The organism is Streptomyces sp. NPDC025721 (assembly GCF_055558595.1).
In genome coordinates, this window is the sequence record NZ_JBVHMF010000002.1 from 257,153 (window position 1) to 312,222 (window position 55,070).

Annotated in this window: 53 protein-coding genes, 1 tRNA gene and 1 pseudogene (1 of these 55 cut by a window edge); 32 read left to right on the forward strand and 23 right to left on the reverse strand. The window is 72.2% G+C overall.

Annotation, left to right across the window (positions count from 1 at the left end; genetic code table 11):
* Positions 1-197: 197 nt before the first annotated feature.
* The 5 genes from ACZ4EF_RS05120 (at position 198) to ACZ4EF_RS05140 (ending at position 4,109) form a co-directional block, all read left to right on the forward strand.
* Positions 198-680: a peroxiredoxin gene (locus ACZ4EF_RS05120; protein WP_467502829.1), complete on the forward strand. Its 483-nt coding sequence runs from the start codon at positions 198-200 to the stop codon at positions 678-680.
* Positions 681-788: 108 nt separating this feature from the next.
* Positions 789-1,364 (forward strand): TerD family protein, encoded by a 576-nt coding sequence (locus ACZ4EF_RS05125; protein WP_188285108.1) that lies wholly within the window; start codon positions 789-791, stop codon positions 1,362-1,364.
* 118 nt (positions 1,365-1,482) lie between these two features.
* Positions 1,483-2,058 (forward strand): TerD family protein, encoded by a 576-nt coding sequence (locus ACZ4EF_RS05130; RefSeq protein ID WP_355349942.1) that lies wholly within the window; start codon positions 1,483-1,485, stop codon positions 2,056-2,058.
* A 55-nt stretch (positions 2,059-2,113) separates the two neighbouring features.
* Positions 2,114-3,307 (forward strand): DUF475 domain-containing protein, encoded by a 1,194-nt coding sequence (locus ACZ4EF_RS05135; RefSeq protein WP_401304272.1) that lies wholly within the window; start codon positions 2,114-2,116, stop codon positions 3,305-3,307.
* 70 nt (positions 3,308-3,377) lie between these two features.
* The gene (locus ACZ4EF_RS05140) at positions 3,378-4,109 is read left to right on the forward strand and encodes a TerD family protein (protein ID WP_355349947.1); all 732 of its coding nucleotides are present in this window, start codon (positions 3,378-3,380) and stop codon (positions 4,107-4,109) included.
* Between the two features lie 27 nt (positions 4,110-4,136).
* Here the strand turns inward: ACZ4EF_RS05140 and ACZ4EF_RS05145 are convergent, their stop codons facing one another.
* Positions 4,137-5,057: a TerD family protein gene (locus ACZ4EF_RS05145; RefSeq protein ID WP_467502832.1), complete on the reverse strand. Its 921-nt coding sequence runs from the start codon at positions 5,055-5,057 to the stop codon at positions 4,137-4,139.
* A gap of 163 nt (positions 5,058-5,220) precedes the next feature.
* Here ACZ4EF_RS05145 and ACZ4EF_RS05150 point away from each other — a divergent pair, with 163 nt between their 5' ends.
* The 3 genes from ACZ4EF_RS05150 (at position 5,221) to ACZ4EF_RS05160 (ending at position 9,917) form a co-directional block, all read left to right on the forward strand.
* Entirely contained in the window at positions 5,221-6,387 is a 1,167-nt protein-coding gene (locus tag ACZ4EF_RS05150) for an HpcH/HpaI aldolase/citrate lyase family protein (RefSeq protein WP_355349953.1), read from the forward strand.
* 111 nt (positions 6,388-6,498) lie between these two features.
* Positions 6,499-9,102: a phosphoribosyltransferase gene (locus ACZ4EF_RS05155; RefSeq protein ID WP_467502834.1), complete on the forward strand. Its 2,604-nt coding sequence runs from the start codon at positions 6,499-6,501 to the stop codon at positions 9,100-9,102.
* A complete protein-coding gene (locus ACZ4EF_RS05160) occupies positions 9,099-9,917 on the forward strand; it encodes an HAD family hydrolase (RefSeq protein ID WP_391047340.1) in 819 nt (272 codons plus the stop codon). Before ACZ4EF_RS05155 ends, ACZ4EF_RS05160 begins: the two co-directional genes overlap by 4 nt.
* 279 nt (positions 9,918-10,196) lie before the next feature.
* Here ACZ4EF_RS05160 and ACZ4EF_RS05165 read toward each other — a convergent pair whose 3' ends face one another.
* A complete protein-coding gene (locus ACZ4EF_RS05165; protein ID WP_402712265.1) occupies positions 10,197-10,823 on the reverse strand; it encodes a nucleoside/nucleotide kinase family protein in 627 nt (208 codons plus the stop codon).
* Positions 10,824-10,877: 54 nt separating this feature from the next.
* On the opposite strand from ACZ4EF_RS05165, the gene ACZ4EF_RS05170 reads away from it, so the two are divergent.
* Complete coding sequence (locus tag ACZ4EF_RS05170; protein ID WP_355349965.1) at positions 10,878-11,537, forward strand: O-methyltransferase; 660 nt, start codon at positions 10,878-10,880, stop codon at positions 11,535-11,537.
* 25 nt (positions 11,538-11,562) lie between these two features.
* Here ACZ4EF_RS05170 and ACZ4EF_RS05175 read toward each other — a convergent pair whose 3' ends face one another.
* Positions 11,563-12,099, reverse strand: a complete 537-nt coding sequence (locus ACZ4EF_RS05175) for a DUF4383 domain-containing protein (RefSeq protein ID WP_355349968.1) — start codon at positions 12,097-12,099, stop codon at positions 11,563-11,565.
* A gap of 234 nt (positions 12,100-12,333) precedes the next feature.
* Between ACZ4EF_RS05175 and ACZ4EF_RS05180 the strand changes: the two genes are divergently transcribed.
* Complete coding sequence (locus ACZ4EF_RS05180; RefSeq protein ID WP_391047336.1) at positions 12,334-12,567, forward strand: FmdB family zinc ribbon protein; 234 nt, start codon at positions 12,334-12,336, stop codon at positions 12,565-12,567.
* Positions 12,568-12,705: 138 nt separating this feature from the next.
* On the opposite strand, the gene ACZ4EF_RS05185 is transcribed toward ACZ4EF_RS05180, so the two are convergent.
* The gene (locus tag ACZ4EF_RS05185) at positions 12,706-13,947 is read right to left on the reverse strand and encodes a hypothetical protein (RefSeq protein WP_355349974.1); all 1,242 of its coding nucleotides are present in this window, start codon (positions 13,945-13,947) and stop codon (positions 12,706-12,708) included.
* A 149-nt stretch (positions 13,948-14,096) separates the two neighbouring features.
* On the opposite strand from ACZ4EF_RS05185, the gene ACZ4EF_RS05190 reads away from it, so the two are divergent.
* The 4 genes from ACZ4EF_RS05190 (at position 14,097) to ACZ4EF_RS05205 (ending at position 18,464) form a co-directional block, all read left to right on the forward strand.
* Positions 14,097-14,168 (forward strand) — tRNA-Val (locus ACZ4EF_RS05190).
* 140 nt (positions 14,169-14,308) lie between these two features.
* A complete protein-coding gene (locus ACZ4EF_RS05195) occupies positions 14,309-14,860 on the forward strand; it encodes a flavoprotein (protein ID WP_467502836.1) in 552 nt (183 codons plus the stop codon).
* 272 nt (positions 14,861-15,132) lie between these two features.
* A complete protein-coding gene (locus tag ACZ4EF_RS05200) occupies positions 15,133-17,136 on the forward strand; it encodes an MMPL family transporter (protein ID WP_467503065.1) in 2,004 nt (667 codons plus the stop codon).
* Positions 17,137-17,153: 17 nt separating this feature from the next.
* The gene (locus ACZ4EF_RS05205) at positions 17,154-18,464 is read left to right on the forward strand and encodes a sensor histidine kinase (protein ID WP_467502838.1); all 1,311 of its coding nucleotides are present in this window, start codon (positions 17,154-17,156) and stop codon (positions 18,462-18,464) included.
* A 1,117-nt stretch (positions 18,465-19,581) separates the two neighbouring features.
* Here ACZ4EF_RS05205 and ACZ4EF_RS05210 read toward each other — a convergent pair.
* A complete protein-coding gene (locus ACZ4EF_RS05210; RefSeq protein ID WP_355349979.1) occupies positions 19,582-19,815 on the reverse strand; it encodes a hypothetical protein in 234 nt (77 codons plus the stop codon).
* A 106-nt stretch (positions 19,816-19,921) separates the two neighbouring features.
* Between ACZ4EF_RS05210 and ACZ4EF_RS05215 the strand changes: the two genes are divergently transcribed.
* Positions 19,922-20,680 (forward strand): bestrophin-like domain, encoded by a 759-nt coding sequence (locus ACZ4EF_RS05215; RefSeq protein ID WP_391047327.1) that lies wholly within the window; start codon positions 19,922-19,924, stop codon positions 20,678-20,680.
* 137 nt (positions 20,681-20,817) lie between these two features.
* On the opposite strand, the gene ACZ4EF_RS05220 is transcribed toward ACZ4EF_RS05215, so the two are convergent.
* Positions 20,818-22,239 carry a family 2B encapsulin nanocompartment shell protein gene (locus ACZ4EF_RS05220; protein WP_355349985.1) on the reverse strand — a complete coding sequence of 474 codons (1,422 nt, stop codon included), beginning with the start codon at positions 22,237-22,239 and terminating at the stop codon, positions 20,818-20,820.
* 267 nt (positions 22,240-22,506) lie between these two features.
* Here ACZ4EF_RS05220 and ACZ4EF_RS05225 point away from each other — a divergent pair, with 267 nt between their 5' ends.
* A complete protein-coding gene (locus ACZ4EF_RS05225; protein ID WP_188285091.1) occupies positions 22,507-22,692 on the forward strand; it encodes a hypothetical protein in 186 nt (61 codons plus the stop codon).
* Between the two features lie 78 nt (positions 22,693-22,770).
* On the opposite strand, the gene ACZ4EF_RS05230 is transcribed toward ACZ4EF_RS05225, so the two are convergent.
* The gene (locus ACZ4EF_RS05230) at positions 22,771-23,451 is read right to left on the reverse strand and encodes a DedA family protein (protein WP_467502840.1); all 681 of its coding nucleotides are present in this window, start codon (positions 23,449-23,451) and stop codon (positions 22,771-22,773) included.
* Between the two features lie 401 nt (positions 23,452-23,852).
* Here ACZ4EF_RS05230 and ACZ4EF_RS05235 point away from each other — a divergent pair, with 401 nt between their 5' ends.
* Both ACZ4EF_RS05235 and ACZ4EF_RS05240 read left to right on the forward strand, forming a co-directional pair.
* A complete protein-coding gene (locus tag ACZ4EF_RS05235; RefSeq protein WP_355350004.1) occupies positions 23,853-24,626 on the forward strand; it encodes an ABC transporter permease in 774 nt (257 codons plus the stop codon).
* 314 nt (positions 24,627-24,940) lie between these two features.
* Positions 24,941-25,522, forward strand: a complete 582-nt coding sequence (locus ACZ4EF_RS05240; RefSeq protein ID WP_355349992.1) for a TMEM165/GDT1 family protein — start codon at positions 24,941-24,943, stop codon at positions 25,520-25,522.
* Positions 25,523-25,676: 154 nt separating this feature from the next.
* On the opposite strand, the gene ACZ4EF_RS05245 is transcribed toward ACZ4EF_RS05240, so the two are convergent.
* The 3 genes from ACZ4EF_RS05245 to ACZ4EF_RS05255 all read right to left on the reverse strand — a co-directional run bounded on the left by ACZ4EF_RS05245 (position 25,677) and on the right by ACZ4EF_RS05255 (position 28,827).
* The gene (locus ACZ4EF_RS05245; protein ID WP_467502842.1) at positions 25,677-26,327 is read right to left on the reverse strand and encodes an HAD-IA family hydrolase; all 651 of its coding nucleotides are present in this window, start codon (positions 26,325-26,327) and stop codon (positions 25,677-25,679) included.
* 109 nt (positions 26,328-26,436) lie between these two features.
* The gene (locus ACZ4EF_RS05250) at positions 26,437-27,015 is read right to left on the reverse strand and encodes a hypothetical protein (protein ID WP_467502843.1); all 579 of its coding nucleotides are present in this window, start codon (positions 27,013-27,015) and stop codon (positions 26,437-26,439) included.
* A 645-nt stretch (positions 27,016-27,660) separates the two neighbouring features.
* The gene (locus ACZ4EF_RS05255; RefSeq protein WP_467502844.1) at positions 27,661-28,827 is read right to left on the reverse strand and encodes a peptidoglycan-binding domain-containing protein; all 1,167 of its coding nucleotides are present in this window, start codon (positions 28,825-28,827) and stop codon (positions 27,661-27,663) included.
* A gap of 183 nt (positions 28,828-29,010) precedes the next feature.
* Between ACZ4EF_RS05255 and ACZ4EF_RS05260 the strand changes: the two genes are divergently transcribed.
* The 3 genes from ACZ4EF_RS05260 to ACZ4EF_RS05270 all read left to right on the forward strand — a co-directional run bounded on the left by ACZ4EF_RS05260 (position 29,011) and on the right by ACZ4EF_RS05270 (position 33,110).
* A complete protein-coding gene (locus tag ACZ4EF_RS05260) occupies positions 29,011-31,077 on the forward strand; it encodes an MDR family MFS transporter (RefSeq protein ID WP_401715220.1) in 2,067 nt (688 codons plus the stop codon).
* Between the two features lie 110 nt (positions 31,078-31,187).
* Positions 31,188-31,940: a hypothetical protein gene (locus tag ACZ4EF_RS05265; protein WP_355345432.1), complete on the forward strand. Its 753-nt coding sequence runs from the start codon at positions 31,188-31,190 to the stop codon at positions 31,938-31,940.
* A 99-nt stretch (positions 31,941-32,039) separates the two neighbouring features.
* The gene (locus ACZ4EF_RS05270; protein ID WP_467502846.1) at positions 32,040-33,110 is read left to right on the forward strand and encodes a hypothetical protein; all 1,071 of its coding nucleotides are present in this window, start codon (positions 32,040-32,042) and stop codon (positions 33,108-33,110) included.
* Between the two features lie 100 nt (positions 33,111-33,210).
* Here the strand turns inward: ACZ4EF_RS05270 and ACZ4EF_RS05275 are convergent, their stop codons facing one another.
* Positions 33,211-34,458 (reverse strand): cytochrome P450, encoded by a 1,248-nt coding sequence (locus ACZ4EF_RS05275; RefSeq protein ID WP_391116527.1) that lies wholly within the window; start codon positions 34,456-34,458, stop codon positions 33,211-33,213.
* Positions 34,459-34,680: 222 nt separating this feature from the next.
* Between ACZ4EF_RS05275 and ACZ4EF_RS05280 the strand changes: the two genes are divergently transcribed.
* A complete protein-coding gene (locus tag ACZ4EF_RS05280) occupies positions 34,681-35,850 on the forward strand; it encodes a steroid 3-ketoacyl-CoA thiolase (protein WP_391160155.1) in 1,170 nt (389 codons plus the stop codon).
* Positions 35,851-35,880: 30 nt separating this feature from the next.
* Here the strand turns inward: ACZ4EF_RS05280 and ACZ4EF_RS05285 are convergent, their stop codons facing one another.
* Together ACZ4EF_RS05285 and ACZ4EF_RS05290 are read right to left on the reverse strand one after the other, a co-directional pair.
* Positions 35,881-36,156 (reverse strand): hypothetical protein, encoded by a 276-nt coding sequence (locus ACZ4EF_RS05285; RefSeq protein WP_391047311.1) that lies wholly within the window; start codon positions 36,154-36,156, stop codon positions 35,881-35,883.
* Positions 36,157-36,185: 29 nt separating this feature from the next.
* Positions 36,186-37,226, reverse strand: coding sequence for an MBL fold metallo-hydrolase (locus tag ACZ4EF_RS05290; RefSeq protein ID WP_401304233.1), 1,041 nt, complete (start codon positions 37,224-37,226; stop codon positions 36,186-36,188).
* Between the two features lie 132 nt (positions 37,227-37,358).
* Here ACZ4EF_RS05290 and ACZ4EF_RS05295 point away from each other — a divergent pair, with 132 nt between their 5' ends.
* A complete protein-coding gene (locus ACZ4EF_RS05295; RefSeq protein WP_467345513.1) occupies positions 37,359-38,900 on the forward strand; it encodes an aldehyde dehydrogenase in 1,542 nt (513 codons plus the stop codon).
* Positions 38,900-39,136 (forward strand): ferredoxin, encoded by a 237-nt coding sequence (locus ACZ4EF_RS05300; RefSeq protein ID WP_355345411.1) that lies wholly within the window; start codon positions 38,900-38,902, stop codon positions 39,134-39,136. Before ACZ4EF_RS05295 ends, ACZ4EF_RS05300 begins: the two co-directional genes overlap by 1 nt.
* A 133-nt stretch (positions 39,137-39,269) precedes the next feature.
* Here the strand turns inward: ACZ4EF_RS05300 and ACZ4EF_RS05305 are convergent, their stop codons facing one another.
* From ACZ4EF_RS05305 to ACZ4EF_RS05315, 3 genes are all read right to left on the reverse strand, one after another.
* Entirely contained in the window at positions 39,270-39,455 is a 186-nt protein-coding gene (locus ACZ4EF_RS05305) for a DUF397 domain-containing protein (RefSeq protein ID WP_188285067.1), read from the reverse strand.
* An 11-nt stretch (positions 39,456-39,466) separates the two neighbouring features.
* Positions 39,467-40,321 (reverse strand): helix-turn-helix domain-containing protein, encoded by an 855-nt coding sequence (locus ACZ4EF_RS05310; protein WP_188285066.1) that lies wholly within the window; start codon positions 40,319-40,321, stop codon positions 39,467-39,469.
* 381 nt (positions 40,322-40,702) lie between these two features.
* Entirely contained in the window at positions 40,703-41,353 is a 651-nt protein-coding gene (locus ACZ4EF_RS05315) for a TetR family transcriptional regulator (protein WP_391047302.1), read from the reverse strand.
* 282 nt (positions 41,354-41,635) lie between these two features.
* Between ACZ4EF_RS05315 and ACZ4EF_RS05320 the strand changes: the two genes are divergently transcribed.
* From ACZ4EF_RS05320 to ACZ4EF_RS05330, 3 genes are read left to right on the forward strand one after another with little or no spacing between them, the layout of a single operon-like run.
* The gene (locus tag ACZ4EF_RS05320) at positions 41,636-43,135 is read left to right on the forward strand and encodes a glycosyltransferase family 4 protein (RefSeq protein WP_467502851.1); all 1,500 of its coding nucleotides are present in this window, start codon (positions 41,636-41,638) and stop codon (positions 43,133-43,135) included.
* Positions 43,135-43,917, forward strand: a complete 783-nt coding sequence (locus tag ACZ4EF_RS05325; protein ID WP_355345403.1) for a class I SAM-dependent methyltransferase — start codon at positions 43,135-43,137, stop codon at positions 43,915-43,917. Before ACZ4EF_RS05320 ends, ACZ4EF_RS05325 begins: the two co-directional genes overlap by 1 nt.
* Positions 43,914-45,020 carry a prenyltransferase/squalene oxidase repeat-containing protein gene (locus tag ACZ4EF_RS05330; RefSeq protein WP_401853188.1) on the forward strand — a complete coding sequence of 369 codons (1,107 nt, stop codon included), beginning with the start codon at positions 43,914-43,916 and terminating at the stop codon, positions 45,018-45,020. The genes ACZ4EF_RS05325 and ACZ4EF_RS05330 overlap by 4 nt, the downstream gene beginning before the upstream one ends.
* A 15-nt stretch (positions 45,021-45,035) precedes the next feature.
* On the opposite strand, the gene ACZ4EF_RS05335 is transcribed toward ACZ4EF_RS05330, so the two are convergent.
* Positions 45,036-45,323 carry a hypothetical protein gene (locus ACZ4EF_RS05335; RefSeq protein ID WP_188285062.1) on the reverse strand — a complete coding sequence of 96 codons (288 nt, stop codon included), beginning with the start codon at positions 45,321-45,323 and terminating at the stop codon, positions 45,036-45,038.
* A 184-nt stretch (positions 45,324-45,507) separates the two neighbouring features.
* Here ACZ4EF_RS05335 and ACZ4EF_RS05340 point away from each other — a divergent pair, with 184 nt between their 5' ends.
* Positions 45,508-46,062 (forward strand): hypothetical protein, encoded by a 555-nt coding sequence (locus tag ACZ4EF_RS05340; RefSeq protein WP_467502854.1) that lies wholly within the window; start codon positions 45,508-45,510, stop codon positions 46,060-46,062.
* 110 nt (positions 46,063-46,172) lie between these two features.
* On the opposite strand, the gene ACZ4EF_RS05345 is transcribed toward ACZ4EF_RS05340, so the two are convergent.
* The 5 genes from ACZ4EF_RS05345 to ACZ4EF_RS05365 all read right to left on the reverse strand — a co-directional run bounded on the left by ACZ4EF_RS05345 (position 46,173) and on the right by ACZ4EF_RS05365 (position 50,923).
* Positions 46,173-47,183 carry an LLM class F420-dependent oxidoreductase gene (locus ACZ4EF_RS05345; RefSeq protein ID WP_467502856.1) on the reverse strand — a complete coding sequence of 337 codons (1,011 nt, stop codon included), beginning with the start codon at positions 47,181-47,183 and terminating at the stop codon, positions 46,173-46,175.
* 236 nt (positions 47,184-47,419) lie between these two features.
* Positions 47,420-48,259, reverse strand: coding sequence for a hypothetical protein (locus tag ACZ4EF_RS05350; protein ID WP_467502858.1), 840 nt, complete (start codon positions 48,257-48,259; stop codon positions 47,420-47,422).
* Between the two features lie 138 nt (positions 48,260-48,397).
* Positions 48,398-49,381 (reverse strand): N-acetylmuramoyl-L-alanine amidase, encoded by a 984-nt coding sequence (locus tag ACZ4EF_RS05355; protein ID WP_355345388.1) that lies wholly within the window; start codon positions 49,379-49,381, stop codon positions 48,398-48,400.
* Between the two features lie 227 nt (positions 49,382-49,608).
* Positions 49,609-50,259 (reverse strand): class I SAM-dependent methyltransferase, encoded by a 651-nt coding sequence (locus tag ACZ4EF_RS05360; RefSeq protein WP_467502860.1) that lies wholly within the window; start codon positions 50,257-50,259, stop codon positions 49,609-49,611.
* A gap of 76 nt (positions 50,260-50,335) precedes the next feature.
* On the reverse strand, positions 50,336-50,923 hold the full coding sequence (locus ACZ4EF_RS05365; protein ID WP_467502862.1) for a hypothetical protein: 588 nt from the start codon (positions 50,921-50,923) through the stop codon (positions 50,336-50,338).
* A 138-nt stretch (positions 50,924-51,061) separates the two neighbouring features.
* Here ACZ4EF_RS05365 and ACZ4EF_RS05370 point away from each other — a divergent pair, with 138 nt between their 5' ends.
* Positions 51,062-52,516 (forward strand): MFS transporter, encoded by a 1,455-nt coding sequence (locus tag ACZ4EF_RS05370; protein WP_401304208.1) that lies wholly within the window; start codon positions 51,062-51,064, stop codon positions 52,514-52,516.
* Here the strand turns inward: ACZ4EF_RS05370 and ACZ4EF_RS05375 are convergent.
* On the reverse strand, positions 52,467-53,420 hold the full coding sequence (locus tag ACZ4EF_RS05375; RefSeq protein WP_467502864.1) for a helix-turn-helix transcriptional regulator: 954 nt from the start codon (positions 53,418-53,420) through the stop codon (positions 52,467-52,469). The two genes, ACZ4EF_RS05370 and ACZ4EF_RS05375, sit on opposite strands and share 50 nt — an antisense overlap.
* Before the next feature lie 126 nt (positions 53,421-53,546).
* Between ACZ4EF_RS05375 and ACZ4EF_RS05380 the strand changes: the two are divergent.
* The 3 genes and pseudogenes from ACZ4EF_RS05380 to ACZ4EF_RS05390 all read left to right on the forward strand — a co-directional run.
* Positions 53,547-53,639 (forward strand): annotated as a pseudogene (locus ACZ4EF_RS05380) (dienelactone hydrolase family protein); the annotation flags it as partial.
* 582 nt (positions 53,640-54,221) lie between these two features.
* Complete coding sequence (locus ACZ4EF_RS05385; RefSeq protein ID WP_355345373.1) at positions 54,222-54,875, forward strand: hypothetical protein; 654 nt, start codon at positions 54,222-54,224, stop codon at positions 54,873-54,875.
* A 179-nt stretch (positions 54,876-55,054) separates the two neighbouring features.
* A protein-coding gene (locus ACZ4EF_RS05390) for a hypothetical protein (RefSeq protein ID WP_467502866.1) crosses the window boundary here: on the forward strand, positions 55,055-55,070 show its 5' end (the start). It continues 311 nt past the right edge of the window; the window shows 16 of its 327 coding nt (coding positions 1-16); its start codon is at positions 55,055-55,057; its stop codon lies off the right edge, out of view.

The window sequence follows — 55,070 nt, forward strand, 5'->3', positions numbered from 1 at the left end:
TTTCCGAGAACGGAGCCCCCGCACGGGGCTTCCCCCCCCCCCCCCTCCCCCCCCCCCCCCCCCTCGCCCCCTCGCTCCCCCCCCCCCTGGGGGGGACCCCCCCCCCCCCGCGCTTGGCCCACCCTGTGTCGCGGCCCTGCGGCGGTCGCGACGGCCGCGCCGGGTCCCGCGCCTCCCCGAGAAGGGACGCCCGCGCGATGAGCGAGATCAGCGCAGCCCACCAGATCCCCGCGGTCGGCGCCCCGGCACCCGACTTCGCCCTGCCCGACCAGCACGGCCGTACCGTGCGCCTGGCCGACTTCCGCGGCCGGAAGAACGTCGTGCTGCTCTTCTACCCCTTCGCCTTCACCGGCGTGTGCACCGGCGAGCTGTGCGCGCTGCGCGACGAGCTGCCCGCGTTCCAGAACGCGGACGTGCAACTGCTCGCCGTCTCCTGCGACTCGATGCACTCGCTGAGGGTCTTCGCCGACCAGGAGGGCCTGGACTACCCGCTGCTGTCCGACTTCTGGCCGCACGGCGCGGTCTCCCGCGCCTACGGCGTCTTCGCCGAGGACAAGGGCTGCGCCCTGCGCGGCACCTTCGTCATCGACAAGGAGGGCACCGTGCGCTGGACCGTCGTCAACGGGCTGCCGGACGCCCGCGATCTTCACGACTACGCAAAGGCGCTCGAATCGCTGTAGACCTCGGGAACCCGTCACTAAGCTCGGCACGTTGATCCGGCACCAGCGCAGGATCTGTGCACGCGTACGCCACGCACACAGCACGCACGAACCGATTTGGGAGGACTCGTGGGAGTCAGCCTCAGCAAGGGTGGCAACGTCTCGCTGACCAAGGAGGCGCCGAATCTCACGGCCGTCGTCGTCGGTCTGGGCTGGGACGCCCGCACCACCACCGGCAACGACTTCGACCTCGACGCGAGCGCGCTGCTCACCAGCGACCAGGGCAAGGTGCTCTCCGACGCGCACTTCGTCTTCTTCAACAACCTCACCAGCCCCGACGGCTCCGTGGTGCACACCGGTGACAACCTCACCGGTGAGGGCGAGGGCGACGACGAGGTCATCAACGTGAATCTGGCCGGTGTCCCGGCCGATGTCGCGAAGATCGTCTTCCCCGTCTCCATCTACGAGGCCGAGAGCCGCCAGCAGAGCTTCGGCCAGGTGCGCAACGCCTACATCCGGGTGCTCAACGCGGCGGACCAGCGCGAGCTGGCCCGCTACGACCTGACCGAGGACGCCTCGACCGAGACCGCCATGGTCTTCGGCGAGCTGTACCGGCACGGCGCGGAGTGGAAGTTCCGCGCCATCGGCCAGGGCTACGCCTCGGGACTGCGCGGCATCGCCCAGGACTTCGGCGTCAACGTCTGATCGCGGTGCGGCGCCCGGCCACCGGGCGCCGCCCGTCCCTGGCGGACCCAGGACCCAGGGCCCACCCAGCACCCAGGACCCACCCAGCACACCCTGCGACGGGGAGGAACGAAACACGATGGGCGTCACGCTCGCCAAGGGAGGCAATGTCTCCCTCTCCAAGGCCGCGCCGAATCTCACCAAGGTGCAGATCGGTCTCGGCTGGAGTTCCCGCTCGACCACCGGAGCCGACTTCGACCTGGACGCCAGCGCGCTGCTCTGCGGCAACGGCCGGGTCCTGGGAGACGAGTTCTTCGTCTTCTACAACAATCTCAAGAGCCCGGAGGGTTCCGTCGAGCACACCGGCGACGAACTGGTCGGCGGCACCGGCGGTGACGACGAGACGATCCTGGTGGACCTGAGCCTCGTCCCCGAGCGCGTCGACAAGATCGTCTTCCCGGTCTCGATCTACGACGCCGACGCCCGTTCCCAGACCTTCGGCCAGGTCAGCAACGCGTACATCCGGGTGCTCAACCAGGCGGACGGCGCCGAACTGGCCCGTTACGACCTGACCGAGGACGCCTCGACCGAGACCGCGATGATCTTCGGCGAGCTCTACCGCTACAGCGGCGAGTGGAAGTTCCGTGCGGTAGGTCAGGGGTACGCCTCCGGACTGCGCGGCATCGCCCTAGACTTCGGGGTCAACGTTTCGTAAAGCCGCGTACCTCGCGGGGGTCCTCGTGATCATCAGGGAAATAGGTAGGTAGCTCGTGCTCCTCAGAACATTCGGCTGGTCGTTCGGCATCACTGCCGCCGGCCTCGCCCTGGCCGGCGTCCTCTGGGGCTGGAAGGGCCTGGCCATTGTCGCGATCCTGTCGGTCCTCGAGATCTCACTCTCGTTCGACAACGCGGTGATCAACGCGGGCATCCTCCGCAAGATGAATGCCTTCTGGCAGAAGATGTTCCTCACCATCGGCGTGCTGATCGCCGTCTTCGGCATGAGGCTCGTCTTCCCGATCATCATCGTCGCCATCACGGCCAAGCTCAGTCCGTGGGAAGCGGTCAGGGTCGCGATCAACGACCACGACCGCTACGAGGCGCTGGTCACCGGCGCGCACCCGGCGATCGCCGCCTTCGGTGGCATGTTCCTGCTGATGATCTTCCTCGACTTCATCTTCGAGGAGCGGGAGATCACCTGGCTGGGCTGGCTGGAGAAGCCGCTGGCCAAGGTCGGCAAGCTGGACATGCTCTCCGTCGTGGTCGCGCTGGTCGCGCTGCTCGTCGCCGCCACCACCGTCGCCACCGGCGTCCCGCTGCACGGCGGTCACGGCACCATCGACAAGGGTGAGACGGTGCTGCTGGCGGGCGTCGGCGGCCTGCTCACGTATCTCATCGTCGGCGGTGTCTCCAGCTTCTTCGAGGAGCGGCTGGAGGACGACGACGAGGACGGCGCGGACGACGAGGACGGCGCGGAAGCGGGCGGAGCGGAGCCCGTCGCGGCGAAGAGCGGCAACGGCGTCAGCACCGGACAGGTCGTGGGCCTGGCGGGCAAGGCCGCGTTCTTCATGTTCCTCTACCTCGAAGTCATCGACGCGTCCTTCTCCTTCGACGGTGTCGTCGGCGCCTTCGCGGTCAGCAACGACATCTTCGAGATCGCGCTGGGTCTCGGCATCGGCGCGATGTACATCAGGTCGCTGACCGTCTTCCTGGTCCGCAAGGGCACCCTGGACGACTACGTCTACCTGGAGCACGGCGCGCACTACGCGATCGGCGCGCTGGCCGTCATCCTGCTCGTCACGATCAAGTACGACGTCAGCGAGGTCATCACCGGTCTGGTCGGCGTGGTGCTGATCGCCGCTTCGTACTGGTCCTCGGTGGTACGCAACCGCCGACTCGGGGAAGACTCCGGGCAACCGGACGGTGACAAGGACGACGACAAGGCGGAAGTCGCGAGCGGGGTCTGACCCCGGTCGCGCCAGCGCTGCCCCCGCCGTCCGGCGGGGGCAGCCTCATGTCAGGGGAGGGCGAGGGCAGATGGCCTGGTGGAGTTTTCTGCGGCCGAGCGGCGGGCAGCAGTTCGACGTCGCGAACGCGCACACCGTGGAACTCACCAAGCGGCACCCGATGGTGTCGCTGTCCAAGCAGGGAGCGGCCGTCGGCAACCTCCGGGTCAACCTCTCGTGGTCGATGCGGACATCCGACACCGGTGGCTGGGCCACCTCCAACGGCGGGTTCTTCCGCCGCCAGCTCGACGTCTTCAAACCGCGCGTGGTGCAGGCGGCCGGACCCGCCATGGTCAATGTCGACCTCGACCTGGCCTGCATGTACGAACTGGCCGACGGCAGCAAGGGAGTTGTCCAGCCGCTCGGCAATCTGCTGGGCGACCTGGACGCGCCGCCGTACATCCAGATGAGCGGCGACGACCGGTTCGGCGGCACCTCGGGCGAGACGCTGTACATCAACTTCGACAAGCGGGACGAATTCCGGCGGCTGCTGGTCTTCGTCTACATCTACGACGGCACGCCCGCCTTCGACCGCACGCACGCGAAGGTCGAGATCTTCCCGACCTCGGGCCCGCGCATCGAGATCCCGCTCAACGAGCGGGAGCCGCAGGCCCGTTCGTGCGCCGTCGTGCTGATCGAGAACCGCAAGGGCGAGCTGGTGGTGCGCCGCGAGGTCAGGTACGTCTACGGCTTCCAGGCCGAGATCGACCGGCTCTACGGCTGGGGCCTCCAGTGGGGCCGCGGCTACAAGTCCAAGGTCTGACCGCGTCCGGCGGGCTGTCCGCGCGGGTCAGCTGCCCGACTGGAACTGGGGTCCCTGCGGCGGCAGTTGGAAGCCGCCGTCGTTGGCGGCGGCAGTGGCGGCCACCGGCTGCGGGTAGCCGTACGCCGGGTAGCCCTGCTGCGGCTGCTGGTGGACCGCGGGGGCCGTGGTGGCCGCCACGGGCTGCGGGTAGCCGTAGGCGGGCTGTGCGGGCACGTGGCCGGGCGAGGGAGCCTGGAGCGGGTATCCGTACGCACTGGTGGGCGCGGGCTCCGGCTCCTGGGCGTACGGCGCGGTCTGCTGGGACACCGGCCCGGCCGTGGGCGGCGCCGCCGGGGAGACGGTGGGCGGCGCGGTCGTGGCCGGTACGGCGGTACGGTCGGAGTCGCCGCCCTCGACGTCGTCCACCGCGATGCCGAATTCGGTGGCCACGCCGACCAGACCGGTGTCGTACCCCTGGCCCAGGGCGCGGAATTTCCAGCCGCCGTCCTTGCGGTAGATCTCGCCGCAGTTCAGGGCGGTCTCGTAGCCGGTGTCGGGGCGCACCTCGAAGGTGATGACGGGCGCGTGCTGCGGCCCCGTGGTGTCGTAGAGGAGCACGCACAGGTCCTGGACCTGCGCGAAGGGGCCGCCGTCGCAGGAGGCGACGATCACGACGCGGTCCACGTCGGAGCCGAGGGCGGCCAGGTCGACCTCGACGGTGTCGGTCAGGCTGCCGGAGACGCGTTTCTTGGGCAGGTGACGGGCGAGCCCCGAGGGGTGGCGCGGTTCGTTGTAGAAGACGAAGTCGGCGTCGGAACGGACCTTGCCGTTGGAACCGAGCAGCAGCACGGAGGCGTCAACATCGGGGGAACCGGACGCCGGGGTCCAGCGCAGTACCGCCCGGATTCCGGGGGCGTCCAGTGGGGTGTTCGAGCCCTTCACCATCACGTGCGTCATACCGGTCATCCTGCCCTCCCCGTGGCGTGCGCCACAACGCCGGGCGGGACGGTCACGCGGTGGACCCGCCGCGGTTACCTGTTTTTCACGTGTGGAGGGAACCTCTACCCCATGCTCGCACGTACGATAATCGGCCAGATATCATCGGGCTCACTACCTCGAAATGGGGCGTATGCGACACTTCGGGCACCTCGCTCCTGAAGCCAGGAGCGAACTGTTTCACCGCGAGCCGCAGGAGTTCACTGCCGACTCGCCCGCACGCATGCTCGCGGTCGCCCTCGGCGCCACCCTCTACAGCCCCGCCACCCGCCCGCAGCTCGCGGACGACGTGGTGAAGCAGGCCGCCCGGGGTGTGGTGTCGATGGTCCTGTGCCTGGAGGACTCCATCGACGACCGCGACGTCGTCGCAGGTGAGGCCAATCTCGTCCGGCAGTTCGCCGATCTCGCGACCCGGCCGGAGGCGGCGCTTCCGCTGCTGTTCATCCGGGTCCGCACGCCCGCGCAGATCACCGACCTGGTGACACGGCTCGGCGGCACCGTGGAACTGCTGTCCGGATTCGTGCTGCCCAAGTTCACCGAGGAGACCGGCGTCCCCTTCCTGGAGGCCATGGCGCACGCGGAGGCCGCCAGCGGGCGGCGCCTTTTCGCCATGCCCGTACTGGAGTCCCCGCAGCTCCTGCACCTGGAGAGCCGGGTCGAGACGCTCTACGGGATATCCAGGACGGTCGACAAATACCGCGAGCGGGTGCTCGCCCTGCGCCTGGGCGTCACCGACTTCTGCTCCTCCTACGGCCTGCGCCGCGCCCCCGCGATGACCGCCTACGACGTGCAGATCGTCGCCTCGGTGATCGCCGACGTGGTCAACGTCCTCGGCCGCGCCGACGGCAGCGGCTTCACCGTGACGGGACCGGTCTGGGAGTACTTCAGGCACCACGAGCGGATGTTCAAGCCGCAACTGCGCCGCAGCCCCTTCACCCCCGAGGCCGAGGACCTGCGCGACACCCTCATCGAGCGCGACATGGACGGACTGCTCCGCGAGATCGAGCTGGACCGCGCCAACGGCCTCCAGGGCAAGACCTGCATCCACCCCACCCACGTGCCCGTCGTGCACGCGCTGAGCGTCGTCACGCACGAGGAGTTCTGCGACGCGGCCGACATACTCGACGAGGACCGCTCCGGCGGCGGCGTCATGCGGTCCGCGTACACCAACAAGATGAACGAGGTGAAGCCGCACCGCGCCTGGGCGGAGCGCACCATGCGCCGCGCCGAGGTTTTCGGCGTCGCCCAGGAGGACATCGGCTTCGTGGAACTGCTCGCGGCGAGCCTGCCGCAGTCCTGAGCGCGGTCCCGGAACAGCCTCCAGCGCAGTCCTGAGCACGGCCAGGCGCCGCGCCCAGCCCTGAGCACGGCCCCCGCGCCGCGCTCGCACCGAACGGAAGAGAAGCACCGCATGGCAACGCACACGCCCTGGCCGGGCCAGTGGGTCGCGGACCGGCTGGGCATCGGCCTGGTGGGCGAGGGCCTGCACGGAGTGCTCGGCCTCGCGCTGCGCCGCAACCCCAAGCGCGCCCACCTGCTGGTCTCCAACATCCTCGGCAAGCACGTCCCGCAGGACCCGCGCGCGGTCTACGGCTCCGCGTACGCGCTCGGCGAGCGGGTCCGCGACCTGCTCGGCCCGGACGCGGTCGCCGACGCCGTGGTCCTCGGCTACGCCGAGACCGCGACGGGGCTCGGCCACTGCGTCGCCGACGGCGTCGGCGGTGTGCCGTACCTGCACTCCACCCGGCGCGAGGTCGCGGGCGTCGCGGCGGGCGGCGGCTTCCAGGAGGAGCACAGCCACGCCACCGGGCACCTGCTGCTCCCCGAGGACCCGGCGCTGCTGGCGGGCAGCGGCCCGCTGGTCCTCGTCGACGACGAGTTCTCCACCGGCCAGACCATCCTCAACACCATCCGTGACCTGCACGGACGCCACCCGCGCGAGCGGTATGTGGTGGTCGCCCTCACCGACATGCGGTCCGCCGCCGACCAGGCGCGGCTGGAGGACTTCGCGGCGGAACTCGGCGCCCGCGTGGACGTCGTCGCCCTGGTCGCGGGGGCCGTCACGCTCCCCGAGGGCGTGCTGGAGCGCGGCCAGGCCCTGGTGGCCGCCCACGAGACGCCGCCGCCCGCGCCCGCCGACTACTACGACCTCACGCACGTCGAGCTGGACTGGCCGGCCGGGGTGCCGGACGGCGGCAGGCACGGCTTCCTGCCCGAGCACCGCGCCGCCCTGGAGGCCGCGCTGCCCGCGATGGGACAGCGGCTGGCCGCCGCGCTTCCGCCCGGCGCCCGCCGCGTCCTCGTCCTCGGCAACGAGGAGCTGATGTACGCCCCGCTGCGGCTGGCGGAGGCGCTGCGACGGCACACCGCCGCAGCGGACGGGGGCCTTGAGGGCCTGGGGCGGCACACCGCCGCAGCGGACGCGGGCCTTGGGGGCTCGCGGGCGGCCCCTGGCGGCGCTCTCGACGTGCGCTACTCCACCACCACCCGCTCGCCGGTGCTGGCCGTCGACGACCCCGGCTACGCCATCCGCAGCCGGATCGTGTTCCCCGCCCACGACGAGCCCAGCGACGGCCCCGGCGACCGGTACGCGTACAACGTGGCGGGCGCGGGCTTCGACGCGGTCGTCTGCGTCATCGACTCCGCGGGCGAGACCCCCGAGCTGTACGGGCCCGGCGGCCTGATCGCCCAGCTCGCCGCGCACACCGACCGCGTACTGGTCGCCGTCGTCCCCACCTACCGGCCGCGGCCCCGGCTGCACGCCCGGTTGCGGTCCCGGCTCACCGCCGGAACCGAGTCCCGTCCCCGACCGAACGGACACGCCGCACCGATGAGCCCCGCCCCTGTGAGCGCCACCGCCCGACCGCTGCCCGAGCCCCTGCGCGGCCCCGCCTTCTCGTCGTACGCGGCGGACGAGGTCGGCTGGCTGCTCAAGGACCTGTCGGAGGTCGAGCTGGAAGCGCCGACCGAGGAGCGCGAGGAGGCCATCCAGAGCGGCGGCGCGCATTATGCCGAGTCGCTGCCCGTCGAGTACCAGCCGAGCGCCGCGTACCAGGACCTGTTCAAGGCCGCCCTCGACGGCTCCGCCGAACGCATCGCGCGCGCGGTCGGCGCCGTCACCGAACTCGTGCTCGCCGAGCGCGGCCCGGACGCCGTCCTGGTCTCGCTGGCCCGCGCGGGCACCCCGGTCGGCGTGCTGATGCGCCGCTGGGCCCGGCACGCGCACGGCCTGGACCTGCCGCACTACGCCGTCTCCATCGTCCGCGGCCGGGGCATCGACCGCAACGCGCTGAGCTGGCTGGCCGCCCACCACGACGCGGCGAACGCCGTGTTCGTCGACGGCTGGACGGGCAAGGGCGCCATCACCCGCGAACTGGCCGAAGCCGTCAAGGACTTCGACGGCGAAGGCGTCTTCGACCCGGACATCGCGGTGCTCGCCGACCCCGGCGGCTGCGTGTCCACCTACGGCACCCGCGACGACTTCCTGATCCCCTCCGCGTGCCTCAACTCCACGGTCTCCGGCCTCATTTCGCGCACCGTGCTGCGCGCCGACCTGACCGGGCCCGACGACTACCACGGCGCGAAGTTCTACCGCGAGCTGGCGGGCGCCGACGTCTCAGGGCTCTTCCTCGACACCGTCACCGCCGCCTTCGACCGGGTCGGCGACGCCGTCGCCGAGGACGTCAAGTCGCTGCGCTCCGCCGACCGTTCACCCACCTGGGCGGGCTGGGCCGCGGTCGAGCGGATCAGCGAGGAGTACGGCATCGGCGACGTGAACCTCGTCAAGCCCGGCGTCGGCGAGACCACCCGCGTGCTGCTGCGCCGGGTGCCCTGGAAGATCCTCGCCCAGCGCGGCGTCGGCGCCGACCTCGACCACGTCCGCCTGCTGGCCGCACAGCGCGGCGTACCGGTCGAGGAGGTGGACGGGCTGCCGTACTCCTGCGTGGGTCTCATCCACCCCCGCTACACCCGAGGGGCCACCGGGACCGACGGCAAGGCGGTGGACGCGAAGTGAGTACCCGTCAGAACCGCACGCTGGTCGCCAGCGACCTCGACCGCACCCTGATCTACTCCACGGCGGCGCTCGCCCTCACCATGGCCGACGAGCACGCGCCGCGCCTGCTCTGCGTCGAGGTGCACGAGGCCAAGCCGCTGTCCTACATGACCGAGACCGCCGCCGCGCTGCTGGTGCGACTCGCAGCGGAGGCCGGGCAGTTCGTGCCCTCCACCACCCGCACCCGCAAGCAGTACCGCCGGATCAGCCTGCCGGGACCCCAGCCGCGGTACGCCATCTGCGCCAACGGCGGCCACCTCCTGGTCGACGGCCGCACCGACCATGACTGGAACGCCGAGATCCGCCGCCGTCTCGCCGACGGCTCCGCGCCGCTGGACGAGGTACGCGCCCACCTCGCCGCCACCGCCGACCCCGCGTGGCTGCGCAAGGAGCGCATCGCGGAAGACCTCTTCGCCTACCTCGTGGTCGACCGCGAACGCCTCCCCGCCGGCTGGGTCAAGGAACTCGCCGCCTGGGCCGAACCCCGCGGCTGGACCGTTTCCCTCCAGGGCCGCAAGATCTACGCCGTGCCGCTGCCGCTCAGCAAGTCCGCCGCCCTCGCCGAGGTCGTCCGCCGCACCGGCGCCGACCGCGTCCTCGCCGCCGGCGACTCCCTCCTCGACGCCGATCTGCTCCTCGCCGCCGATGAGGGCTGGCGCCCCGGCCACGGCGAGCTGGCCGACTCCGGCTGGACCGCCCCCCACGTCACCGGCCTCCCCACGGTCGGCGTCGCCGCCGGCGAAGAGATCATCCTGCGGATGCGCAACGCCCTCTAACGCCGCCCCCACGCAGGGCCAGCCTGCCCCAGGGCCTTGTTTTTAGGGGTCCGGGGCTGGTGCGCTGCCGTCGCGCAGGGCCTTGTTTTTTTAGGGGCGCGGGGAACTGCGCGACCAGCCACCGACGGTGGCGCGCCTTGAAAACCGGCCCCAGCGGGGCAGACGCTGTCTGTTCTCGGGCTGACAGCCCGGTGGGGGCGGGCCGCGCAGTTCCCCGCGCCCCCAAAAAAAGCGCGTGGCCGGCGCCCCGGCGGAGAGGAACCGCCTCGGGGCCCGGGGTCAGTGCCCCGGGGCCACCACCCGGGTGCAATAGGCGCGGGAGCGCTCTACGCGTCGCGCGTTGGGCCGCTCGCTCGCAGCGATAAAGGCCCGGGCCTCCAGCTCGCTGCGCCCCCCGCGCACGTGCCGTCGCAGCAGCCGCCGCTCACGCACCTGACGCGGCGCGTCGACGTACCAGAGCTCGTCCAGCAGGTCACGGACCTGCTCCCACCCGGCACCGTCGTCGGCGAGGTAATTGCCCTCGGTGACGACGAGCCGGACACCGGGCGCGACGACCAGCCCGGCGGCCACCGGCTCGTCCAGGCGCCGGTCGAAGTCGGGCGCGTAGACCGGGTGTTGACGGTCACCGCGCAGCCGCCGCAGCAGGTGGACGTAGCCGTCCACGTCGAACGTCTCGGGCGCGCCCTTGCGGTCCCGCAGCCCCAGCCGGTCCAACTGCGCGTTGGACAGATGGAACCCGTCCATCGGCACATACGCGGCCGTCCCCGCGCCCACCCGGTCGTTCACCCCGGACACCAGCCGCCGCGCCAGAGTCGACTTCCCGGCGGCCGGGGCGCCCGCCAGCCCCAGCAGAGCCCTCCGGCCTGGAATGCTGGGGACCAAGGCGACCGCGTCATCCACGAGCATTCCGTCACCCTAGGGCCCGGACGGGCCCTGAGCGCCGCACCAGGGAGAAGACCCTTGTCCGAAACGAAGAACCCGCAGCTCACACCCGAGCTCTACGGATACGTCCTCGCGCACAACCCGCCGCTGGACGCCGTCCAGCGGGAACTGGTCGAGACCACGCACGCCCGCCTCGCCGATGTGGCCGGGCTCCAGACCGCTGAGGAGCAGGGCCCGCTGCTGGCCTTCCTCGTCCGCCTGACCGGCGCCAAGCAGATCGTGGAGGTCGGCACCTTCACCGGCTTCTCGACCCTGTCGATGGCCCAGGCCCTGCCCGCCGACGGCAGGCTCATCGCCTGCGACGTCTCCGAGGAGTGGACCGCCGTCGGCCAGGACGCCTGGGCCAAGGCGGGCGTCGCCGACCGCGTCGACCTGCGGATCGCCCCGGCCATCGACACGCTCAAGGCGCTGCCCGGCGGCCAGTGGATCGACCTGGTGTTCCTGGACGCCGACAAGGGGTCCTACACCGACTACTGGGAGGAGCTGGTGCCGCGCATGAACCCCGGCGGCCTGCTCGTCGTCGACAACACGCTCTTCCACGGCGAGGTCGTGGACGAGGACGCGACCGGCGGCGCCGCGGCCATCCGCGCGTTCAACGACCACGTACGCGCGGACGACCGGGTGGACGACGTCCTGCTCACCGTCGCGGACGGCCTGACCCTGGCCCGTAAGAAGTAGTCACTCCGGCAGGACCGTCACGGGGTCAGTGCTGCGGCAGTCCGCGGGGAGGCGGCCGCCGGGTGGTCACCGCCGCCCGGGCCTCCTCCTCGCGGGCTGCCTGCTGGGGGTGGCGCTTGCGCCAGTACGGGTTGTCGTGCGGCAGCCCGCCGGTCACCCGCCCGTACATGCCGAAGAACATCAGCATCACGCCGACCGCGAAGCTGAACAGCACGTTCGACATCTTGAACGCCAGAAGGTTGCTGCCGGTGTCCAGCAGGGCGAGATTGACGAACCCGCTGAGCAGGAAGGCGACGCCGACGACGATGTTGAGGGTCGAGGCGAAGTTGCCGCCCTTCACCATCCCGGCGAAGAGCAGCACGCCGATGACGATGGAGATCGTGCTGAGCGCGCCGTTGGAGTTCAGCCCGGCGATCCGGTCGCCCGCCTTGGACAGGAACGACACGCCGTTGAGGAGTCCGAGGATCCCGAAGACGACCAGGATCAGGCCCATCAGACCGGCGCCGAAGCGGTACATCTGGCTCAGCTTGTGGTCCACGGGCAGATGATCGTCGAGTCGCATATGACCGGCCTCCTTCGCTGAAGGGGAATCGAGGCCGCTGCTCCTCCAGGATAGGCCGGGGTCCGGAATCCGGCGCTCCGCGCGGGTCACCCCGGGTCACGGGCCGGCGGCGCGGGGCTTGCGGCAGCGGGCGGCAGTGCGCGAAGTCCGGCACATCGTTCCCGGACCCCGGCGACGCCGGGCGACCTGTGGATGAACGCCCTCCGCGGGCCGCGTCCCCGCTACCCTGGGCCCATGCCTCGCTACGAGTACCGCTGCAAGACCTGTGGCTCCACCTTCGAGCTGCGCCGCCCGATGTCCCAGTCGGACGCCCCGACCGTCTGCCCCAAGGGTCACGACGACACCGTGAAGCTGCTCTCGACGGTCGCGGTCGGCTCCTCGTCGTCCTCGTCCTCGTCGTCGGCCGGTCCCGCCCCGGCGAGCGGCAACGGCGGCGGCGGATGCTGCGGTGGCGGCTGCTGTAGCTGAACGGACGGGACGGGGGCCGGTACGGGCGGCGGTCGGATCGTACGTATGCCGGTCCGGCCGTATGAACGCTGGTCCGGCCGTACAACGCCGGTCCGGCCGTACCGCCGGTCGCCGGAGCAGGAGACCGGCCAGGGGTGCTCAGCGCCCGGCCGCGCGGTCCTCACGGATGTTGGCCACCACGCGGTTCGCGGTCTCGCGCACCGCTGCGGTCTCGGTGAGGAACGCCCAGTAGTCCGGGTGCCTGCCCTCCAGCGCGGCCACCGCGCGGTCGAGGCGCGCCACCGCGTCGTCCAGCGGGCGGGCGTGCCGCGGCTCCGGCGTCGAACGCCCCTGCATGGCCAGCCGCTGCGCGTCCCGGATCGCGAAGCGGGTCTTCTCGACCTCGCCCTTCGGGTCCTTGCTCACCTCGTTGAGCTGCCGCAGCCGGTCACCGGCCGCGGACACCGCGCCCTCCACGTCGTCCATCAGCGCCCTGACCGTCGCCAGCCGTGACGTGGCGTCCGGCCAGCGCTGCTCGTCCCGCGCCTTGCGCGCCTCGGCCAGCGCCGTCTCCGCCTGCCGTACCGCCTGCGCGGCCCGCTCGGGCACCTGCTGGAGGTCCTGCCAGCACGCCAGCGAGAACCGCCGCCGCAATTCGCTGAGCACCGGGTCCACGCCCTCGGCCCGCGTCGCCAGCGCCTGCACCCGCGTACGCAGCGACACCAGCCGTTTGTCCATCTCCCTGGCCTGCTCGGGCAGCCGCTCCGCCTCGGTCCGCACCGCGTCCGCCTTGCGGCGCACATCGTCGGCCCGCTGGACGGTCTCCTGCACGCCGTGCTTGCTCGCGCCCTCGTTCAGCCTGGTCAGCTCGGGTGCCAGCGCGGCCAGCCGGGCCGCGAGGTCGTCCGCCTTCAGCCCGACCGCGCGGACCCCGTCCAGCGCGTTCGTCGCCGCCAGCAGCGACTGCTTGGCCCGCTCCACGGCGGGCGCCAGCCGGGCGAGTTGCGTCTCCGCCTTGCCGAGCAGCGGCGCGAGACCCGCGGAGAAACGCTCCAGCTCGGTCTTGGCCCTGTCCAGCTCGTCCTTGGCCTTCGTCAGCTCGGTGCGCGCCCGCGCCGCCGTGCCCGCGTCCAGCTCGTCCCGGTCGATGTCGTGCGCGTCCACGGTGTTGATGTAGGCCGCGCTCACCTGGTCGATGCGCTCGCCCAGCGACCGGAATCCGGCCAGCGCCCGGCGCGCCTCGGGGGAGTCGTCCACCGCCGAGATCGTCTCTATCGAGATCTCCAGATCGCGCTGCGCCGTGTCCAGCTCGTAGAACGCCTGTGACGCGGCGTCCTTCGCCGCCTGCGCCTCCGCACGGTGATTGTCGCCGCGTCGCCACCACGAACGTGCCGTCGTCACCGTGACACTCTCTCCCCGCAGATCGCCGCCGACCACCGTCGGACCCATCCTCCCACCAGGCCGCCCCGAACACACCGCCCGGTCCCCACGGCCCCGTGGTTGCTGATCACGCCCCAGGGCAGGGTAACCTGTGACGTCGAACTCACCGAGGGCGTGTAGCTCAGTGGTAGAGCGCCGCCCTTACAAGGCGGATGTCGGCGGTTCGAAACCGTCCACGCCCACCCTCGGAAGCCCCCGGGCCCCTGTCCAGCGTCCTTGGACAGGGGCCTCTTCCCTGTCCCGCTCCGTGTGCCGCCCCCGGCCCGTGCGCGGCGGCCGGGGGCGGTTGCGTGGCCCGTCACGGTCGGGGTTGGGTGGGGTCATGACGCGCCCCGTGCTCTATCTGTTCGGCTCCGCCGCACCCCCGGTACTGGATATCGCCTCGGTCGTCGAGGGCGCGCAACGAGCCGGGTGGGACGTCTGCCTCGGTCTGACGCCCGCCGCCGCCGACTGGCTCTTCACCCAGACGAAGAAGCTGACGAAGCTGACCGGTCACCCGGTGCGCAGCACGTACAAGAAGCCCGGTGAGCCGGACGTCTGGCCGCCCGCGGACGTGATCGCCGTCGCGCCGGCCACCTTCAACACGATCAACCAGTGGGCGCTCGGGATCACCGACCACTTCGTCGTCGGCGTCGCGGCCGAGGCCATCGGCAAGAGCATCCCCCTGGTGACGATGCCGTGCGTGAACACCGCCACCGCCCGGCACCCTGCCTTCGACCGGTCGGTCGACGAACTGCGCGTGGCCGGGGTGAGGGTCCTCTACGGCGAGGGCGGCTTCGTCCCCCACCCGCCAGGCCAGGACGCCCCGGACGACTTCCCCTGGCCGCTGCTGTTCGAGGCGGCGAAGGCGGCACTCCCCGATCACCTGCGCTGACACCGGGCCGGGGACACCGGCCGACCGGGCCGCGTCCGTACTCCCGTGGATGTAACGGCGCGGCCTGTACCGCCCGCGGGGGTACGGCGATGTCCGCCGCTGGCGCGACGTTCCGTGGCTGTCACGCCTTGACGATGGAGGCGATCAGTCGTTCGTCGCAAGGGGAGGCCGGGATGAGGACCGCGGAGCAGGTCAGCGGGGTACGTGACGGGGGCGCCGCGCCGCCGGGCGCAGGGGCGGGCGGGGGCCGGGCGCGGAAGCTGCCGTGGCTGATGCTCGCGCTGTGGGTCGGGGTGCTGGCGGTCGCGATACCGCTGTCCGCCAGGCTCGGTGACGTCCAGCGCGACAGCGTCGTGGACTACCTGCCGAACAGCGCGGACTCCACGCGGGCGGCCAAGATCCAGGCGTCGCTGCCCGGCGGCGAGACGACCGACATCGTCGTGGTCTACCACCGCGACGGCGGCCTCACCGCGGCCGACCGGGCCACCGCCGCGCGGCAGACCGCCGAGATCGCCCGTACGAACCGGCTCACCGGGGACACCCCGCGGGCCGTGCCGTCCAAGGACGGCACCACGCTGATGTACCCGATGTCGACCACGGCGCCGGGCCAGGACTCCCAGGCCAGAACCGACTTCGTGGACGGGGTCAGGGCCGTCGCCAAGGGCGGCTCGGGGCTGACGGTGAAGGTCGGCGGACAGGGCGCCCTGGACACCGACAGCGCCGAGGTCTACAGCGCGCTCGGCGGCCCGCTGCTCTACACCACGGTCCTCGTCGTCGCCGTCCTGCTGATCCTCATCTACCGCAGCCCCGTGCTGTGGCTGATCCCGCTGATCTGCGCGGGCGCCGCCGACGTGCTGTCGATGGCGGTCACCTACGGCCTCAACCAGGCGTTCGGCGTGACCGTCAGCGGCCAGAGCTCCGGTGTGATGACCATCCTCGTCTTCGGCGTCGGCACGGACTACGCGCTGCTGCTCGTGGCCCGCTACCGCGAGGAACTGCGCCGCACCGAGCGCCCGTACGACGCCATGCGCACCGCCCTGCGCAAAGCCGCGCCCGCGGTCCTGGCCTCCGCGGGCACCGTCGCCGCGGGCATGCTCTGCCTGCTGGCCGCGGACCTCAACAGCAGCCGGGGCATGGGCCCGACGGCCGCTGTCGGCGTCGTCTGCGCGCTGCTCGCCATGGTGACGCTGCTGCCCGCCGTCCTCGTCGTCCTCGGCCGCCGCGTGTTCTGGCCGCTGATCCCCGCCCACGGCAGCGAGCCGAAGCAGCGGCGCGGCGCCTTCGTCGCGATCGGCGACGGCGTCGGCCGCAGGCCGGTCGCGGTGCTCGTCGGCGGTGTGCTGCTGCTCGGCGCCCTCGCCGTCGGCGTGCTCAACCTGCCCGGCAGCGTCAAGCAGCAGGACATGTTCAGCAGCGAGCCCGACGCGATCACCGCCATGCGGATGCTCGGCGCGGCCTACCCCGACCAGGGCAGCCGTCCCGTCGCCGTCATCGCGCCCGCCGACCGCGCCGAGGCCGCGCGGGCCGCCGCCCGCTCCACCCGAGGCGTCACCGACGTGCGCGCCGGGCGCACCGCCGACGGCTGGAGCGAATTCTTCGTCACCACCGCGGGCCCGCCGCAGACCGCGGCCGAGACCGCCACCATCAAGGCCCTGCGCACCGGACTCCCCGGCTCCTACGTCGGCGGCCCCAGCGCCCAGCAGCTCGACCTCCAGCACACCAACCAGCGCGACCGCGGCATCGTCATCCCGATCACCCTCGCCGCCGTCCTGCTCATCCTCGTCCTCCTGCTGCGGTCCCTCGTCGCGCCGCTGCTGCTCGTCGTCGCGGTCGTCGCCGTCTGGGGCGCCGCCCTGGGCATCGGCGGCCTCGTCTTCGGCCCGGTCCTCGGCTTCCACGGCACCGATCCAGGACTCGCGCTGCTCTCCTTCGTCTTCCTCGTCGCCCTCGGCGTCGACTACGGCATCTTCCTCATGCACCGCATGCGCGAAGAGGCGCTCAACGGCGCAGGCCCCCGCGAGGCCACCCTCGGCGCGCTCCACTCCACCGGCGGCGTCATCACCTCGGCCGGTGTCGTCCTGGCCGCGACCTTCTCCGTCCTGATGAACATGCCTCTCGTCCAGCTCGCGGAACTCGGCTTCGTCATCGCCGTCGGCGTCCTGCTCGACACCTTCCTCGTCCGCACCTTCCTGGTGACCTCGGCCGCGCTGCTGCTGCGCCGCCGGGTCTGGTGGCCCGGCGCCCTGAGCCGCCCGGCGCCGGGCGAACGGGGGTGAGCCCGCGAGGGCGCCGCGTGACGCGCCAGGACGCGGCGCTCGCGGCGGGGCTGGCGGCGCTGTCGGTGCCGCTGGCCCTGCTGACGCCGGGGACGCGTCCCGACGCGCTGGGCTGGGCGCTGCTGGTCTGCTGCCAGATCCCGCTGCTGTGGCGGCGGACGCACACGACGGCCGCGCTGGTGGTGACGGTCGCGTTCCTTGGGCCGTACCACGCGCTCGGGTATCCGCACGCGGCGCCGGTGCTGGGCTCGATGACGCTGCTGTTCACGGCGGCGGCCACGAGCCCGGTGTGGCGGGCGGCGGCCATCGGGACGGTGGTCGTCGGCGGCACGGTGGCGGCGGACTGGGTCTCGGACGCCGGGGGAGCGGTGGACACGCTGCGGACCTCGGGCTGGATCGCGGCGGTGCTGGTGGCGGGCGCGACCGTGCGCGTGCACCGCCAGTTGGTGGCCGCGACCACGCAGCGGGCCGAGCGCGCCGAACGGACGCGGGAGGAGGTGGCGGCCCGGCGGGTGGCGGAGGAACGGCTGCGGATCGCCCGTGACCTGCACGACCTGCTCGCGCACAGCATCACGCTGATCGGCGTGCAGACGGCGGTGGCCGCGCACGTGATGACGGTGGCGCCCGAGGAGTTCGACCGGGCGGCGGTGTCCAAGGCGCTGGACGGCATCGCGGACACCTGCCGCGCGGCCCGCGTCGAGGTGCGCACCACGCTGGAGGTGCTGCGGTACGGCGAACGGGCCGCCGACGAGGGGCCGTTGCCCGGTCTGGCCGCGCTGTCGGACCTCGCCCGCCCGGCCGGGGCCCGGCTCCACGTGCTTACGGCGCGAGGTGCTTCCTCCGGCGGCGCGGACCCGCACATCCCGCCCGCCGTCGAGGCCGCCGCGTACCGCATCGTGCAGGAGGCCCTGACGAACACCACCCGGCACGCGGGGGCCGGGGCGCGGGCCGAGGTGACCGTGCGCGTCGGCCCCGGCTCGCTGCTGGTCGAGATCACCGACGACGGCGGGGCGGCCGTCGGCACGGGGCCCCGGCCCGGCTCCGGACTCAACCTCCACCTCGGCCGCCACGACAGCCCTCAGGACAGCCCTCAGGACAGCCCTCACGACAGCCCGGCCCACGGCCCCGCCCACGGCCCCGCCCACGGGCCCGACCTCGGCCCCGGCTTCGGTCTGATCGGCATGCGCGAACGCGTCCGCAGCGTCGGCGGCACCCTGACGGCGGGCCCCCTCGCCGGAGGCGGATTCCGGGTCGCGGCCGACCTCCCGCTGACCCCCCGCGCGGACGCGTGTACGGACGGGGCCGCCGCACCGCACGACCCCGCCTGACGCGCCCCGCCGCGCGGGGGACCGGCACCCGCGACCGCGCCCAACTGGTCCTCAACCGCTGCGAGTCGGGCCCGTCACGCCCGCGCGGCGGCCGGTGCGGGCGGCGCTGATTCGCGCGGAAAATCGAGGGTTTGACGCCTTCGTTACTCCTTTGGGGGAACGGTCGCGGGAAGCGTCGGCACGTGCCGCGCGCATGCTGACCATGAAGGGTGACCACTTCTAGGGGGAGGCGCGTCCGCGGTTGGACGGCGCTGCTTGTCGTGACGATGGCGGCAGGATCGTGGGGACTCGGCGCGGTGGCCTCGGCCGAGCCGCGCGCGCGGTGCCCGGCGGGAGCGGGCCACGGCAGAGCGGAGTCATGCCCCGCCGAGCCGTCCCGTCACCCGTCGCACCACGCGTCGCCCGTACCGTCCGAGGCCGCGTCGCCCGCGCCGTCGCACCGCGCGTCGCCCGGTCCGGAACCGACCCGGACGTCGACACCCACACCCGCACCGACACGGACGCGGCCCTCCCGGCCCGATCCCGGTCCCACGTCCCCGCCCACCCGGGCACCCACACCCAATCCCGCTCCCACGACCACACCCGCGCCCGCGCCCGAACCGACGCGTACGGCCGCGCCCACGTCTGTTCCCACCCACAGGACCGACCCCGAGCCCACGGCCGCGCCGACGACCTCGCCCGCGCCCAGCCGTGTGCCCGACCGCCACGAGCCCGTACGGCACCAGCCGACGCACCACGAGCCCGTATGGCACGACCCCGGTCATCACGGCCCGGACCACGCTGACCCGGATCACCCTGATCCCGGGCACCACGACCCTGGGCACCACGACCCCGGACGGCACCGGCCCGATCATCACGGGCCCGGTTACCACCACCCCGACCCGTATGTGCCCTGGTGCGGGTACTGGCCGGACCAGTGGCCCTGGACGTGGCTCTGCCACCGCCACCACCACCATCCGAAGCCGTGCCCGACCCCGACACCGACCCCCACGCCGACTCCCACCCCCACGCCGACTCCCACCCCCACCCCGACTCCTACGCCCACACCGACCCCGACCCCCACTCCGACCCCCACGCCCACGCCGACACCCACTCCGACCCCGACTCCCACGCCGAGTCAGAAAGCGGCGGTGACGCCACGTCCCAGACCCGCGCCGAAGCCCCCGGCGCCCGCACCCGTACCGCAGCCCGTACCCACCGCCGCACCCGTACCGGCTCCCGCGCCGGTGCCGCGGTCCCAACCCGCGCCGCCCGCCGCCCCGGTGGCGGTGCACTGGCCGGAGAAGGCGCCGGCGCCGGTCGCGGCGCCGAAGGAGCACCGCCGGTCGCTGATGATCACGATGATGCTCACCACCGTGCCCGCCGTGCTGGCCGTCGCCGTCCTGCGGCCCGGCTCCTCCGGCTCCAACTCCGGTCGCAGCAGGAACAACTGAACGTGAAACAAGGGGGATTTCCGCATGTCGCAGTGGTTGGCGCTGGTGATCGCGATGGCCGCGGTCTGCGCTGTGGTCCTCGGCGTGGTCGTCCTGCGTACGCGCAAGGTCCACGAGGACGACGATCCGTCGGAGACACCCGACGTCATCGAGTACATGGTCATGATGATCGGCGTGGTCTACGCGATCGTGCTCGGTCTGGCCATCGCCGGTGTCTGGGAGGGGAGGAGCGGGGCACAGGCCGAAGTCCTCGCCGAGGCACAGGCGTTGCACGAGGTGAGCGCGCGGGCGCAGGTGTATCCCGTTGACGTACGCGACCGGATCCGCGCGGACGTGAACGCCTACGCGGCGTTCGTGGCCGACAAGGAGTGGCCGTACATGAAGAACCACGGCGAACTGGAGCCGCGGGGCAACGCGTTGCTCGACACGCTCCGCAAGGACGTCTCGCAGTACGCGCCCACGTCCGACCTCGGCGCCCAGGCGTACCAGCCGCTGGTCGACGAGGTCGCCGCCGTCGACGAGGCCCGCACGTCGCGCAGCCAGAGCGTGGGCGCGACGATGCCGGGGATGGTGTGGTTCGGCCTGATCACCGGCGCGCTGGTGACGGTCGGACTGATCTTCACCCTCCAGATCCGGCGCTCACCGAAGGAGTTGCTGCTCGCCGGTCTGTTCAGCGCGCTCATCGCCTTCCTGCTGTTCCTGATCTGGGACCTCGACGATCCCTTCGGCGGCGGACTCGCCGTCTCCGCCGACGTCTTCCGGGACCTCGTACTGCGCCGCTGACCAGGGCGCGCGCCCCGGCGGACACGGCCGGGAACGCGCACGGCGGACGCGGCTGGGAACGCGACCGGCGGACACAACGAAGCGGCTCCCCTGCCAGGCCGGGCAGGGGAGCCGTTTTCAGGAGAACTGCCGTGCGGTCAGCGCCAGTTGGACACGTTCACGTTCTCCAGGATGCCGAGCGCGTCGGGCACCAGGACGGCCGCGGAGAAGTACGTGCTGACGAGGTAGCTGATGATCGCCTTGTCGTCGATACCCATGAAACGGACGTTGAGCCCCGGCTCGTACTCGTCGGGCAGCCCGGTCTGGTTGAGACCGATGACGCCCTGGTTGTCCTCGCCGCTGCGGACCGCGATGATCGCGCTGGTACGAGCGGTGCTGACCGGGATCTTGTTGCAGCTCAGGATGGGCACACCGCGCCAGCCGGGAACGGTGTGGCCGTGCACCTCCACCGGGTCGGGGTAGAGGCCCGCCCTGGTGCACTCGCGGCCGAAGGCGGCGATGGCCCGCGGGTGGGCGAGGAAGAACTTGGTGCCGCGGCGCCTGCTGAGCAGCTCGTCGAGGTCGTCGGGGAGCGGCGGGCCCGCGTGCGGCTGGATGCGCTGGTCGTAGTCCGCGTTGTGCAGCAGCCCGAACTCGGGGTTGTTGATCAGCTCGTGTTCCTGGCGCTCGCGCAACGCCTCGACGGTGAGCTTGAGTTGCTGCTCGGTCTGGTTCATCGGCTCGTTGTAGAGGTCCGCGACACGGCTGTGGACGCGCAGCACGGTCTGGGCGACGCTCAGCTCGTACTCGCGCGGCTTGACCTCGTAGTCGACGTAGGTGCCGGGCAGCGCTTCCTCGCCCTTGTGGCCCGACGCCAGCTCGATCGCGGCCTCACCGCGCTTGTTGACCCGCTGCCGCGGGATCGCGCGGTGCGCCTCCAGGTGCGTGCGCAGCGCCTCGGACTGTCCGAGCAGCGGTTCGAGCTCCTGCCGGGGCAGGGCCAGCACCGTGGTGACGGTGGCCGCGCGGGCCGTGTACTCCCACTCGCCGTCGGCGCCGAGCAGCGCCTGGTCGCCGAAGTGGTCGCCGTCGGCGAGGACTCCGAGCCGGGTCGGCTCGCCGTACGATCCCTCGCCGAGCTTCTCGACCTTGCCGTGCGCCAGCAGATAGACGGTGTCCGCGGGCGTCCCGGCTTCGGCGATGACCTCGCCCGGCGCGAATTCACGCTGGACGAAACGGTCCGCCAGCGCGGTCAGCGCGCCGACGTCGTTGAACGAGCGCAGCGCGGCCAGCTCGCCCAGCTCCTGCGGGATCACCCGGACCTCGGACCCCGTCTTCACGAAGGTCACGCGCCCGTCGCCGACCGAGTAGCTCAGCCGGCGGTTCACCCGGTACGTGCCCGCGTTGACCTGCACCCAGGGCAGTACGCGCAGCAGCCACCGGGAGGAAATGCCCTGCATCTGCGGGGCGGACTTGGTGGTCGTCGCCAGATTCCTGGCGGCCGACGTGTCCAGACTCGTACGCGCCTGGTCGTCGTGCGGATTGCCGAGTGCGGTGTCCTGGCCCGCATCAACCGACATGTGCTGTCCTTCCCGTAAGCGGGTGATACGGCCTCATTCTTTCCGTGACGCAGAGTGCTGCCTATTGCCGAAACGAGTGAGAATACTTTCCGAAAATCCGGATCGCGGCTTTTGGTGGGGCGCACGGGGCGCGCGACCCCGCGCGCGCTCGAACCCGTGTGCGTCAGGGGGGAGTTCGGGGGCAACCGGTGGGTGGGGACGCCACCTGGCGCCGCCGCACCGCACGAGCACCGCCGGCCCCGAGGGCCGGCTTACAGGAGGTCCGGGATGTTCGCCGCAATCGGGGCAGTCATCTTCGCCATCGCGTACATCATCAACGCCACGAGCACGAGCACGGACGCGGGCTTCACGCCGATCAGTCTGCTGCTCGCGGGACTGGTCTTCGTCGCACTGCACCTGGCGGGCGTCGGGTCGGGCTGGGCGGTCCCCAGCAGACGGCGTCGTCGCCGCTGACCGGGTGCGGGACCGCACCCGAGGTGAGGCGGCGGCCACGCGGCGGTCAGGAACCACCGCTCGCGGAGGCCGCGGCGGCTACAGCGCCTCGACGACCGAGCCGCGGTCCGGGGGCGTCACCTGCGGCGGGATGGTGAGCGGCACGGCGGCCAGCGCCGCGGCCAGCGCGCTGCGGCGCTCCCGGCGGAAGACGTACGCGGCGAAGGCGCCGGCGCCCAGCAGCGCGACGAACGACATCAGGGTGCCGAGCCAGCTCGCGCCCAGCCACTTGCCGCCGATCCAGCCGAGTCCGACGCTGTACGTCGCCCAGGCGACCCCGGCCAGCGCCGACCAGGGCAGGAACTCGCGCGGGCTGCGGCGGGCGGCGCCCGCGCCCAGGCTGACCACACTGCGGCCGGCCGGTGCGAAGCGGGCGAGGATCACCAGGGCGCCGCCGCCCTGGTGCAGTACCTGTCCGAGCCGTTCGTGCGCGCCCGCCAGGCGCCGCGAGGACGCCACTCTACGGTCGAACCACTCCCCGCCGCGGAAGGCCAGCCGGTACGCCAGCAGGTCGCCGAGGCAGGACGCGACGGCGGCGCACACCAGCAGCGCGAAGACGTCGAGCATGTCGTCGCGTGAGCTGGCGGTCCCGGCGGTGGCGGCACTGATCACCAGCACACCGCTCGGCAGCACCGGCACGAAGACGTCGAGGATCACGGAACTCGCCACGAGCACGTAGATCCAGGGCCAGTCGAAAAGGGAGCCCAGGCCTTGCAGCACCGCGCCTCCTCGTCCTTGGCCGAATTCGTACCCGTGGAGCGCCCGTCTGATGCCGGGCACCTCGTACTTGCCGTGCTGTCCGGCTCTCCGTCGGCGTTCCGCCTCGTCGAACCGGGTCCTGAAGGGGTGCTGTCCGGTGGTCGAAGATCTTCATCCACCGTCAGCCGTACAGCGTACGCCAAGGGGCACCGCCGGAACCGGCGAGGGCACGTGACGTAGTAGACATCACTACGAGAATACTTTCCGCCGGGACCGTTCATCGCTGATCAGAGAACTGATCGGAAATCCGTACGATCCGCGCGGGAATCGGCGGGGGCGCCGGGCGGGCGCCCGCCTACAGTGACGCTGTGGCTTCCGCACCCGCTCCTCCAGTGTCCACCCACGAGACGCTGTCCACGTCGCTGGCCTCGAATTCCTCCCTGCTGCCGGTCGACAAGACCCTCGGCTTCGTTCTCGCCGCGCTGCTCGTGGCGGCCGCCGGGGTCGCCGCGTACGCCAGACTCGCCGACGAGCACGACAACTACGCGCGCGGCATCGCCCTGGCGGGCCTCAGGGCGGCCGTACAGCTCGCGGTGGTCGCCGCCCTCATCGGCTGGGTCGTCAAGCACCAGGCGGCGCTGCTGGGCTTCGTGGCGCTGATGTTCGCGGTCGCGTCGCGGACCGCGGGGCGCCGGATCACCCGCAACCGCACCTGGTGGTGGGCCGCGGTGCCCGTCGCGGCGGGTGCGCTGCCGGTGGTCGTCGTGCTCGTGCTGACCGGCCTGGTGCCGATCGACGGGATCGCGCTCATCCCCGTGGCCGGAATCCTCATCGGCGGCGCGCTCACCGCCACCGTGCTCGGCGGGCGGCGCGCCCTGGAGGAGCTGAAGCTGCGCGCGGGCGAGGTGGAGGCCGCGATGGCGCTGGGCTTCTCCGACCGCGACGCGCGCCTGGAGATCGCCAGACCGGCCGCCTCCGGGGCGCTGGTCCCCGGCCTCGACCAGACCAGGACGGTGGGCCTGGTGACCCTGCCCGGCGCCTTCGTGGGCATGCTGCTGGGCGGCGCGAGCCCCGTGTCGGCCGGGGCCGTGCAGTTCTTCGTCCTCATCGCGCTGATGGCCGTCCAGGCGGTCGCGGTCTCCGTCGTCCTCGAATTGGTCGCGCGGGGCCGCATCACCCGCGTTCCGGCCCTGTGACCGGGCCTTCGGACCGGGGGACCGGGCCCCGCGACCTCGCGGTGCGGTACCCCGTTCGGGCGTCGCGTAGACTCGTCGGAGCAGAAGGGGAGTAGCTCTTCGCCGGACCGTCGACATACTGCTCAGTTCAGCCGCAGTTCGCTGTTCTGAGCCGGCGCCCGGAGGCGGATGTGCCGCGCGATGCGCGTACAGCCCGCCAGCGAGACCTTCGGCCGCAGTGTTCCGACGCTGCCGTGCCGAAGTGATCTCAGATACGGCTTGACGTTCCCCTGGATCTCTCGGTGCGGCGCCCGACCGATTGAGGACCAGACCCCGTGCTCAGCCTGACCGTCATCGCCGTCGTCTTCGGCGTGATCTTCCTTGCCGAACTCCCCGACAAGACCGCGCTCGCCGGGCTCATGCTCGGCACCCGCTACCGCGCCTCGTATGTCTTCGTGGGCGTCGCCGCCGCCTTCGTCGTCCACGTCGCCCTCGCCATCGCCGCGGGCAGCCTGCTCACCCTGCTGCCGCACCGCTGGGTCCAGGGCGTGGTCGGACTGCTCTTCCTCGGCGGCGCGGCCATGCTGCTCTTCTCCAAGGGCGACGACGAGGAGGAGGTGCGCGAGCCCGCCAACCAGAGCTTCTGGAAGGTCTCGGGCACCGGCTTCATGCTCATCCTGGTCGCCGAATTCGGTGACCTCACGCAGATCATGACCGCCAATCTCGCCGCCCGCTACGACGACCCGGTCTCGGTCGGCATCGGCGCCGTCCTCGGCCTGTGGGCGGTCGCGGCCCTGGGCATCTTCGGCGGGCGGCTGCTCATGAAGCGGGTGCCGCTGGCGCTGATCACGAAGATCGCGGCAGCTGTGATGGTGGTGCTCGCCGGATTCAGCCTGTACGAGGCCGCCGCGGGCTGACGTTCCGCGGGGCCGTACGGCACGGCGGGCCGGACCCTGACGAGGGTCCGGCCCGTTCGTTTTCACGCGGCCCCGTACGGCCCTACGGCTCGTGCGTGCGTCGCGTGCGTGCGTCTCGGCTGTGCGTCTTGTCCGTATGTCGCGTCCGTACGTCTCAGTCGACGACGATACGGAGGCCGCCGTCCGCGACGGCCTCGACCCGCACCCGCTCCAGTGAGTCGACGTGCGCGGTGGGCGCGTGGACCGCGGCGCGCGGGCCGACGCCGATCACGCGCATTCCGGCGGCCCGCGCCGCCGCGATGCCGACCTCGGCGTCCTCGAACACCACGCAGTCCTCGGGCGCGAAGCCCAGCTCCGCCGCGCCCTTCAGAAAGCCCTCGGGGTCCGGCTTGCTCGCGCTCACCCGCTCCGCGGTCACCATGACGGGCGGCAGCGGCAGGCCCGCGGCGGCCATCCTGGTCGTGGCCAGTTCCTCGCTCGCCGAGGTCACCAACGCGTGCGGGCGGCCGTCGAGCGAGGCCAGGAAGGCGGTGGCACCGGGCACCTGCACGACACCGTCGGTGTCGGCGGTCTCCTCGGCGAGCATCAGCGCGTTCTCCGCGTAGTTCTCTGCCATCGGGCGGTCGGGGAGCAGGACGGCCATCGTCGCGTGGCCCTGGCGGCCGTGCACGACCTTCAGCACCGCGTCGGCGTCCAGGCCGTGGCGGCCGGCCCAGGCGCGCCAGCAGCGCTCCACGACGGCGTCCGAATTCACCAGCGTTCCGTCCATGTCCAGCAGCAGGGCTTTCGCGGAGTGGACGGGCATGTTCTGGGGCTCCTCGGCACATCGGTGATCAACGGCAACGTGGTTCCGCCCGCCGGTCAGGGAAGCGGGCGGAACCACTTTGTTCCCTCACGGTACAAAAGTGGGGCGCTCAGCGCCAGTCCCCCTGGTCCACGTACTGCAACAGGCCCCATGTGAAGTGCGCGACCACCCTCGCGCCGCCGCCGGGCGGTGTCAGCGCCACGCGGGTACGGCTCGGCGCGTCCGGCGGCAGCGGTTCCGCAGGCGGGAAGGCCCTGGCCGCGTCGTCCACCGTGCACGACCACGGCGTCAGGTCGGCTACCTCCCGCAGCCTTGGCGCGGGCGCTTCCGGGGCCCGTACCAGCCACTCGTTCCACACCGCCGAGCCGCCGCCCGGTGCGCACAGCACCTCGAATCTCAGGTCCGGCCACAGGGGCGTCGGCCAGCGCAGGGCCCGGCACGTCAGGTCGCCGATCCGCCGCTCCTCCTCCGCCTCCGGAGGGCCCAGCGCCGTCCTGTACCTCCGCTCACCGGTCGGGAATGTGCGCGAGTGGGCTCTCGCCTGCCACTTCTTGTGCGCCTCGCGCGCCTGGGCGTGTGTCGCTCCCAGCGACCGGAGCGCCTCGTCCACCAATTCCGGTTGGTGGTCCGCCATTCTTCGCAGCAGCACCAGCTGGAACTCCGCGACCCCGAACGCCTGCGTGACCATCCCTCGACCCTAGAACCTCCACCCCCCGGCGGGGCGCCGCCCTCGCCCGCCCGGCCAGCCCCCACCGGCCGGTGGTCCGGGGACAGCCGGTCTGCCCCGCTGGGGCGGGTGGTGACGTGCGGGGGCGTCGTGGCTGGTGGCGCAGTTCCCCGCGCCCCTTTAAAGATCGGCTCGCCGCCTGGGCGGAAGTGGGTGTGCCCCGTCAGGGGCGCGGGGAACGGCGCGGCCAGCCCTCACCGGCCGGTGGTCCGGGGACTACCGGATTGCCCCGCTGGGGCGGGTGGTGACGTGCGGGAGCGTCGTGGCTTGTCGCGCAGTTCCCCGCGCCCCTTTAAAGATCGGCTCGCCGTCCGGCCGAAAGGCGGTGCGCCCCGTCAGGGGCGCGGGGAACGGCGCGGGTAACCCACCACCGGCCGGTGGTCCGGGGACAACCGGATTGCCCCGCTGGGGCGGGTGGTGAGGTGCGGGAGCGCTTCGGCTGAGCGCGCCCACGCGGCGGCAGCCGCAGATTAAACACAGTCCCGCGCCCCTGAAAAGCAGGCCCTGCGCCAGCGCGGCGCACACGCTGGGGCGGGTGGTGTCGTGCGGGAGCGTCGGGGCGGAGCCCGGGGTCTTGAGGGGGCGCCCGACCTTCGGAAAGCGGCGCTAGCTGGTTTGGTGTTCGAGGGTGGTGCGGGTTTGGGGGCCGTAGACGCCGATGGGGTCGCCGCGGACGCCGTACCAGATCTGGAACATGGCGACGGCCTCGCGAACCCCTTGGTCGTAGGAGCCGTTGACGTGGCCGTGGTAGACCCACACGTCGCGGAGCCGCTGCTGGAGATCGGAGACGGCGGCGCCGGTGTCGCCGAGCTGGAGGATCTTGGAGGCGGGGGAGGTCGGGGTGACGGGGGGCGTGGTGGGGGCCGGGTCGGCCGGTGCGGTGGGCGCGGACGGCGTGGAGCCGGTCGTGGCGGGCGCGGCGGGGGCCGACGGCGTGGAGCCGGTGGCGGCGGGAGCCGTCGTAGAAGGGGACGGCGGCGCCGTGGCGGTCTCGGGCACCACCGGCGCGGCGGAGGTCGTGGTCGGCGCGGGCGTGTGGCGCGGGGCGCCGACGGCCACGGTGCCCACGACGGCGGTGGACTCCGTCGGCAGCTCGACGTCCGGCATCGAGGACGTCCGGTCCGGCGGCAGCGCCCGGTCGGTGCGCGGCTCGTCGCCCATGACCTGTCCGGTGACGGCGACGGCGCCCGCGGCCAGCGCGGAGGCGGCGACCGCGGCCGCGGCCACCACCAGACCCCGTCTGCGGCGCCGGTACCTGCCCCGGTCCTGGTACAGCCCCGTCCCGGCCGCCGCCCCGGCGAACGCGGCCGGGGTCCCGGCCTCGGCGTCCCCCCGCGGCGCGTACTCCACGCCGGAGTACAGCGCGGCGAACAGCCCGACATCGGCGGTCTCGGGACCGCCGTCGCCGGGCGCCAGCAGCGGCCGTACGGTCGTCTCGCCCGCCTCGCCGTCCGGCTCGGCGACGTAGGGGCGCATCCGCAGCGGGTGGAAGCCCTCGGTGGCGGCGAGCGCGGCGGCCCGCGCGGCGGAACGCTCCGCCGCCCGCGTCTCCCCGCCCTCGTCCTGCTCGCCGGGGAGGCCGGGCGGGCCCGGCTCGGCCGAGTCGTCCCAGGTGACCAGGGCCCCCGGCGGCACCAGCTCGCTCGGCGGCGGCGTCGGCGGCCGCGGGGCGGTCACCTCGGGCGAAGCGTGCGGCACCCCGGGCACGACCGGTATCCCCGCCGAGGACGCCTCGGCGTCCACCTCGCGGGCAGCGTCCGGCTGCGGCGCCACTGGTTCCCCTCCCGGCCGTCGTTCGCATTTCGCATATTCGCAAAGACGTGCCGATTATGCCGACCTCCGGCGGCGAGCGCAGCCCGCTGACCGCACAAGTGGGCGAGTATCGGAGGCCAAAGTCGTACAAATGGTGGGAATATAAGGTTCCGACCGTCGGGGGATGACGCGAGGAGCCGTTCCATGGCCCAGGACACCACGACCGCCGCGGGCCCGGCGGCGGCAGAGCCGGGGCAGCACCAGGACAAGCGAGCGGTGCGGATCGCGATCAGCGCCCTGGCGCTCGGCATGCTGCTGGCCGCCCTCGACCAGACCATCGTGTCCACCGCGCTGCCCACGATCGTCAGCGAACTGGGCGGCATCGACCACTTGTCGTGGGTGGTGACGGCCTATCTGCTGGCGTCGACCGCGGCCACCCCGCTGTGGGGCAAGCTCGGCGACATGTACGGCAGGAAGCGGCTCTTCCAGACCGTCATCGTGATCTTCCTGATCGGCTCCGTGCTCTGCGGAATCGCCCAGAACATGGGCGAGTTGATCGCCTTCCGGGCCCTCCAGGGCCTGGGCGGCGGCGGGTTGATCGTGCTGTCGATGGCCATCGTCGGCGACATCGTGCCGCCGCGCGACCGCGGTCGCTACCAGGGCGTGTTCGGCGGGGTGTTCGGCGCGGCGAGCGTCCTCGGGCCGCTGCTGGGCGGGGTGTTCACCGAGCAGCTCTCCTGGCGCTGGGTGTTCTACATCAACCTCCCCATCGGGATCATCGCGCTCGCCGTGATCGCCGCGGTGCTGCACATCCCGGTCCGCCGTACGGCCCACCGGATCGACTACCTCGGCATGGCGGTGATCGCCGCAGCGGCGACCTGCCTGGTGCTGATGACCTCGCTCGGCGGCACCACATGGGCGTGGAGTTCGGCCGGGATCATCGGCCTCGCGGTCGCCGGAGTCGTCCTCATCGCGCTGTTCGTGGCGATCGAGCGCCGCGCGCAGGAGCCGGTGCTGCCGCCGAAGCTGTTCCGCAACCGTACGTTCCTGCTCTGCTCGGTGATCTCCTTCATCATCGGCTTCGCGATGTTCGGCGCGATGACGTTCCTGCCGACCTTCCTCCAGGTCGTGCACGGCTTCTCGCCCACGCTGTCCGGCGTGCACATGATCCCGATGGTGATCGGCATGCTGCTGTCGTCCACGGTGTCGGGGCAGATCGTCAGCCGCACCGGCCACTACAAGGTCTTCCCGATCGCGGGCACCGGCGTCATCGCCGTCGGACTCGTCCTGCTGCACACCCTGGACGAGACGACCAGCACCTGGGTGATGAGCCTGTACTTCCTGGTCTTCGGCCTCGGTCTCGGCCTGGTGATGCAGGTGCTGGTGCTGGCCGTGCAGAACGCCGTCGGGTACGAGGACCTGGGCTCGGCCACCTCGGGCGCCACCTTCTTCCGCTCCATCGGCGCGTCCTTCGGCGTCTCGCTGTTCGGCACGATCTTCGCCAACCGCCTTTCCGACGAGCTGACATCGGCCTTCGCGGGCAAGTCGCTGCCCGCCGGGGTCAATCCGGCGCAGTTCCAGGCCGACCCGACGGCGGTCGGCAAGCTGCCCGCGGCCGTGAAGGGGCCCGTGCTGCACGCGTATTCGAACTCGATCACCACCGTCTTCCTGTGGGCGGTGCCGATCGTGCTGGTCGGCTTCCTGCTGGCGTGGCTGCTCAAGGAGCAGCCGCTGCGGGGCACGGTGACCGTGCCGGACGCCAGCGAGACGCTCGGCACCAACCCGGTAGAGCGGTCCTCGCTCGACGAGATCGCCCGCTGCCTTTCGCTGCTCGGCAGCCGGGAAGCCCGCCGCGACCTCTACACCCGGATCACCGGTCTGGCCGGGCTCGACATCCACCCCGCCACGAGCTGGCTGCTGTTGCGGCTGGCCCACGACGGCGAGGGCGACCCGGTCGAGCTGGCCGCCCGTACCACCGTGCCCGCCGAGGTCATCGAGGCGGCGGCCGACGAGTCGCTGTCCCGCGGCTTCGCCGTACGCGACGGCGGTCCGCTGGTCCTCACCGCGTCCGGACACGCGCTGGCCGGACGCCTGACCGAGGCGCGGCGCACGGTCCTCGCCGATCTGCTCGGCGACTGGGACCCGGCCGCCCACGCCGACCTGGCCGCCCTGGTCACGAAGCTGAGCGGCGAACTGTGCGGCGGCGACGGGGACCGCCCCGAGGGCCGTACGCGGCACCAGCCGGCGGCCGGCGGTACGCCTCCGGCCTGAGGGTTCGAGCCCGTCGTCCTGAAGCCGTCCGTTTGCGGTGCCTGGCAGTGGCAAGCCGAGCAGGGAGAGAACGTCACTGTCTGACGACCCGTAGGAACGGGAGGCACGCCATGTCCACCGGAGCGACTGTAGCCATCGTCGTAGTGGCGCTGATTGTCCTGGCGCTGATCGCGACCCTGGTGATGAGGGGCGACGGTACGGGAGGTGTGGGTTCGGGAGCGCGGCTGAAGCATCGCTTCGGACCCGAGTACGACCGCGTGCTCGAACGGCACGACGGCGATGTGAAGGCCACCCGGGCGGAACTCGCCGAGCGGGTCAAGCGCCACGGCGACCTCGAACTGCGACCCGTCTCCGAGCAGGAGCGGGAGCGGTACACCGCCGCTTGGACCGCGCTCCAGGCGCGGTTCGTGGACGAGCCCGTCGCGGCGGTCGGCCAGGCCGACGCGCTGATCGGCGAGATCGCCGCCGACCGGGGCTTCCCGGCCGCGCGGGAGCCGGAGCACTTCGACGCGCTGTCCGTCCACCACCCGCACGCGGTGCACGGTTACCGCCAGGCCCACACGCTGGTCGACTCCGTAGGGGCCCCCGGTTCCGCGGCGCCGCAGAAGCGGCAGTCCACGGAAGACCTGCGCAAGGCGCTGCTGGGCGCGCGAGGGCTCTTCGACGAGCTGATGACCGAGAGCGCGCGCGGAACGAAGAACACCACGGAGCGGGCTGACGAGGCCGACGAGCCCGTCGTGGAGCACGACGCCGCGGCCGACGAGGACGCGAAGGCGGGCGGTCGGCGCGGTGCGCTCGGCGGCCGGTTCGCGGCCCTTAGCGGCGGGCGGCGGGAGCACGACGACGCGGACGAACGTCTGTGACGTTCGGCTGGGCGCCGCTCGACCCCCCAAGCGGGGTGCACCACCCTGCGCCGGCCGGACGAGTCGGCTCAGCAGGACCACGGACAGGGAGATGAAGCGATGAGTGACCGCGACACCGAGAAGACCGGTACCGACCGGGCCGAGGCCGAGAAGACCGAGGCGGAGAAGGCCGCGACCGGCACCGACAGGACCGGCACGGACCGCAGCAGCGCGGACCGGACCGGCACGGAGCGCAACGGCACGGACAGGATCGGGTCCGGCAAGACCCGGACGACCACGTACGGGACCGGGACCGGGACCGGCACTGGGACCGGGTCCGAGTCCGAGTCCGAGGCCGACAAGGCCGAGACCGGCACCGGGAGCCGGGCCGCCTCCAAGGCGTCGTCCGGGACCGACAGGCCCGGCAGACTGGACAGGTCCGAGTTCTCCGAACAGCGGGAGAAGGAGCCCGAAGCGGCTTCCTCCACCGGCTCGGGCACATCGGCCCGTTGGACCTCGGGGGCCTCCAAGTCCTCCGAGACCGCTGAGGCCGCCGAAACCGCTGAGGCTGCCGGGACCTCCGGCTCCGACACCGGGCGGGCGACGACCGGCACGGGTACGGGTACCAGCGCGAGCACGTCCGTACCGGCGCCGCGTACGCCCGCCGAGTCGACGACCGGGACCACCGCGACCGAGCCGGAGGCCGAGCGCACGTCCGGTCCCGGCACCGGGACCTCGGCGTTCGCCACCAAGCCCGGCACCGCCTCCGAGACGGAGACCACGGCCACGCGTACGGACACGTCCACGCCCGCGTCCATACGTACGGACACCTCCACGTCTGAGTCCGCACGTACGGACACGTCCGCGCACACGGACACGTCCACGACCGCGACGGACGGCACGTCCGGTGCGGCCGACGGCGGGGCCGAGGAAGTGGACCGGCTGAGCCGGCGGATGGACCGCGCGGTCGGCGGCTTCGTGGACGACCCGAAGCGCGCCGTGCGCGAGGCGGACGCCGTACTGGACGAGGCCGCGGCGCGGCTGACCCGGTTGCTGGAGGAGCGGCGCACCGCGCTGCGCGGGTCGTGGCACGGTGACGACGGAAGCGACGGCACCGGGACCGAGGAGTTGCGGATCGCGCTCACCAAGTACCGCGACATGACACGGCAGTTGCTGACGACCGGCATCTGACGCCGGAGCCGGAGCCGGAGCCGGAGCCGGAGCCGGACCGGACCGCGCGCGGGCGCAGGCGCGCGGCCGACGGCTGACGACAGCGGACGGACGGGGGCTCTCACCTACGGTGAGGGCCCCCGTAGTCGACTCGCAGTTCCTTGACCCCGTTGATCCACGCCGAGCGCAGCCGCCGCGGGTCGCCGAGCAGCCGGATGTCCGGCAGATTGTCGGCGATGGCGTTGAACATCAGGTTGATCTCCAGCTTGGCGAGATTCGCGCCGAGGCAGTAGTGCGGGCCCCCGCCGCCGTACCCGAGGTGCGGGTTGGGATCGCGCAGGATGTCGAACGTGCCCGGGTCGTCGAAGACTTCGGGGTCGTTGTTGGCGGAGGAGTAGAACATCCCCACCCGGTCGCCCGCCTTGATCTTCGCGCCGCCGAGTTCGGTGTCCCGGGTGGCGGTGCGCTGGAAGGACACGATCGGGGTCGCCCAGCGGACGATCTCGTCCGATGTCGTGTCCGGGCGCCGCTCCTTGAACAGCTCCCACTGCTCGGGGTGGGTCAGGAACGCGTGCATGCCGTGGGTGATGGCGTTGCGCGTCGTCTCGTTGCCCGCGACGGTCAGCACGAGCACGAAGAAGCCGAACTCGTCGGAGGTCAGGCTGCCTTCGTCGGACGCGGCGACGAGTTTGCTGACGATGTCGGCGGCCGGGCACTGCTTGCGGGCGGCGGCCATGTTCATCGCGTAGGAGATCAGCTCCATCGCCGACTCGGCGCCGATCTCCTCGGTGATGGCGAGTTCCGGGTCGTCGTACGCGGCCATCTTGTTCGACCAGTCGAAGAGCTTGAGCCGGTCGTCCTGCGGCACGCCGATGAGTTCGGCGATGGCCTGGAGCGGGAGTTCGCACGCGACGTCGGTGACGAAGTTCCCCCGGCCCGCCTCCGCCGCGCCGGTCACGATCCGCTGGGCGCGGGCCCGCAGCGCGTCCTCCAGGGCCCGTATCGCCCGCGGGGTGAAGCCGCGCTGGACGATCTGCCGCAGCCGGGTGTGCTCGGGCGGGTCCATGTTGAGCATGATGAAGCGCTGCACGTCGATCTGGTCGCGGCTGATCCGGTCGTTGAAGCGGATGATCGCGGTGTTGGTGTACGAGGAGAAGACCTCCGGGTTGGTCGACACCGCCTTGACGTCCGCGTGCCGGGTCACCACCCAGTAGCCGTCGTCTCCGAAACCCGCGGTGTTGTGCGGCTGGGCGTTCCACCACACCGGGGCAGTCCGCCGGAGTTCGGCCAGTTCCGGGAGGGGGACGCGGTCCTGGTAGACGTCCGGATCGGTGAAGTCGAAGCCTTCGGGAAGCGCGGGACAGGGCATCGGCACTCCAGGTCTGACGTGTCATAAGTTGTCTGACGGTCCATCAGATATACGACCGAAGGTAGTAACGAGTTCCACAAGTCGCAAGGGCCGCGGGCGTGTGGATCACGTACGGGAACGACGTGGGCCGTGCGCGACTCTTGCGCGCGCCGTACCGCGGGTAATAAGACTGCGGGAAGAACTAGAACGCGTACTAGTTTAGTTGAGAAGAGGACGAGCTTCATGGCCGCTGAACCCGTCATCGTCGAAGCCGTACGCACCCCGATCGGCAAGCGCGGCGGCGCGCTCGCCAACCTCCACCCCGCCTATCTGCTCGGCGAGACCTACCGCGAACTGCTCGGCCGCACCGGCATCCAGGCCGACGCCGTCGAGCAGATCGTCGGCGGCACCGTCACCCACGCCGGGGAACAGTCCATGAACCCCGCGCGCAACGCCTGGCTCGCCGTCGGCCTGCCCTACGAGACCGCCGCGACCACCGTCGACTGTCAGTGCGGGTCCTCGCAGCAGGCCAACCACATGGTGGCCAACATGGTCGCCGCGGGCGTCATCGACATCGGCATCGGCTGCGGAGTCGAGGCCATGTCGCGGGTGCCGCTGGGCAGCGGCTCCAAGCACGGGCCCGGCAAGCCGTTCCCCGACGAGTGGAACGTCGACCTGCCCAACCAGTTCGAGGCCGCCGAACGGATCGCCCGCCGCCGCGGACTCACCCGCGAGCACGTCGACCGGCTCGGCCTCATCTCGCAGGAACGCGCCGCCCGCGCCTGGGCCGAGGAGCGCTTCAAGCGCGAGACCTTCGCCGTCCAGGTGCCCACCACCGAGGTCGAGCAGCACGCCGGGCTCGGCATGTGGCGGCTGGTCGACCGCGACCAGGGCCCGCGGGACACCACCATGGACGGGCTCGCCGGGCTCAAGCCCGTCATGCCCACCGCCGTCCACACCGCGGGGAACTCCTCGCAGATCTCCGACGGCGCCTCCGCCGTGATGTGGGCCTCCAAGAAGATGGCCCGCGCCCTGCACCTGCGCCCCCGCGCCCGGATCGTCGCCCAGGCCCTGGTCGGCTCCGACCCGCACTTCCACCTCGACGGACCCGTCGACGCCACTCGCGCCGTCCTCGGCAAGGCCGGGATGACGCTGCGGGACATCGACGTCGTCGAGATCAACGAAGCCTTCGCCTCCGTCGTCCTGTCCTGGGCCCAGGTCTTCGACCAGGACCTCGAAAAGGTCAACGTCAACGGCGGCGCCATCGCGCTCGGCCACCCCGTCGGCGCCACCGGCGCCCGGCTGATCACCACCGCGCTGCACGAACTGGAGCGCGCCGACAAGGAGTTCGCCCTGATCACGATGTGCGCGGGCGGCGCGCTCGCCACGGGCACGATCATCCAGCGGCTGTGAAGCACCGCCCGGACGAGCCCCGCGCGGGGGTCAGCGCTGCCTGCGGCCCTTGCGGCCGCTGAGCAGGAAGCCCACGCCGACGCTCGCGACGAAGAAGATGCTGACGATCAGCCACGTACTGGTGCCCGCCGATCCGCCGTCCTTCTTCGTGTCGCCGGTCGGGCTGGGCGAGGCCGTCGCGCTCGCCGCCGTCACGCGCGACCGCGTGTCGGGCGACGCGGCGACGGCGGACGGCGCCGCCGTCAGGGCGGCCAGTGCCAGGACGGCGACGGTGGCCACGGTGGTGGCGCGGCGGCGCAGGAGCATGAGGAACACCCTAACGTCCCGGTGCCGCGCTATACGGCCCGGTACGTCACCGGGTCGGACCCCGGCACGGGCTCGGCGCGCCCCGCCTTGGTCAGCCGCCGCAGATGCGCCTCGGTCTCGGAGACGGCGATGGTCCGCGAGGACGCGGGGATGCGCGACCAGGGACGGTTCCAGGGCAGCGCCTCGGCGAGCTGCCAGGGGGTGCGGGGGCCGGGGGTGATGAGGGCGAGGAGCTCGGCCAGGCGCGCGGCGTGGTGCTCCAGGAGCTCGCCGACCCGGCCGGCGGCGCCCGCGAAGGCGTACTGGTGCGCCGGGAGCACCTGGGCGGGGGCCAGGCGGGCGATGCGTTCGAGCGAGTCGAGGTAGTCGCCGAGCGGGTCGGTCTCGACGACGGCGTCCGGGTCCTCGTACAGGCCGATGTGCGGCGAGATCTCCGGCAGGAGGTGGTCACCGGAGAACAGCCGGCGGCTCTCCTCCAGATACAGGCAGACGTGCCCCGGCGTGTGTCCTGGCGTCCACACCGCGCGCAGCCGGCGGCCCGCCAGCGGCAGCCGCTCGCCGGGGACGATCTCGCGGTCCGGCAGCGCGGGCGGCCGTCCCGGCAGCGCCTGCCCGCCGTACTCGCGCAGCGGCGCCAGGTGCTCCTCGGGCGCGCCCGCCGCCGCCAGCCGCGCCAGCAGGTACTCCACCCACACACCCGGCTCGGCCTCCCGCGTGCGCCGCACCACGTCGATGTCGGCCGCGTGCATCGCGATCCACGCCCCCGACGCCTCCCGCACCCGCGCGCTCAGCCCGTGGTGGTCGGGATGGTGGTGCGTCACCAGCACTCCCAGGACGTCACCCACCGACGTGCCCGCTTCCCGCAGCCCGCGCTCCAGCGCCGCGAACGAGTCCGGATGGTCCCACCCGCTGTCCACCAGCACCGGCCCGTCGTCGGTGTCGAGCAGGTGCACCAGCGTGTACCCGAGCGGGTTGTCGGGAATCGGCACCGGCACGCTCCACACCCCGCCGCCGTGGTCGACCACCCGCCCCCGCTCCTGCCGCCGGCCGGCCGTGCCGTGGTCCGCCATGGGATGGCTCCTCTCCGGCCGCCGCCGGGCGTGCCGCGTCCATTGCCCACTATAACGAGAACTGGTATCAGTTCTGACTGAGCGTCAGAAATGGTTCGAGCGGAGACAGCGAGAGCGGCGGAGGCGACAGCGATGAACGATCCCGGTCCTGGTTCCGACTTCATCGAGCACGGAAAGCTGTTCATCGGAGGGGCGTTCGTCGATCCGGCGGGGGACGGGGGGACGATCGAGGTCGTGTCGCCGCACACGGAGCGGGTGTTCGGACGGGTGCCGCACGCGTCGCGGGCGGATGTGGACCGGGCGGTGGCGGCGGCCCGCACCGCGTTCGACGAAGGGCCCTGGCCCCGCTCGACGTTGGCGGAACGGATCGAGGTCGTCGGCCGGATCAAGGACGCCGTCCTGGTCAGGCACGAGGAGATAGCCCGGCTGATCAGCCGGGAGAACGGCTCACCGGTCTCCTGGAGCGTCCTGGCCCAGGCGCTCGGCGCGATGATGGTCTGGGACGCCGCGATCACCGTGGCGCGCGACTTCCGTTACGAGGAGCGGCGGGCCGGAGCGCTCGGGCCGATCCTGGTACGGCGCGAGCCGGTCGGCGTCGTCGCGGCCGTGGTGCCGTGGAACGTACCGCAGTTCACGGCGGCGGCGAAGCTCGGGCCCGCGCTGCTCGCCGGGTGCACGGCGGTGCTCAAGCCGTCGCCTGAGTCGCCGCTCGACGCGTATCTGCTGGCGGAGATCGCGCGGGAGGCCGGGCTGCCTGACGGGGTGCTGAACATCGTGCCCGCCGGACGCGAGGTCAGCGAGTACCTGGTCGGCCACCCCGGCGTGGACAAGGTGTCGTTCACCGGCTCGGTCGCGGCGGGCAAGCGGGTGATGGAGGTGGCCGCGCGCCATCTCACGCGCGTGACACTGGAGTTGGGCGGCAAGTCGGCGGCCGTGATCCTGCCGGACGCGGACCTGACGGCGGCCGTCGCCGGGATCGTGCCCAACGCGTGGATGAACAACGGCCAGGCGTGCGTGGCCCAGACCCGCGTCCTGGCCCCCCGTACCCACTACGACGAGATCGCCGAGCGGCTGGCGGCGGCGGCCTCCGCGCTGGTGGTCGGCGACCCGCTGGACCCGGCCACCGAGGTCGGCCCGCTGGTCGCGGAACGCCAGCGGCAGCGCTCCCTGGACTACATCGCGATCGGCCAGCGCGAGGGCGCCAAGGTGCTGACCGGCGGCGGCCGGCCGAGCGGCCTGGACACCGGCTGGTACGTCGAGCCGACGCTGTTCGGCGACGTCGCGCCGGGGATGCGGATCGCCCGCGAGGAGATCTTCGGCCCGGTGATCTGCCTGCTGCCGTACGACGACGAGGCCGACGCCGTACGCATCGCCAACGACTCCGACTACGGGCTGTCCGGCAGCGTGTGGACCTCCGACACCGAGCACGGCATCGACATCGCGCGCCAGGTGCGTACCGGCACGTACTCCGTCAACACCTTCAGCCTTGACATGCTCGGCCCCTTCGGCGGCTACAAGGACTCAGGTCTCGGGCGGGAGTTCGGGCCCGAGGGGTTCAGCGAGTACCTGGAGCACAAGATGATCCACCTCCCGGCCGACTACCCGGCCGCCCCGGCGCGGGAGGCCGCCGGGGCAGCGGGCACGGCGGGCGGCACGGCGGGCGGCACCGACTGATGGGCGACCGCTGGCACGTGGACGTGGACCGCTCCGTCTGCATCGGCTCGGGACTGTGCGCGATCGGCGCCCCCGGCGCCTTCGTGCTGGGCGGCGTGCCCCGCCAGTCCCGCGCGGTGGAGGCGGAGGCGGACGCCTCGGAGGGCCTCCTCGCGGCGGCCGAGAGCTGCCCGGTGGAGGCCATCACCCTGACCGTGCAGGGGTCGGGAGAGCCGGTCTTCCCGCCGGAGGAGTGACCGGACGGACGGTGTGAACAGCCCGCCCGGCCGGAATCACCCGGCCGGGCTACCCGTCGTCACCCTTGCGGGCCGGGCCGGGCCGGGCCGGACTGGCCCGGACCGGGCGCGGCGGCCCGGAACCGTCCCCGCCTCACCCGCCGCGCTTGATGGCCCGCAGAAAGCGGGCCAGCGCGGTCGGCGTCGTACACAGCACGACCCCTGGGTCGTCGCTCTCGCGGAGCAGGACCGCGCCGCCGTCCTCGGCCAGCTCGACGCACTCGCCCTGTTCCTGCGAGTACGTGGACTTCTGCCAAACGAGCGGCGCGGGCGCGATCATCGGCGGGCCTTTCAGAGGTCTTGGGAGATGTCGCGGATGAAGTCCCGTGACCGGGACTGATCCAGCGCAACCTCCGCGAGAGTGTTGTAGAGCACGCGGTAATTGGACAGATGCGGTGCCGCGTGCAGAAAGCTGATGCCGTGTGCGGAGTCGATCTGAACGGTGTCGAGCGGCCGTACCGGACCGCTCGCGTAGAGCATCGCGTGGCCGGAACCTATGTGACCGTCCACCGCGAAGGGGATCACCCGCACGCTGATGTGCGGCAGATGGCTCAGCTCCTGGATGTGTTCGAGCTGGGCGCGCGCCACCTTCCCGCCGCCGAACCGCATACGCAGCGCGGCCTCGTGGATCAGCGCCTCGTACGGCGGCGCCGTCTCCCGGTAGAGCACTCCCGAACGCTCCATGCGCTGGGCCACCCGCGCCTCCAGCTCGTTGTCCGGCAACGGCGGGATGGCGTAGCCGAAGACCGTGCGGGTGTAGTCCTCGGTCTGGAACACACCCGGAATGTGGGTGATCTGGATGGTACGGAGCCGGGTGGCGTGGTGTTCGAGCTCGGCGATGTCCAGCAGCCCGGCCGGTACGACGCCGCGGTAGGTCTCCCACCAGCCCTTGCGGCCCTGGCTGTTGGCCATGACCACGAGCGCGTCGATCAGCGCGGTGTCGCCGCACTCGTAGAACGCCGCGAGTCTGCGTAACCGCTCCTCGCTCACGCCGAGCCGCCCGGCCTCGATGTGGCTCACCTTCGCCGGGTCGGTGCCGAGCAGCCGCGCGGTGTCCCGCGCGGTGATCGCTGCGGCTTCCCGCATTTTCCGTAGCTCCGCACCGAGGCGCTCCTGGCGGGCGGTTGCGGTGCTTCTGAGCGGCATGGTGTCCCTTCTGAATGGTGGTTCCGAGTCTGCCGTTCCGCTCACGCGGGGTCCAGATCGTTTCTGGAAATTTCGGAGACAAGGTTGCAGTGGGGCATTATTGCCCCATATGCTGCGCGCGCTTACGCGCACGCGGACAGTCAACTCCCTTGAGGTGTAAGTGTGTTGACCGGGTATCCGGTTACCGGCGATCCCGCTCCGACGGTACGACGGGCGACGGGTCGGCGAGGGCCCGGTGAAGTTCCCGTGAAGGGGTCGTGGGGCCCCGGTCGCCGGGCGGTGGCGGCCAGCCACGGTCGTGATCTTCGCCCGTGATCTTCATCCGTGATCTTCGCCCGTGACCCTCGGCCGGGAGCGCGCCGGGCCGCGCCCGCGCGGGCGCTACTCGGGGGACGTCAGGTCGATCAGACGGCAGACCGTCTGGATGTCGATCTTCACCTGGGCGATCGAGGCCCGGCCGGAGAGCCAGGTGACCAGCGCGGAGTGCCAGGTGTGCTCGATGACCCGGACGGCCGAGAGCTGCTCGGCCGTGGGGGGCGCGTCCAGGCCCATCGCGTCCAGGATGATCGCCGTGGTCAGCCGCGAGACGGTGTCGACCTCGGCGCTGACCGAACGGTCGGCGAAGGTGAGGGCGCGCACCATCGCGTCGGCCAGATGCGGCTCGCGCTGCATCGCGCGGAAGGCCCGCATCAAGGTCTCCGCGACCCGGTCGGCCGGCTCGGCCGCCACCGGGGGCCGCTTGCGCAGCGTCCCGTGCAACTGCCCTAGCTGGTCCTGCATGGTCGCGACCAGCAGATGGATCTTGGAGGGGAAGTAGCGGTAGAGCGTGCCGAGCGCGACGCCCGAGGTCTCGGCGACCTCCCGCATCTGCACGGCGTCGAAACCGCCCCGGCAGGCGAGCTGCGCGCTGGTGTGCAGGATGCGGCGGCGCCGGGCCTCCTGCCGCTCCGTCAGCGGCGGCGAGTGCGGCGCGGGGGAGTGCGGCGGTACGCGCGGGAGCGGCGGGCTGGACGGCTTGGAGTCAGTGCTCATGTGTCCCATCCCGTGCCGTTCCCGTTCCCGTACCCGTTTGCGTGCCGGTCCGCGGGCCGGTCGGCCCGTGCCGCCGGTGTCCCGCGCTGCGTGCATGATGGCAGGGCGGGTGACGTGGTGCGAGTCACCCTCGGCCCGCACCGGGCCCCGCCCCCGGCGGCGTGATCCGACCGTCCGGCGGCCGGTGGACTGGCTTTCTGTACCATCAAGTCTGAAACTTGTTCTAGATTAGCGCGACAGCGGTTACGCTCCGGCTCAATCGCGACCGAGAAGGGGGCCGGAGTGACCTCACAGGCCAGGCCGCTGCGGATTGCCCTGCTCAGCTACAAGGGAAATCCCTTCTGCGGCGGCCAGGGCGTGTACGTCCGGCACCTGTCCCGCGAGCTGGCCGCGCTCGGCCACAGCGTCGAGGTGATCGGCGCGCAGCCCTACCCCGTGCTGGACGCCGTCGGCGAGGGCGTCACCCTCACCGAGCTGCCCAGCCTCGACCTGTACCGGCAGCCGGACCCGTTCCGCACCCCCAAGCGCGGCGAGTACCGCGACTGGGTCGACGCCCTCGAGGTCGCCACCATGTGGACCGGCGGCTTTCCTGAACCGCTCACTTTCAGCCTCCGTGCCCGGCGCCATCTCGCCGCCCGCCGCGCCGAGTTCGACGTCGTCCACGACAATCAGACGCTCGGCTACGGGCTGCTCGGCCTCGGCCTGCCGCTGGTCACCACGATCCACCACCCCATCACCGTGGACCGCCGCCTGGACCTGGCCGCCGCGCAGGGCTGGAAGCGACGGCTGTCGGTACGCCGCTGGTACGGCTTCACGCAGATGCAGAAGCGGGTGGCCCGCCGCCTGCCGTCCGTGGTGACCGTCTCCGGTTCCTCGCGCGACGAGATCATCGAGGACCTGGGCGTACGGCCGGACCGCATCCGCGCCGTCCCGATCGGCGCCGACGCCCGGCTCTTCTCGCCCGACCCCTCCGTGGCCGAGGTGCCCGGCCGGATCGTCACCACATCGAGCGCCGACGTGCCTCTCAAGGGCCTGGTCTTCCTGATCGAGGCGCTCGCCAAGGTACGGGCGCAGCGGCCGTACGCCCATCTCGTCGTCGTCGGCAAACGGCCGGAGAAGGGGCCCGTGGCCGAGGCCATCGCCGACTTCGGCCTCGCGGACGCCGTCGAATTCGTCAAGGGCATCAGCGACGCCGAGCTGGTCGACCTGCTGCGCGGCGCCGAGGTCGCCTGCGTGCCGTCGCTCTACGAGGGCTTCTCCCTGCCCGCCGCCGAGGCGATGGCCACCGGCACCGCGCTGGTCGCCACCACCGGCGGCGCCATCCCCGAGGTCGCCGGGCCCGACGGCGAGACCTGCCTCGCCGTGCCCCCGGGCGACGCCGGTGCGCTTGCCGCTGGGCTTGAACGTGTCCTCGACGACGCCGGCCTTCGCAAGCGGCTCGCCGCCGCCGGCCGCGCCCGCGTCCTGGCCCACTTCACGTGGGAGCGGGCCGCCGAGGCGACGGTGGCCCTGTACCGCGAAGCGATCGCCTCCGCCCCGCGGGCTCGCGGGCCTGTGTCCGATGTGCGGCTGCCGCCGCGTGGGCGCGAGCAAGCCGCCACCGGGCCGGTGGTCGCGGAACCGACCGCGTCCGCCCCGCTGGGGCGGTCGGTGAGCCGCGGCGCCGCATCGGCCGAGCGCGCGGTGCCCCGCGCCCCTGAAGGGCGCCCCCTCGCGCAAGGTGAACGTATGGGGGACGTGCCCCCCGAGACCGAGTCCGGCCCGGTAGGGAGCAACCGCTGATGCTGACCGTCGACTTCACCCGTTTCCCGCTCGCCGCAGGCGATCGCGTGCTGGACCTCGGATGCGGGGCCGGGCGCCACGCCTTCGAGTGCTACCGGCGCGGAGCGCACGTGGTGGCGCTGGACAGGAACGGCGAGGAGATCCGCGAAGTCGCCCGCTGGTTCGCGGCGATGAAGGAGGAGGGCGAGGCGCCGGAGGGCGCGTCGGCGGTGGCGATGGAGGGCGACGCCCTCCAACTCCCCTTCCCCGACGAGAGCTTCGACGTCGTCATCATCTCCGAGGTGATGGAGCACATCCCCGACGACAAGGGCGTCCTCGCCGAAATGGTGCGGGTGCTGCGCCCCGGCGGCCGGATCGCGGTCACGGTGCCGCGCTACGGCCCGGAGAAGGTCTGCTGGGCGCTGTCGGACGCCTACCACGAGGTCGAGGGCGGCCACATCCGCATCTACAAGGCCGACGAACTGCTCGGCAGGATGCGGGAGGCGGGCCTGCGCCCGTACGGCACGCACCACGCGCACGGGCTGCACGCGCCGTACTGGTGGATCAAGTGCGCGGTCGGCGTGGACAACGACAAGGCGCTGCCGGTGAAGCTGTACCACAAGCTGCTGGTCTGGGACATCATGAAGAAACCGCTGGCCACAAGGGTCGCCGAACAGGCGCTCAACCCGCTGATCGGCAAGAGCTTCGTGGCCTACGCGACCAAGCCGCACCTGCCGGTGGACGCCGTCTCGCCGTCCGCGGACGACACCGACGTCACAGCCGCCCCGGGCGCCGCCAAGTGACGTATCCCAGCCGGAGGCCGGACCGCACGGAGCGGCTGGCGCTGCCCGGTGTGCTCACCGCCGAGCAGGCCGCGGAGACGGTGGACGCCGTCGCGGCGGTCCAGCGCGAGGACGGCGCGATCCCCTGGTTCCGCGGCCACCACCTCGACCCCTGGGACCACGTCGAGGCGGCGATGGCGCTGGACGCGGCGGGCGAGCACGAGCGCGCGCGGGCCGCGTACGACTGGCTGGCCAGGCACCAGAACGAGGACGGGTCCTGGTACGCCGCCTACCAGGACGGCGACCCGCAGCGGCCGACCGACCGCGGCCAGGAGTCCAACTTCTGCGCGTACGTCGCCGTCGGCGTGTGGCACCACTATCTGTCCACCGGGGACGACGCGTTCGTGGACCGGCTGTGGCCGACGGTCTACGCGGCGGTGGAGTTCGTGCTGGGGCTCCAGCAGCCCGGCGGCCAGGTCGGCTGGAAGCGGGAGGCGGCCGAGCACGGCGGGGGAGTCGTCACCGACGCGCTGCTGACCGGGAGTTCGTCGATCCACCAGGCGCTGCGCTGCGCGCTGGCCATCGCCGAGCACCGCGAAGAGCCGCAGCCGGACTGGGAGTTGGCGACCGGCGCGCTGGGGCACGCGATCCGCAGCCACCCGGAGCGGTTCCTGGACAAGAGCCGCTACTCCATGGACTGGTACTACCCGGTGCTGTCCGGCGCGCTGCGCGGGCCGCGCGCGCTGGAGCGGATCGAGGAGGGCTGGTCCCGCTTCGTGGTGCCGGGCCTCGGCGTCCGCTGCGTGGTGCCCAACCCGTGGGTGACCGGCGGCGAGACCGCCGAACTGGCCCTGGCGCTCTGGGCGGTGGGCGAGTCCGACCGCGCCGTACAGTTGCTGGCCGACATGCGGCACCTGCGCGCGGACGACGGCCTGTACTGGACGGGGTACGTCTACGACGACGACGCCGTCTGGCCGGTGGAGCGCACCGCGTGGACCGCCGCCGCCGTGCTGCTGGCGGTGGCCGCGCTCGGGGGGGACGAGGCGACCACCGCCGTATTCAGCGGGGAACGGCTGCCGGTCGGGCTGGAACCCGAGGCGTCCGGCAGGACGGGCTGCTGCTGAGACGCGTGCCGTACGTCAGGCGCGGTTGACCCGGCCTGCCACCGCGTGCGCGACCAGTAGGTAGACGGCTGCGGGCAGACCGTAGTTGAGCACGGTGCGCCACTTGGCGTTGTCCACCGTGAACAGGTCCTTCGACCAGCCCGCGAGCCAATTCGCCGAGTGATGGACCCAGTTGACCAGGTCGTTCGCCCGGTTGGCGTCGAACACGAAGAAGAAGATCCACAGGATCAGGATCAGTGCAGCGATGTCTGCGACGATGAGGATGATCGCCGCGGCGGGGTTACCGCCATACCGTCTGGCCATGACAACCGCATTGCCCGGCTCCGGCGATTGAAACTCCTTTCGATTCCGCGGTGACGGCGCGCCCTCGCGAAGCGTGAGGATCTGGCCAGAACTCCCGAGTGGCGGGCGGACCGGGGCCGGGTGATGCTGCCAAAGATCACGCACGCCCCGCACCCGTAGCCCGTATGCCACCCCGGAGGTCCCCGTGCCGACAGGCATCCCGTTGCGCCGGACGATCGTCGCGCTCCTGCTCGCCGTCACCTTCTTCACGGCGACCGCCTGCGGCAAGTCCACGGACTCCATGTCGTCCGGCAGTTCGGACCCGAGCGCGTCGCCGACCAGCACCGTCGAGAAGCAGAAGCTGGCCAAGACGCGCTTCGTCGCCAACGCGGGCCTCGCGGCCGGGGCCACGTACCAGTGGATCGTGAAGCCGTACAAGGCGGGCAAGTTCAAGAAGGGCGCGAGCGGCCGGACCTTCGCGCTGGTCAAGGCCGGTCTCGCGGGCACCTTCGCCTACAACAGGCTGAAGGCGGCGGCCGGGAACGCCAAGGCCGACCCCACGCTGAGCAAGGCGGTGGCACCGCTGACGGCGGGCATCGACGCGCTCAAGGACCTGCCGGCCAAGCTCCGCAAGGGCGACTCCGCCGACCAGGCGGCGAACAGCTTCGACGACGTGATCAACAAGGTCAAGGAAGCGGGCAAGAGCGCGGGGGCGGACGTCACCGACAACGTGCCGTCGCTCAAGGACATCGGCGGCTGAGGGCAGCGCCGGTTCAGGACATCGTCGGCTGAGGGCAGCGGCGACTCAGGGCATCGTCGGCTGAGGGCATCGTCGGCTGACGCGCTCGGAGCCCACCGCCGGGCCGCCCGCTAGGCGTTCAGCTCCGCCAGCACCCGCAGCGTCTCCCGGTCGGGCGCGGTCACCAACAGGTCGGTGACCGGGCCCGACCGCCAGGCCGCGAGCCGGTCGGCGATCCGTTCACGCGGCCCGACCAGCGAGATCTCGTCGGCGAAGGCGTCCGGCACGGCGTGCACCGCCTCCTCGCGGCGGCCCTCGGCGAAGAGCCGCTGAATCCGCCCGGCCTCCTCCTCGTACCCCATCCGGCCCATCAGCTCGGCGTGGAAATTACGGCCGCGCGCGCCCATGCCGCCGATGTAGAAGCCGAGCATCGCCTTGACCGGGAGCAGCCCGTCGGCCGGGTCCGCGCAGACCTGCGCGCGGACCAACGGGGCGACCATGAAGTCCTTCGACGCCTCGCCGAGCGGCGCGTCGTAGGCGTCGGTACGGAAGGGCGACCAGTACAGCGGCAGCCAGCCGTCGGCGATCCGTACCGTCTGGGCGATGTTCCTGGGACCCTCGGCGCCCAGCAGCACCGGCAGGGCGGCGCGCAGCGGGTGGGTGATGGGCTTCAGCGGGCGGCCGAGCCCGGTGCCGTCGGGACCGGCGTACGGCAGCGCGTGGAAACGGCCGTCCAGCCGTACCGGCGCCTCGCGGCGCAGCACCTGGCGGATCACGTCCACGTACTCGCGGGTCGCGGTCAGCGGGCTGCTCGGGAACGGGCGGCCGTACCAGCCCTCCACCACCTGCGGTCCCGACAGGCCGAGGCCGAGCATCATCCGCCCGCCGGAGAGGTGGTCGAGGGTGAGCGCCTGCATCGCGGTGGCGGCGGGGGAGCGGGCCGCCATCTGCGCGATACCCGTGCCCAGCCTGATCCGGCTGGTGTGCGCGGCGATCCAGGTGAGCGGGGTGAAGGCGTCCGAGCCCCACGCCTCCGCGGTCCACACCGAGTCGTAGCCCAGCCGTTCCGCCTCCTGCGCCAGCCCCACATGGCCGGGGTCCGGGCCGCGGCCCCAGTAACCGAGCGCGAGTCCGAGCCGCATGAACGCCTCCTGGGGGCAGATGATCTGACGGAGCGTCAGGAATAGTGGGAGGGTACGCGCGCCCGCCGCGGGCCGGAAGACCGGCGGCCGGGCGCGGGGCCGTACATAGGCAGCGGGCGGCTGGGGGCCGGGTGACGGGCGAGCAGGCGGGCGGGCGGAAAAGAACAGCGGCCGGTCCCGGCGTCCGGAGGCCCGGAGCGGGACCGGCCGCTGTCGCGTACCGGAAGGAGAAACGATCAGCCGCGCTGGATGCCGCTGCTGTCCTGGAGCACACCGCGCCGCCCGTCCTGGGTCTGCGCGATCAGCGCGGGGCCGCGCTGGTCCACGGCCAAGTACCAGGTACCCGGCGTCAGTTCGGCGATCTGCGCACCCGGGTTGTCCTCCGCGAACAACGGGCGCGGCACCGGCACCGCGAACCAGAAAGCGGTGAAGTCCGACGACGGACCCTGCGCGGCGGCCGGCTGCGGCGCCGACTGCTGCGCACCGTACGGCTGCTGGGCCTGCTGCGGCTGACCGTACGGCGTCTCGACGGACTGCGCGCCGCCCGGGTATCCGTAACCGGCCTGCGGCGGACCCGCCGCGTACGGCTGCTGGCCGGGGCCGACACCGTACGGCTGGGCCGCGGGCCGCGGAGCGCCGAGCAGCGGGGCCTTGAGTGCGGGAAGACGGTTGGACAGCGGGGCCGCCACCGCGATGACGACGCCGAACAGCAGCGTCAGCCAGTTGCCCGCGCCCTTGTCGACGCCGTCCGGGTTGTCGAACAGCGTCGCCCACAGGGCGGTCCAGCCCACGAACAGCGAGATCGCGACAGCCCACTGCTCAAGGGAGAGCCCCAGGATCTGCCGCCCGACGAGCGGACCGGTACGCGCCAGCACCACCGCGGCGGCGGCGATCAGCGCGGCCAGCGTCACCGAAGGCAGGATCGGGAAGTAGTCCGAGTGCCACAGGTTCCGCGAACTTTCCGCGCCGTTGAACGGCGACTTGAAGCTGAAGAACGGCAGGAACGAGGCGATCAGCAGCAGCACCGCTGCTCCGATCACCGCGCCGTCTCCTCGGGTCAGGGAGCGGATGTTCACGTCAGGTCCTGTCCTTTGTCAGTTCGGTTAACTCGGCCGTACTCAATCGGGCGGTGCCCCATCGTACGGGTGTGATCATGTCCGGACAGCCAGGTATGACCATTGGTGCACGATCCATACCGGACTGCTACAGCCCTGTCACCTCTTCCCTTCGAGGAAGGCGGTGAGGCCGTCGGCGATCCCCTGGGCAGCGTGCTGCCGCCACGCGGAGTCCGTCAACGACTTGGCGTCATGAGCGTTGCGCATGTTCCCGCACTCGATGAACACCTTCGGAACGGTGGACAGGTTGAGCCCGCCGAGGTCGTCGCGGACCGTCATCCCCGTACCGCCGCCGAGGTAGTCGGCGAAGTGCTCGCCGGTCGCCGCGGCGAAACGCGAACGCAGCGTCGTGGCCAGCAGATACGAGGGCGCCGCGATCTTACGGGTGTCCGCGATGCCCACGTGCACCGACGTGGGCGCGATCACATGGAAGCCGGACGCCGACGCGGGCGCGCCGTCCGCGTGGATCGACAGGGCCGCGTCCGCGTGCGCCGCGTTCCCGATCCGGGCCCGCTCGTCCACGCACGGGCCGAACGCCCGGTCGCCGTCGTACGTCAGCTTCACCTGCGCGCCGCGCGCCAGCAGGATCGCCCGCACCCGGTGCGCGACGTCCAGGGTGTACGTCGCCTCCGCGTAACCGGAGTTGGTCTCCGTCCCCGTGGTGTCGCACTCCTTGCGGGCGGTGCCGATGTTCACCAGCTTGTTGATCTCCGCCGTGTGCTTGGCGTTGTTGAGATTGTGGCCGGGGTCGAGGACGACGACCTTTCCCGCCAACGGCCTCATCGCGCCCGCGGTGTTGAGCGGTCGGGGGGAAGCCGTCGCCTGCGCGGTCGGGGCCGTGCCCGCCAGGTCCGCCTGCGGCGCCGAGCCCTTCTGGCCGTCGTCGCCGGTACCCGCCGAGGTCGGTGAGGCCGACGGCGAGGACGTCGGCGCGGCTCGTACCGCGCTGTCCTGCTCCGAGCCCCCGGAATCGCCCACCGCGTGGTACACCAGACCGCCTGCCAGGCACGCCGGTACGACCACGGCGACAGCGATGATCAGAGAGCGGCGCTTGCCGCCCCCGTACGACTCGTTCCTGAACACGCCAGCGACTCTATCGGCCTCGCGGACATCCCTGAAGGGCGGTCGCGCGGCGCGGCCGGGGAGCTACGGAGGGCGAGGTGGTCGTGACGGCGACGGGTGGCGTGGGCCGCTCGGCCGTATGCCGCGCGGGTTGTGCGGGGCGCGGCGGGAAGGGGCCGCGGTTCGTGCGGGGCGCGGTGGTGAACGGGCCGCGGTTCGTGCGGCTGCCCGGCCGTAGGACGCGCGGGCTACGGTTCGAACGGGCCCGGCAGCCTGCGCAGCACATGCAGTGACCCCGTCGCCGAGACCTCGGCGAAGGCGCCGGAGTCCAGCGCGCGCCGGTACACCCGGTACGGCGCCTGCCCGCCGTCGGCCGGGTCCGCGAACACGTCGTGGATCACCAGCAGCCCGCCCTCGGCGACCAGCGGCCCCCACCCCGCGTAGTCGCCGCCCGCGTGCTCGTCGGTGTGCCCGCCGTCGATGAACACCAGCCCGAGCGGCTGCCGCCACACTCTGGCGACCTGCGGTGACCTCCCGACCACCGCGATCACGTGCTGCTCGAGGCCCGCCTCGTACAGCGTCCTGCGGAAGGCCGGAAGCGTGTCCATCAGCCCCGTCGCCTCCTCCACCACCAGTTCCGGGTCGTGGTACTCGCCGTTGCCCCAGTCCCGCTGCTGCTCCTCGCTGCCCCGGTGGTGGTCGACGGTCACCGCCACCGTGCCCGCTCCCCTGGCCGCGTCCGCCAGCAGGATCGTCGACCGCCCGCAGTACGTGCCCACCTCCAGCAGCGGCAGCCCGAGTCCGGCCGCGGCCTCCTTCGCCGCCGCGTACAGGGCCAGGCCCTCGTCCCGTGGCATGAACCCCTTCGCGGCCTCGAACGCCGCCACCACATCCGTCATGGGGTTCACCTTATTTCCGCCGGGACGCGGGCCGGGACCTGGGCCGGGGCGCGGGGATGGGGGCCGGGCCGGGGCCTTATGCGCCGGTGCCCGAGGCCGCGAGGCCGATGCGCAGCACGGCGGCCCTGCCCACGACGCCGAGCAGCTGGAGACTCAGCTTGTTCACCCTCCCCTTGGTGCCCGCCTCGCAGGTCAGGTCGGTGGAGCCGGAGTCCTCCTCCGACGGGCCGGTGACGCTCATCTGGCAGCCGCCGTCGGAGTCGAACTGCGACTGGATCAGCGGCGCGGTCAGCATGACCGTGTGACCCCCGACCGAGGTCACCGTGAGCCGTCCGACACCGGACCGCGCGGGCACCGGAATCGTGTCGCCCTCGGTCACCCGGACCTCGCAGCGCCCGTCCCTGCACAGCTCCGTGTCCGTGCCGTCCGACGGCACGGGCAGCGTCGGGGCGGGCGACGGGCTGGCGGTCGTGGGACTCGGGGATGTCGTGGCGGTCGTCGGTGTGCGGGACGCCGGTACGGCACGGCCCGCACCGTCGGAGCGGCCGGAGCCGCCCGCGCCGCCGTCGCCGCACGATACGAGGACGGCGGCGACGGCCGCGAACACCACGGCACGGACGAGCGGACGGAAACGGGCCGGGCCCGCGGAAGGCTGATGGTTCATGCGTACAGCCAAACCCACCTGTCCCGGGACCGGTCCCGAAGCACGTACCCCCCGGAAGATGTCCTAGGCCCCGGCGGGGGTGGACGTAGGCCAAAATCCCGATGCTTTCGTGACAGGCGGGACGGCAGCATGGTCCCCATGAGCGATCTCCTCGGACAGCGCGAACGAACCCCCCGCCGTACCGGGCGCCCGGCGCCGCCCGCATGGGCGGTGCTGGTCGCGGTGTGCGCGGGCCAGTTCCTCGTGGTGCTCGACGTGTCCGTCGTGAACGTGGCGCTGCCGTCGATGCGTACGGACCTGGCGCTGAGCCAGGCCGGTCAGCAGTGGGTGGTGAACGCGTACGCGATCACCTTCGCCGGCCTGCTGATGCTCGGCGGCCGGGCCGCCGACCTCTTCGGCCGCAAGCGCGTCTTCCTCGTCGGCCTCGGCCTGTTCACGGCCGCGAGCCTCGCGGGCGGCCTCGCGCAGTCCTCGGGGCTGCTGATCGCCGCCCGCACCCTCCAGGGCATCGGCGCCGCCGTACTGGCGCCCACCACGCTCGCCATCCTCACCACGTCCTTCCCCGAGGGCCCCGAGCGGACGAGGGCCATCGGCACCTGGACGGCGGTCGGCGCGGGCGGCGGCGCGGCGGGCGGCCTGGTCGGCGGCCTGCTGACCGACTACCTGTCGTGGCGCTGGGTGCTGCTGGTCAACGTGCCGATCGGCGCGCTGGTGATCGTCGGCGCGGCGCTGTGGCTCACCGAGAGCCGCGGCGGTACGAGCCGCCGTCTCGACGTACCCGGCGCCGTCCTGGTCACCGGCGGTGTCGCCGCCCTCGCGTACGGCATCGCCGAGAGCGAGTCGCACGGCTGGACGTCCGCCACCGCGCTGCTGCCGATCGTCGGGGGCGCCGTCCTGCTCGGCGGCTTCGTCGCCGTCGAGGCCAGGACCGCCCAGCCGCTGATGCCGCTGCGCCTGTTCCGTATCCGTTCGGTGTCCGCGGCCAACACCGTCCTGCTCGCGGCCGGGGCCGCGACCTTCGCCACCTGGTACTTCCTGTCGCTGTACATGCAGAATGTGCTGCACTACAGCCCGGTGCGGGCCGGTCTGTCCTTCCTGCCGCACACCGTCAGCATCATCGTCGGCTCCAAGCTGGCGCCCCGGCTGATGAGTTACGTGGACAGCCGGATCGTCGGCGCGGCGGGCGGGCTCATCTCGGCGGCGGGTCTGGCCTGGCAGAGCCGGCTCACCGTGGACGGGGCCTTCCTCACCTCGATCCTCGGGCCCGGCGTCCTCACCATGTTCGGCGCGGGCCTGATGATGACCCCCATCGCGGCGGCGGCCACCTCCGGTGTCGGCATGAGCGAACAGGGGCTCGTCTCCGGCCTCCTCAACACCTCCCGCCAGCTCGGCGGGGCACTCGGGCTCACGATCCTCGCGACCGCCGCCGCCAGCCGTATCTCCTCCCGCGGTCACGCGGGAGCGTCGGCGGCCCGCGCGCTGACCTCGGGTTACTCCCTGGCCTTCCTGATCAGCGCGGCCTTCCTGGTCGTGGGCACCGCGCTCACGGCGCTGTTGCCGAAGCCGACTCCGAAGATCGTTCCGGTGTCGTAGCAGGTGCCGTAGCCGGGCCTGTGGCCGTAGCCGGTGCCGGTGCCGGTGCCGTAGCCGGGCCTGTGGTCGCGGTCGGGGCCGCCGTCGCGTCGTCGCGGAGCAGCGCGAGCTTCTCCGCGGCGTCGGTGCCCTCGACCGGGAACGACGCCAGCATCCGTACGTCGTCCTCGGGTGTGAGCAGCACCTCGCAGCGCAGCCGGACCAGCCCGACCCGCGGGTGCAGCACGTTCTTGCGGTCCGCGCGGCGCACCGCGACCTCGTGCCGCTCCCACAGCGCGCGGAATTCGGCGCTGCTGTCGAGCAGATCCCGCACCAGGTCGGCGAGGCCCCGGTGCCCGGCGCGGCGGGAGTACGTCGAGCGGAGGTCGCCGACGTGCGCCGCCGACATCCGCGGCCAGTCCTCCTCCGGCACCCGCGCGCGCCAGGCCGGATCGGTGAACCACTGCCAGAAGATGTTGTTCTCGCGGCCGGGGCCCGTGATGTCGCGGCCGGTGAGCGCGTCCTGGAGCGCGTTCGTCCACACCACCTCGCCGAGGTCGGTGTAGATGCACACCGGCACGTCCACCAGACGGCTCGCGAGGCTGATCAGCCCCGGGCGGATCCGGTTCCCGGCCAGGCGCGGTGGCGCCGACAGCCCGACGAGGTGGAGCAGGTGGTCCCGCTCGTCCGGGTCGCAGCGCAGCGCACGTGCGAGCGCCGCCACGACGGACTCGGACGGCGCCGAGCCGCGCGCCTGCTCCAGCCGCGTGTAGTGATCCGTCGACACCCCCGCCAGCTGCGCCACCTCCTCGCGCCGCAGCCCCGGCGTCCGCCGCCGTACCCCCTCGGCCAGGCCGACGTCCGCGGGCCGCAGCGCCTCCCGCCTCCGGCGGAGGAAGTCGGCCAGCCCTGTCCTGTCGATCACCCTTCCATCCTCCGAGCCCGCCGCCCTTTTAGCCAGGGAGAACCTGTCCCTGGCTACCGCCCGCGGGCGACTGCGCCGAGGTCCGCGGGCACCCGGCCGGCCCACTCGGTGGCCGCGTCGACTTCCACGGTCCCCGGGGTCGGCCACCACCCACACCACGCACAGCGCGCCTGGCGGGACGTCATCGACCTGCTCGCCGAGTGCCTGCCCGTAACGGAACGATCCGGTCAGCAACCGCCTTTCCGGGCATCGTCGTTGACCACGCACGGCGGGCCGAGAGGCTCCGCGCGGTGCCTGCGGCAACTGCGGCACACGGATCTTCCTGACCGGCCGCGCCCTGGCCGACCGTCAACCGGTGGCCGGCCGGGCCCGAGCCGCGGTCGCACGTCGGTATGCCTCGCATATGCGGGAGGCAAATGTTTGGCATGCTCGCGGCGGTGGCGCCAGTGAGGCGGAACTGCCACCCGCCGCCGACGTCCATGGCGGCGCTCCGGCTGGCGGTTCGTCAATTCTCTTTGTGGGCGGCGACGTTCTCCGGTCCGACCGCGCGGGGCGTGGGCCACTGCGGGGCGCGAGCGGGTGGTTGGGGGAGCCGCAGGCCGACCGGATGTCCCTTTTGGTGTTTCTCAGGGGAGGCTCAAGTGGCCTCCGAGTTCCTTGACGATCTTGTGGCGGATGTCGCAAGGTCTGCTCAGCTCTCCCACAGGGAGCCTTTGACCAGCAGAAATCTGGCTCGGGCCAGAAATGGTGGGGTACATCGTCATGCGTGATCACTCGTTGCGCCGTCGTGGCGTCAGAGCGGTGGCGGGCACGTCAACCGCGCTCGTCCTGTTTAGCGGGGTCGGCATGCAGGCGGCCTTCGCTGACGACAGCGACACGGTCGGCGACTCGTCGACCGTGCACGAGACGCCGGTCGACGACGTCGACGAATCTGACGCGGTGGACGTTCCGGCAAGCCAGCTCGGCACCGAGCCGGACATCCCGAGCACGCCTCCGGGGGGAGGCAACCACCCCGGCGGCCAGTACTGCGACCCGGTCTCGGTGTATACCCCGACGTATAAGGGCGGCTACCACATGCGCGCCGTCGGGCCCACGCAGGCCAACACGAACGCGACCAGCAGGTCGATGACATCGACGTTCAGCTCGTCGACGACCGGTACGGTCGGAGTGTCCCTGTCGGGGACACTGAGCACCAGCGTCAGTGTGCTGATCGCCAAGATCGAGACGAAGTACGACGTGTCGCTCAGCAGTTCACTGTCGGTGGGATTCTCCAACTCCTCGTCCATCACCACACCGGCGCACTACACCACCTTCGCGACGTACGGCGTCTACCGCCTGCGCAACCAGGGCGTGAGCTACCACTACTACACCAACTGCGCCACCACGGCTCACGTCACCGTCACCAGCTACACCCCGCACCATGTGGGCTGGTACATCTCCGAATCGAAGAACTAGTGCCCGCGCACCGGATCAGCGCCGCCGCACTGGCCGCAGCCCTTGCCGCCGTGCTCGCAGGGTGCACGACCGGCCACTCCGCCCCTGACCCGACACCGACGCGCACGGGCTCCCCGACCGTGCCGGTCGCTGTCGACCCACACGCACCGTCGGTGGCCAAGGCCCCCAACCTGAGCGAGGTGAACGTCCCCACCC

What these genes read in the sequence shown, in the direction of transcription:
- ACZ4EF_RS05120 (WP_467502829.1), top strand. Translation starts at nt 198, where the DNA reads ATGAGCGAGATCAGCGCAGCCCACCAGATCCCCGCGGTCGGCGCCCCG.
- ACZ4EF_RS05130 (WP_355349942.1), top strand. Translation starts at nt 1,483, where the DNA reads ATGGGCGTCACGCTCGCCAAGGGAGGCAATGTCTCCCTCTCCAAGGCC.
- ACZ4EF_RS05140 (WP_355349947.1), top strand. Translation starts at nt 3,378, where the DNA reads ATGGCCTGGTGGAGTTTTCTGCGGCCGAGCGGCGGGCAGCAGTTCGAC.
- ACZ4EF_RS05145 (WP_467502832.1), bottom strand. Translation starts at nt 5,057, where the DNA reads ATGACCGGTATGACGCACGTGATGGTGAAGGGCTCGAACACCCCACTG.
- ACZ4EF_RS05150 (WP_355349953.1), top strand. Translation starts at nt 5,221, where the DNA reads ATGCGACACTTCGGGCACCTCGCTCCTGAAGCCAGGAGCGAACTGTTT.
- ACZ4EF_RS05155 (WP_467502834.1), top strand. Translation starts at nt 6,499, where the DNA reads ATGGCAACGCACACGCCCTGGCCGGGCCAGTGGGTCGCGGACCGGCTG.
- ACZ4EF_RS05165 (WP_402712265.1), bottom strand. Translation starts at nt 10,823, where the DNA reads ATGCTCGTGGATGACGCGGTCGCCTTGGTCCCCAGCATTCCAGGCCGG.
- ACZ4EF_RS05175 (WP_355349968.1), bottom strand. Translation starts at nt 12,099, where the DNA reads ATGCGACTCGACGATCATCTGCCCGTGGACCACAAGCTGAGCCAGATG.
- ACZ4EF_RS05180 (WP_391047336.1), top strand. Translation starts at nt 12,334, where the DNA reads ATGCCTCGCTACGAGTACCGCTGCAAGACCTGTGGCTCCACCTTCGAG.
- ACZ4EF_RS05195 (WP_467502836.1), top strand. Translation starts at nt 14,309, where the DNA reads ATGACGCGCCCCGTGCTCTATCTGTTCGGCTCCGCCGCACCCCCGGTA.
- ACZ4EF_RS05200 (WP_467503065.1), top strand. Translation starts at nt 15,133, where the DNA reads ATGCTCGCGCTGTGGGTCGGGGTGCTGGCGGTCGCGATACCGCTGTCC.
- ACZ4EF_RS05215 (WP_391047327.1), top strand. Translation starts at nt 19,922, where the DNA reads ATGTCGCAGTGGTTGGCGCTGGTGATCGCGATGGCCGCGGTCTGCGCT.
- ACZ4EF_RS05220 (WP_355349985.1), bottom strand. Translation starts at nt 22,239, where the DNA reads ATGTCGGTTGATGCGGGCCAGGACACCGCACTCGGCAATCCGCACGAC.
- ACZ4EF_RS05225 (WP_188285091.1), top strand. Translation starts at nt 22,507, where the DNA reads ATGTTCGCCGCAATCGGGGCAGTCATCTTCGCCATCGCGTACATCATC.
- ACZ4EF_RS05245 (WP_467502842.1), bottom strand. Translation starts at nt 26,327, where the DNA reads ATGCCCGTCCACTCCGCGAAAGCCCTGCTGCTGGACATGGACGGAACG.
- ACZ4EF_RS05250 (WP_467502843.1), bottom strand. Translation starts at nt 27,015, where the DNA reads ATGGTCACGCAGGCGTTCGGGGTCGCGGAGTTCCAGCTGGTGCTGCTG.
- ACZ4EF_RS05260 (WP_401715220.1), top strand. Translation starts at nt 29,011, where the DNA reads ATGGCCCAGGACACCACGACCGCCGCGGGCCCGGCGGCGGCAGAGCCG.
- ACZ4EF_RS05265 (WP_355345432.1), top strand. Translation starts at nt 31,188, where the DNA reads ATGTCCACCGGAGCGACTGTAGCCATCGTCGTAGTGGCGCTGATTGTC.
- ACZ4EF_RS05270 (WP_467502846.1), top strand. Translation starts at nt 32,040, where the DNA reads ATGAGTGACCGCGACACCGAGAAGACCGGTACCGACCGGGCCGAGGCC.
- ACZ4EF_RS05275 (WP_391116527.1), bottom strand. Translation starts at nt 34,458, where the DNA reads ATGCCCTGTCCCGCGCTTCCCGAAGGCTTCGACTTCACCGATCCGGAC.
- ACZ4EF_RS05280 (WP_391160155.1), top strand. Translation starts at nt 34,681, where the DNA reads ATGGCCGCTGAACCCGTCATCGTCGAAGCCGTACGCACCCCGATCGGC.
- ACZ4EF_RS05285 (WP_391047311.1), bottom strand. Translation starts at nt 36,156, where the DNA reads ATGCTCCTGCGCCGCCGCGCCACCACCGTGGCCACCGTCGCCGTCCTG.
- ACZ4EF_RS05290 (WP_401304233.1), bottom strand. Translation starts at nt 37,226, where the DNA reads ATGGCGGACCACGGCACGGCCGGCCGGCGGCAGGAGCGGGGGCGGGTG.
- ACZ4EF_RS05295 (WP_467345513.1), top strand. Translation starts at nt 37,359, where the DNA reads ATGAACGATCCCGGTCCTGGTTCCGACTTCATCGAGCACGGAAAGCTG.
- ACZ4EF_RS05300 (WP_355345411.1), top strand. Translation starts at nt 38,900, where the DNA reads ATGGGCGACCGCTGGCACGTGGACGTGGACCGCTCCGTCTGCATCGGC.
- ACZ4EF_RS05305 (WP_188285067.1), bottom strand. Translation starts at nt 39,455, where the DNA reads ATGATCGCGCCCGCGCCGCTCGTTTGGCAGAAGTCCACGTACTCGCAG.
- ACZ4EF_RS05310 (WP_188285066.1), bottom strand. Translation starts at nt 40,321, where the DNA reads ATGCCGCTCAGAAGCACCGCAACCGCCCGCCAGGAGCGCCTCGGTGCG.
- ACZ4EF_RS05315 (WP_391047302.1), bottom strand. Translation starts at nt 41,353, where the DNA reads ATGAGCACTGACTCCAAGCCGTCCAGCCCGCCGCTCCCGCGCGTACCG.
- ACZ4EF_RS05325 (WP_355345403.1), top strand. Translation starts at nt 43,135, where the DNA reads ATGCTGACCGTCGACTTCACCCGTTTCCCGCTCGCCGCAGGCGATCGC.
- ACZ4EF_RS05335 (WP_188285062.1), bottom strand. Translation starts at nt 45,323, where the DNA reads ATGGCCAGACGGTATGGCGGTAACCCCGCCGCGGCGATCATCCTCATC.
- ACZ4EF_RS05345 (WP_467502856.1), bottom strand. Translation starts at nt 47,183, where the DNA reads ATGCGGCTCGGACTCGCGCTCGGTTACTGGGGCCGCGGCCCGGACCCC.
- ACZ4EF_RS05360 (WP_467502860.1), bottom strand. Translation starts at nt 50,259, where the DNA reads ATGACGGATGTGGTGGCGGCGTTCGAGGCCGCGAAGGGGTTCATGCCA.
- ACZ4EF_RS05365 (WP_467502862.1), bottom strand. Translation starts at nt 50,923, where the DNA reads ATGAACCATCAGCCTTCCGCGGGCCCGGCCCGTTTCCGTCCGCTCGTC.
- ACZ4EF_RS05370 (WP_401304208.1), top strand. Translation starts at nt 51,062, where the DNA reads ATGAGCGATCTCCTCGGACAGCGCGAACGAACCCCCCGCCGTACCGGG.